The sequence below is a fragment of the Leptolyngbya sp. AS-A5 genome, assembly GCF_039962495.1.
Classification (GTDB): Bacteria; Cyanobacteriota; Cyanobacteriia; order Leptolyngbyales; family Leptolyngbyaceae; genus Leptolyngbya.
In genome coordinates this window covers 57,672-99,385 of the sequence record NZ_JAMPLL010000015.1, presented here as the reverse complement: position 1 = coordinate 99,385, position 41,714 = coordinate 57,672, and the positions used below count along the sequence as shown (strand labels likewise).

General features: G+C 47.8%; 38 protein-coding genes, 1 tRNA gene and 1 rRNA gene (1 of these 40 only partly in view). 22 read left to right on the top strand and 18 right to left on the bottom strand.

Features of this window, described 5'->3' with window-relative positions:
* Positions 1–112, bottom strand: a 16S ribosomal RNA gene (locus NC980_RS17205); the annotation flags it as partial.
* A gap of 308 nt (positions 113–420) precedes the next feature.
* On the opposite strand from NC980_RS17205, the gene glyQ reads away from it, so the two are divergent.
* Both glyQ and NC980_RS17195 read left to right on the top strand, forming a co-directional pair.
* Positions 421–1,308: a glycine--tRNA ligase subunit alpha gene (gene glyQ, locus NC980_RS17200; RefSeq protein ID WP_190377266.1), complete on the top strand. Its 888-nt coding sequence runs from the start codon at positions 421–423 to the stop codon at positions 1,306–1,308.
* A gap of 123 nt (positions 1,309–1,431) precedes the next feature.
* A complete protein-coding gene (locus NC980_RS17195; protein WP_190377265.1) occupies positions 1,432–1,677 on the top strand; it encodes a DUF4926 domain-containing protein in 246 nt (81 codons plus the stop codon).
* Between the two features lie 181 nt (positions 1,678–1,858).
* Here NC980_RS17195 and NC980_RS17190 read toward each other — a convergent pair whose 3' ends face one another.
* Positions 1,859–2,056 (bottom strand): DUF433 domain-containing protein, encoded by a 198-nt coding sequence (locus tag NC980_RS17190; protein ID WP_190377264.1) that lies wholly within the window; start codon positions 2,054–2,056, stop codon positions 1,859–1,861.
* A gap of 525 nt (positions 2,057–2,581) precedes the next feature.
* On the opposite strand from NC980_RS17190, the gene NC980_RS17185 reads away from it, so the two are divergent.
* The 4 genes from NC980_RS17185 (at position 2,582) to NC980_RS17170 (ending at position 6,261) form a co-directional block, all read left to right on the top strand.
* On the top strand, positions 2,582–2,974 hold the full coding sequence (locus NC980_RS17185) for a hypothetical protein (protein ID WP_190377263.1): 393 nt from the start codon (positions 2,582–2,584) through the stop codon (positions 2,972–2,974).
* A 153-nt stretch (positions 2,975–3,127) separates the two neighbouring features.
* Entirely contained in the window at positions 3,128–3,610 is a 483-nt protein-coding gene (locus NC980_RS17180) for a DUF4079 domain-containing protein (protein WP_190377262.1), read from the top strand.
* Between the two features lie 313 nt (positions 3,611–3,923).
* Entirely contained in the window at positions 3,924–6,152 is a 2,229-nt protein-coding gene (locus tag NC980_RS17175; protein WP_190377261.1) for a ComEC/Rec2 family competence protein, read from the top strand.
* A gap of 24 nt (positions 6,153–6,176) precedes the next feature.
* A tRNA-Ser gene (locus NC980_RS17170) sits at positions 6,177–6,261 on the top strand.
* Between the two features lie 3 nt (positions 6,262–6,264).
* Here the strand turns inward: NC980_RS17170 and NC980_RS17165 are convergent.
* Entirely contained in the window at positions 6,265–7,344 is a 1,080-nt protein-coding gene (locus NC980_RS17165) for a glycosyltransferase (protein WP_190377260.1), read from the bottom strand.
* A gap of 176 nt (positions 7,345–7,520) precedes the next feature.
* Between NC980_RS17165 and NC980_RS17160 the strand changes: the two genes are divergently transcribed.
* Complete coding sequence (locus NC980_RS17160) at positions 7,521–7,703, top strand: hypothetical protein (RefSeq protein ID WP_190377259.1); 183 nt, start codon at positions 7,521–7,523, stop codon at positions 7,701–7,703.
* Here the strand turns inward: NC980_RS17160 and NC980_RS17155 are convergent.
* The 3 genes from NC980_RS17155 to mug form a co-directional block, all read right to left on the bottom strand.
* Positions 7,700–8,404, bottom strand: a complete 705-nt coding sequence (locus NC980_RS17155; RefSeq protein ID WP_190377258.1) for an SGNH/GDSL hydrolase family protein — start codon at positions 8,402–8,404, stop codon at positions 7,700–7,702. The two genes, NC980_RS17160 and NC980_RS17155, sit on opposite strands and share 4 nt — an antisense overlap.
* Positions 8,401–8,928: a cytochrome b gene (locus tag NC980_RS17150; RefSeq protein WP_190377274.1), complete on the bottom strand. Its 528-nt coding sequence runs from the start codon at positions 8,926–8,928 to the stop codon at positions 8,401–8,403. The genes NC980_RS17155 and NC980_RS17150 overlap by 4 nt, the downstream gene beginning before the upstream one ends.
* 102 nt (positions 8,929–9,030) lie before the next feature.
* Positions 9,031–9,588, bottom strand: a complete 558-nt coding sequence (gene mug / locus NC980_RS17145; RefSeq protein WP_190377257.1) for a G/U mismatch-specific DNA glycosylase — start codon at positions 9,586–9,588, stop codon at positions 9,031–9,033.
* Positions 9,589–9,862: 274 nt separating this feature from the next.
* Between mug and lepB the strand changes: the two genes are divergently transcribed.
* The gene (gene lepB, locus NC980_RS17140; RefSeq protein ID WP_190377256.1) at positions 9,863–10,456 is read left to right on the top strand and encodes a signal peptidase I; all 594 of its coding nucleotides are present in this window, start codon (positions 9,863–9,865) and stop codon (positions 10,454–10,456) included.
* Here lepB and NC980_RS17135 read toward each other — a convergent pair.
* Together NC980_RS17135 and NC980_RS17130 are read right to left on the bottom strand one after the other, a co-directional pair.
* On the bottom strand, positions 10,453–11,685 hold the full coding sequence (locus NC980_RS17135) for a dihydroorotase (protein ID WP_190377255.1): 1,233 nt from the start codon (positions 11,683–11,685) through the stop codon (positions 10,453–10,455). The genes lepB and NC980_RS17135 overlap by 4 nt on opposite strands.
* Positions 11,686–11,764: 79 nt before the next feature.
* Entirely contained in the window at positions 11,765–12,535 is a 771-nt protein-coding gene (locus NC980_RS17130; RefSeq protein ID WP_190377254.1) for a DUF1350 family protein, read from the bottom strand.
* 155 nt (positions 12,536–12,690) lie between these two features.
* Between NC980_RS17130 and NC980_RS17125 the strand changes: the two genes are divergently transcribed.
* The 3 genes from NC980_RS17125 to NC980_RS17115 all read left to right on the top strand — a co-directional run bounded on the left by NC980_RS17125 (position 12,691) and on the right by NC980_RS17115 (position 17,370).
* Positions 12,691–14,109 carry a HAMP domain-containing sensor histidine kinase gene (locus NC980_RS17125; protein ID WP_190377253.1) on the top strand — a complete coding sequence of 473 codons (1,419 nt, stop codon included), beginning with the start codon at positions 12,691–12,693 and terminating at the stop codon, positions 14,107–14,109.
* Between the two features lie 188 nt (positions 14,110–14,297).
* Positions 14,298–15,017 carry a (2Fe-2S) ferredoxin domain-containing protein gene (locus tag NC980_RS17120; RefSeq protein WP_190377252.1) on the top strand — a complete coding sequence of 240 codons (720 nt, stop codon included), beginning with the start codon at positions 14,298–14,300 and terminating at the stop codon, positions 15,015–15,017.
* An 82-nt stretch (positions 15,018–15,099) separates the two neighbouring features.
* Positions 15,100–17,370, top strand: coding sequence for an ATP-binding protein (locus tag NC980_RS17115; protein ID WP_190377251.1), 2,271 nt, complete (start codon positions 15,100–15,102; stop codon positions 17,368–17,370).
* Here the strand turns inward: NC980_RS17115 and NC980_RS17110 are convergent.
* Entirely contained in the window at positions 17,314–17,847 is a 534-nt protein-coding gene (locus tag NC980_RS17110) for a hypothetical protein (RefSeq protein WP_190377250.1), read from the bottom strand. The two genes, NC980_RS17115 and NC980_RS17110, sit on opposite strands and share 57 nt — an antisense overlap.
* Positions 17,847–18,479 carry an imidazoleglycerol-phosphate dehydratase HisB gene (gene hisB, locus NC980_RS17105; protein ID WP_190377273.1) on the bottom strand — a complete coding sequence of 211 codons (633 nt, stop codon included), beginning with the start codon at positions 18,477–18,479 and terminating at the stop codon, positions 17,847–17,849. Before hisB ends, NC980_RS17110 begins: the two co-directional genes overlap by 1 nt.
* A gap of 110 nt (positions 18,480–18,589) precedes the next feature.
* Between hisB and NC980_RS17100 the strand changes: the two genes are divergently transcribed.
* Positions 18,590–19,699 (top strand): S-(hydroxymethyl)glutathione dehydrogenase/class III alcohol dehydrogenase, encoded by a 1,110-nt coding sequence (locus tag NC980_RS17100; protein ID WP_190377249.1) that lies wholly within the window; start codon positions 18,590–18,592, stop codon positions 19,697–19,699.
* Complete coding sequence (gene fghA / locus NC980_RS17095; RefSeq protein WP_190377248.1) at positions 19,699–20,535, top strand: S-formylglutathione hydrolase; 837 nt, start codon at positions 19,699–19,701, stop codon at positions 20,533–20,535. The genes NC980_RS17100 and fghA overlap by 1 nt, the downstream gene beginning before the upstream one ends.
* Here fghA and NC980_RS17090 read toward each other — a convergent pair.
* Both NC980_RS17090 and NC980_RS17085 read right to left on the bottom strand, forming a co-directional pair.
* The gene (locus tag NC980_RS17090) at positions 20,477–21,901 is read right to left on the bottom strand and encodes a hypothetical protein (RefSeq protein WP_190377247.1); all 1,425 of its coding nucleotides are present in this window, start codon (positions 21,899–21,901) and stop codon (positions 20,477–20,479) included. The two genes, fghA and NC980_RS17090, sit on opposite strands and share 59 nt — an antisense overlap.
* 239 nt (positions 21,902–22,140) lie before the next feature.
* Positions 22,141–23,571: a hypothetical protein gene (locus NC980_RS17085; protein WP_190377246.1), complete on the bottom strand. Its 1,431-nt coding sequence runs from the start codon at positions 23,569–23,571 to the stop codon at positions 22,141–22,143.
* Positions 23,572–23,649: 78 nt separating this feature from the next.
* Between NC980_RS17085 and NC980_RS17080 the strand changes: the two genes are divergently transcribed.
* On the top strand, positions 23,650–25,371 hold the full coding sequence (locus NC980_RS17080) for a 6-pyruvoyl-tetrahydropterin synthase-related protein (protein WP_190377245.1): 1,722 nt from the start codon (positions 23,650–23,652) through the stop codon (positions 25,369–25,371).
* Here the strand turns inward: NC980_RS17080 and NC980_RS17075 are convergent.
* A complete protein-coding gene (locus NC980_RS17075; protein ID WP_190377244.1) occupies positions 25,368–26,885 on the bottom strand; it encodes a UbiD family decarboxylase in 1,518 nt (505 codons plus the stop codon). The genes NC980_RS17080 and NC980_RS17075 overlap by 4 nt on opposite strands.
* A 160-nt stretch (positions 26,886–27,045) precedes the next feature.
* Between NC980_RS17075 and NC980_RS17070 the strand changes: the two genes are divergently transcribed.
* Positions 27,046–27,873 (top strand): hypothetical protein, encoded by an 828-nt coding sequence (locus NC980_RS17070; RefSeq protein WP_190377243.1) that lies wholly within the window; start codon positions 27,046–27,048, stop codon positions 27,871–27,873.
* Here NC980_RS17070 and NC980_RS17065 read toward each other — a convergent pair.
* Entirely contained in the window at positions 27,870–28,874 is a 1,005-nt protein-coding gene (locus NC980_RS17065) for a helix-turn-helix domain-containing protein (RefSeq protein ID WP_190377242.1), read from the bottom strand. The two genes, NC980_RS17070 and NC980_RS17065, sit on opposite strands and share 4 nt — an antisense overlap.
* A gap of 159 nt (positions 28,875–29,033) precedes the next feature.
* Between NC980_RS17065 and NC980_RS17060 the strand changes: the two genes are divergently transcribed.
* Entirely contained in the window at positions 29,034–29,519 is a 486-nt protein-coding gene (locus tag NC980_RS17060; protein WP_190377241.1) for a class I SAM-dependent methyltransferase, read from the top strand.
* A gap of 90 nt (positions 29,520–29,609) precedes the next feature.
* Here the strand turns inward: NC980_RS17060 and petH are convergent, their stop codons facing one another.
* Positions 29,610–30,851 (bottom strand): ferredoxin--NADP reductase, encoded by a 1,242-nt coding sequence (petH, locus tag NC980_RS17055; protein ID WP_190377240.1) that lies wholly within the window; start codon positions 30,849–30,851, stop codon positions 29,610–29,612.
* Between the two features lie 272 nt (positions 30,852–31,123).
* On the opposite strand from petH, the gene NC980_RS17050 reads away from it, so the two are divergent.
* Both NC980_RS17050 and NC980_RS17045 read left to right on the top strand, forming a co-directional pair.
* Complete coding sequence (locus NC980_RS17050) at positions 31,124–32,371, top strand: hypothetical protein (RefSeq protein ID WP_190377239.1); 1,248 nt, start codon at positions 31,124–31,126, stop codon at positions 32,369–32,371.
* 315 nt (positions 32,372–32,686) lie between these two features.
* Positions 32,687–33,697, top strand: a complete 1,011-nt coding sequence (locus tag NC980_RS17045) for a phosphoribulokinase (RefSeq protein ID WP_190377238.1) — start codon at positions 32,687–32,689, stop codon at positions 33,695–33,697.
* Positions 33,698–33,963: 266 nt separating this feature from the next.
* On the opposite strand, the gene NC980_RS17040 is transcribed toward NC980_RS17045, so the two are convergent.
* Positions 33,964–34,122: a hypothetical protein gene (locus NC980_RS17040; RefSeq protein ID WP_190377237.1), complete on the bottom strand. Its 159-nt coding sequence runs from the start codon at positions 34,120–34,122 to the stop codon at positions 33,964–33,966.
* 28 nt (positions 34,123–34,150) lie between these two features.
* On the opposite strand from NC980_RS17040, the gene NC980_RS17035 reads away from it, so the two are divergent.
* The 3 genes from NC980_RS17035 to NC980_RS17025 all read left to right on the top strand — a co-directional run bounded on the left by NC980_RS17035 (position 34,151) and on the right by NC980_RS17025 (position 38,637).
* On the top strand, positions 34,151–34,582 hold the full coding sequence (locus tag NC980_RS17035; protein WP_190377236.1) for a hypothetical protein: 432 nt from the start codon (positions 34,151–34,153) through the stop codon (positions 34,580–34,582).
* 191 nt (positions 34,583–34,773) lie between these two features.
* Complete coding sequence (locus tag NC980_RS17030) at positions 34,774–37,875, top strand: valine--tRNA ligase (RefSeq protein ID WP_190377235.1); 3,102 nt, start codon at positions 34,774–34,776, stop codon at positions 37,873–37,875.
* Between the two features lie 303 nt (positions 37,876–38,178).
* Complete coding sequence (locus tag NC980_RS17025; protein ID WP_190377234.1) at positions 38,179–38,637, top strand: hypothetical protein; 459 nt, start codon at positions 38,179–38,181, stop codon at positions 38,635–38,637.
* Here NC980_RS17025 and NC980_RS17020 read toward each other — a convergent pair.
* Both NC980_RS17020 and NC980_RS17015 read right to left on the bottom strand, forming a co-directional pair.
* Positions 38,634–39,869 (bottom strand): O-antigen ligase family protein, encoded by a 1,236-nt coding sequence (locus NC980_RS17020; protein WP_199298558.1) that lies wholly within the window; start codon positions 39,867–39,869, stop codon positions 38,634–38,636. The two genes, NC980_RS17025 and NC980_RS17020, sit on opposite strands and share 4 nt — an antisense overlap.
* Positions 39,870–39,881: 12 nt before the next feature.
* Complete coding sequence (locus tag NC980_RS17015; RefSeq protein ID WP_190377233.1) at positions 39,882–40,724, bottom strand: hypothetical protein; 843 nt, start codon at positions 40,722–40,724, stop codon at positions 39,882–39,884.
* Between the two features lie 87 nt (positions 40,725–40,811).
* Here NC980_RS17015 and NC980_RS17010 point away from each other — a divergent pair, with 87 nt between their 5' ends.
* Positions 40,812–41,714 carry the 5' portion of an FAD-dependent oxidoreductase gene (locus tag NC980_RS17010; RefSeq protein WP_190377232.1) on the top strand. The gene runs 150 nt beyond the window's last position, so the window shows 903 of its 1,053 coding nt (coding positions 1–903); its start codon is at positions 40,812–40,814; its stop codon lies off the right edge, out of view.

Genomic DNA, 41,714 nt, shown 5'->3' with positions numbered 1-41,714 from the left:
CTCACGCGTTACTCACCCGTCCGCCACTAAAGACCGAAGTCTTCCGTTCGACTTGCATGTGTTAAGCATACCGCCAGCGTTCATCCTGAGCCAGGATCAAACTCTCCATGTTGTAATAGATGTTTGTAGCTCTGGTAATTATTTCCGGTTTTCCTTCCGGTTCCTAAACACTTAGGAACATTTTCTTGACGAAGGCTTTCCTTTCTCTGGCTTCTAAACTATTCTGTTGTATAGGTTCAGGCACTGATGAAGTGCGTCGCTTTCGCTCGGCTTCCCTCACCGCTTAATCAATATAGCCGGAAGAGAAGGAGGGTGTCAATAGCGTTTTGAAAGTTTTTTCTAATCTGTTCTCAAACAACCGCTACGGCTTGCTTTACGCGACAATGGGCAAGTGAATTTGGTTGACGAGGATAGGAAATCGTGAATTTTCAGAGTGTGATTTCGACGCTGAATGGGTTTTGGGCGGAGCGGGGTTGTTTGGTGGTGCAGCCTTACGATACGGAGAAGGGGGCTGGCACGAAGAGTCCGCATACGTTTTTAAGGGCGATCGGTCCTGAGCCTTGGGCGGTGGCTTATGTGGAACCTTGCCGTCGTCCGGGGGATGGGCGGTATGGTGAGAACCCGAATCGGGTGCAGCATTATTATCAGTACCAAGTTTTGATTAAGCCGTCGCCTGACAATATTCAGGAGATTTATTTGGAGTCGCTGAAGGCGTTGGGGATTACGCCGGAGGATCATGATATTCGGTTTGTTGAGGATAACTGGGAGGATGCGGCGGTTGGTGCTTGGGGGGTCGGTTGGGAGGTTTGGTTGGATGGGATGGAGGTGACGCAGTTTACTTATTTTCAGCAGTGTGGGGGGCTGGATTGTCGTCCGGTGTCGATCGAGATTACTTACGGGTTAGAGCGGTTGACGATGTATCTGCAAGGGGTGAACTCGATTTTCGATATTCAGTGGAATGATGACATTACTTATGGGGATGTGCATCTGCAAGGGGAAATTGAGTGTTCGACGTATAACTTTGAGGCATCGAATCCGGAGTTGCTGTTTACGTTGTTTAAGTTGTATGAGCAGGAGGCAGAACAACTGATGCAGCGTGGGCTGGTGTTGCCTGCTTATGATCAGGTGCTGAAGTGTTCGCATACGTTTAATTTGCTGGATGCGCGTGGGGTGATTTCGGTGACGGAACGGGCGCGGTATATCGGACGGGTGCGGAATTTGGCGCGGCAGGTAGCGCAGCTTTATTTGAAACAGCGCGAAGAGTTAGGGTTTCCGCTGTTGAAGACGGAGAAAGTTGAGGTGGTTTAGAGAGGAAGGGAGCGATCGCAAGTAGTAGTTGATGGTTGCTAGCGATCGCTCCATGAAACAGTTCTCACAAAAGCACAAGCGATAGAATTTAGTAGTTTGGAACTGTGTTAATTCAGTTTAGATATGGCATTTGAGTTATTTACGAGAGTTGCGCTGCGAGAAGATTTTCCGAAACATCATTTGCAGCGAGGGGATGTGGCGACGATCGTAGAACATCATCCAGTAGCTAATGGAGAAGATGGCTATAGTTTGGAGGTGTTTAATGCGATTGGGGAAACGATCGCAGTTTTAGTCGTATCTGAGTCGCAAATAGAACCTCTAATGAGCAATGAGATTTTGCATACTCGCGTATTGGGTGAAGCGGTTTAGGGAAAGTGCGATCGCTTTTGTTATTTCAATAAGAATTGATAGGGATTAAAGATTCGTTCAGATTGCGATTTCGATTACTTCGCCTGGTTGAATTGTAGCTAACGCATCGTAAACGTTAGGGATGAGCGGAAGCAATTCAGGTAGACGATTTGTTGAAGCAACTATTACAACAATTGCTACTTCAGTCTTTAGCTAATTCTAAAGCTGCGATCGCTTGATTGCGGCTGACGGAGGGAAAGTGATCCAAAAATTCGTTGAGGGAGTCGCCTGCTTCGAGGTAATCCATCAGAGTTTTGACGGGAACTCGTGTTCCAATGAAGACAGGCGTTCCTCCTAGGATTTCACGATCGCTGTGAAAGACTGGCGATGAATATGTCATACAAATAGCTTTAGAAGCGTGTTAGTGCGAGGATAACACAGTGGTTCAGCTTGTTTGGAGTCTCATGTTTGCTCCTTGTTTTTCTTGTAGCAACTTGAAGTGATCAATTATCAATGAGGAGTTACAGTCAGTCTGCCCAAAGAAGTAAAGCATGGAGCGATCGCATTAAGTTGTTCATTTCCCCTTCGCTCTAACCAAAACTGCAACTTCTAACAGAAAATCATGCTTGTCGTTAGGAACGTCGCGCTTGTCGTTAGAAACATCGTGATTTTTAACAAAAAATCGAAATTTTACTTAGAAAAATCGCGCTTGTCGTTAGGAACGTCGCGATTTTTTCAACTTAACGCATCATTTTTGCTAAGCCGATCGTGATTACGCTGAGCAAGAAGAAATATTATCAGCACAGCTACTCAAACTGCTTCAGAATCTTAACAGAGAAAATATAATTCTTCGCGCTTTTTGCTGAACTGAAACACAGTACAAATGAGCCAAGCTGACAGTAATAGTTTACAAAGGAGCGCATTTATGCCTCGTCAGAAACGAACCTCCCGAATTCTCGAAAAAGCTGAACTCCGAATCTCTGGATTGAAAGCAGTCGATCCCGTAATGGACTTTGGGGATTCGCGGAGTCTGGTGCAGATGAGTTTGCAGATGAATCGATTGCGCGATCGACTCGAAGACTACAATCTCGCTTTAGCAAGGCTCGACTCGTCGAAAAAGGAGATTGATGAACTAGAGAAAAGCTTGGGCGACTTCATTGACAAGATGTTAATCGGAGTGGCGTTCAAGTATGGCAAAGATAGTCGGGAATATGAGATGGCGGGCGGAATGCGGAAGAGTGAGCGGATTCGGAAGAGCAGCGCGACTCGGATGAGAGCGAAGGCGGCGCGGATGGCTGACGAGGAGCAAAGCGCATAAGTAGAAGAAAAAAAGGTGAGCAACGGCGATCGCTTCCTAATGTTGGAGATGCGATCGCTTTTTTATCAGGAAACGATTTCAATTTCAGCGCTAGAACCTTTCTTCCCATAAAATGCTCTTAATATTTCTTGACGATGATGCAAGAGGGAGAACATGGGTACAAACTTGAGTGAAATGCTGGAGCCGATCGCGCAATTTTTTCGCTCTTTGAATTTGCCAGAACCGATCATTCATTGGGGACATCCGGTGATGATGGGAATTGTGGTTTTGGTGATGGGAGGCTATTCGGCTTGGGCTGGATGGCGGGGACGGTTAGCAGAAGATAAGGAAGTGGCGTTAAAGAATCGGGCGGATCACCGGAAGCTGATGCCGTTAGTTGTGCTGTTTATGACGCTGGGAGCAACGGGCGGAATCTTGTCGCTGGTGATGCAGAAGAAGTCGATTCTAGAGAGTCCGCATTTCTTGACGGGGATAGTGGTGTTGGGATTGCTGTATTTGAATGGAGCAGTTTCGCTGGCGGGATTTGGAGGAAATAAGCCAGGGTTGAGACTGTTTCACGCTTACTTAGGCACTGCGATCGCTGGAATCGTTTTGCTTCACGGTGTATTTGGCATTATGCTCGGACTCTCGATCTAAAAACATTTGCAAAAGCTGATTAGGAGTTGGCTGCGGCTGACTCCTTTTTTTGTGGTTACTGAAATTTTTGGGCACTCTTAAGTCAGCGTGAGTTTGATTGAGAAAATTCGCTGCGATTGTGGATTTGGGTTGCCCCCTAAATCCCCCACGTGTGGGGGACTTAGAGAAAAGGGATTCCCTAAACTCAAGGAGTGTTCCAGCCTTCAAAGTCCCCCAGAATGGGGGATTTAGGGGGCAAGAAGCCGCTCAAATCGCAGCGAGAAACCTGATCAAATTCACCACAAACACGATCCTGCATGACAAAGAGTAAAAGATGGCTTCTACCAGTGTGGTCGTTTGGTGCCTGGCTTACATCGTCGGATTGCTAATGACCGCAGTGCCCTTTGGAGGCGCGATCGTACTCATCTCTAGTGTGATTTGTGCGCTTGTACTTTCGAGATTGAAGCTGAGACGAACGATCGCAAGAGTCTGGATTATTGCGGGAGTGATTGGACTGGCGGCGGGATTTTATTTACAAATTCGGACACCGCAACCAAGCACGATCGACGTGAGCCAATTTGTCCCGAAAGAGCGGGAGGAAGTAACCGTATCGGGAATCGTTGAATCGCTGCCGAAGTTAACACGCAGAGACAATCGACAAATTTGGCTCAATGTGACAAAGGTTGGAGAGCAGAAAGCAGACGGCAAGCTCTACGTCACGTTATCAAAGATTGATGGAGAAGACTTATATCCGGGGCAGGCGATCGCCGTTCAAGGGAATCTCTACAAGCCGAAGCCGAAAATGAATCCGGGCGGATTTGATTTTCAGAAATACTTGGCGCAAGAAGGCAGCTTTGCAGGGCTGAAAGGAACATCAATTCGACTACTCGACACGAATCAGAAGCCGACTTGGGGATGGTGGATGATTCAAAGGGAGATCGTGCGATCGCAAGCGAAACAATTTGGAAATGTAGAAGGATCGCTCATCAGCGCAATGGTAATCGGTGGGCGCGTGGTTGATGTCCCGTTTGATGTTAAAGATGCCTTTAGTAAGATTGGTCTGTCTCATGCGTTGGCGGCATCGGGATTTCAAGTCACGCTGATTTTAGGAGTGTTGTTAGCGTTGACGCGGCGATTTCCTAAAGCAGTACAGGTTGGAACGGGTGCGACAGGATTGATCGTTTTTATGGGGCTGACGGGAATGCAGCCTGCGGTATTTCGAGCCGTGATCATGGGGTTTGCGGTTCTGCTTGGAATCCTGTTGGAAAGATACACCAAGCCGTTAAATACATTGTTGATTGCAGCGATTATTTTGCTAATCGTAGAGCCGTTGTGGATTTGGAATTTAGGATTTCAGTTTAGCTTTTTAGCAACGTTGGGGTTATTGGTAACAGTTCCAGCACTTTCAAAACGGTTGGACTGGTTGCCGACTGTTATCGTTCCTGCGATCGCTGTTCCAATTGCCGCATTTATCTGGACATTACCTTTACAGTTATTTTCATTTGGGATCGTTTCCCCCTATTGCATTCCAGCGAATGTTGCTGCAACGTTGTTGATCTCATTTATCAGCATTGGCGGAATCATTAACGCGGGATTGAATTTGATTTCTCCTGCGATCGCAAGCCTTACAACTCCATTTCTGTACTATCCAACTCACGGGTTAATTAATGTTGTGAAATTCGTTTGTCAGTTGCCGGGAAATTCGATCGCAGTTGGCACAATTTCAATTCTATTAATGCTCGTACTGTATGGATTGATTTGCACACCTTGGATATTTTCCCGTTTTCAACGGCAATGGTGGGCGTTTCTTTTAGTTGGAATCAATTTAGTATTTATCCCTGCTTGGTATACGCGATCGAACTTATTACAAGTCACCGCATTATCCGTGAATCAGACTCCAGTGATGGTGATTCAAGATCATGGACGAGTTGGATTGATTAACAGCGGTGATGCTGATGCAGTGCGCTTTACGATTCTGCCGTTTTTGCAGAAGGAAGGAGTTAACCGAATTGATTGGGCAGTGGCAGCTTCTCCTTCAGAAGGTTGGAGTACGTTGATCAAAGATTTGCCGATTCGATCGCTCTATGACTTCTCTGGTGAAAAACAGCCAGCCGTCTCACTTGAAGCAATACAGCAATTAACAGCGCAAAAAGGCAAGCATTTACCGATTACAACCGGACAAGTGATTAAAACAGGCACAATCGACATTCAAGCATTGAGCATCGAGCCAACGATTTTACAGCTTGGCGTTGGACAACGACGCTGGTTATGGCTGAAAGACGTGCCGAATGCTATTCAGCGGCAAGCGTTAGGTAATCATTTAAGTGGTAATGAGATTCTTTGGTGGGCGGGGCGGCGATTGCATCCGAAATTGTTAGGACAAATGCAGCCGAGTGTTGCGATCGCCTACTCACGAACAATTCACCCTGAAACATTGCGTCAGTTGCAGGTGGGTCAAGTTCAGGTTTACCAAACCCAAGCAGAGGGCGGATTGCAATGGTCAAAAAATCAGGGATTTAGGACAACTTTAGAAGTTGATGAGCCAGAAGCTTCATTCCTGTAGTATATTAATTGAGCATATGCACCTGGAGAGGTGGCAGAGCGGTTGAATGCGGCGCACTCGAAATGCGTTTTGGGGCAACTCAACGGGGGTTCGAATCCCCCCCTCTCCGTTTCTAAAGCTGAGTTGTTTTGACCATCTGTTGCCAACGGTATCGGATGACTAAATCGTATGGCTTCCAGACGTTGGACCGTGAAGGAGCGGGGAGTTGAGTTTCGATCGCGATCGTTGAAGGGGATAACGGCTTTGAAACTGATCGCTTTGAAGTAAAATTCCGTAGCGGGCGAGTTAGAGCTTTAGAAATCGCAACCAGTGTCACTTTATAAATTCCTGGACGCAGCAACAGCGCGAAATCTCCTTTCAAACTGCGATAGAGCCACCGAAACATCAAGCGATAATCGCCCGCAAGATAGCTTTTGCTCAGTAAGTTGTTGTAAAAAGCGGTGTTTGCCCATCGACGAACCGAACTGGGTAGCTCCGGGTGACGCGCATAGACTCGCGACATAATTAATTCGTAAAAGTGCGCCATTGTGGTGCATTTCGTAGACATACTGCCGCTATATTGCCGATAGCCAATGAGATACTCTGGAACGATCGCAAAGTGATAGCGTTCAGCAATCCGGAGAAACAGATCCCAATCCTCACAAGTTTCTAGTTCAGTGTTGTAATCCCCCACCGTATCGATACAGCTTCGACGAAACATCACCGTACTTGCATTGTCGAGAAAGTTGTAGAACACAAGAACGGCTAGAACGTTTCCTTCAACTGCTCCAAGCTGACCAAAAGGTGAGTAACCTTTAATCTTGCCTGTTTCAGTAAGATAGGTTGACCAAGAGTAAACTAATCCAACGGATTCATTAGCAGTTTCTAGACAATGAACGTGTTTTTCTAACCGTTCGGGATACCAAATATCATCGGCATCGATCGGCGCAATATATAGACCAGAAGACTGCCGAATTGCTAAGTTTCGAGAAGCCGCGACTCCTGAATTTTCCTGCTGAATCAGTTGAATACGATCGTCAATTGCCATATACGATCGCACGATTTCCGCCGTGCGATCGTTTGACCCATCATCGACCACAATTACTTCAAAATTGCGGTAAGTTTGCGCCAGAGTTGACTTTAGCGTGTCTGAAATAAATGCCTCAGCATTGTAAGCAGCAATAATCACTGAAACAAGCGGATTCGAGATCATTAATTTCTTCCTTGAGCGCTCTGCAAATATTCTTAGCGGAATGCTTTCTAATTTGCAACTGTCTTCAACTAAAGGAAAACATCTCTAACACCAGACAGAGAGTAGTTCTACTGCAAGAGACAGGATGACGATCGACGGAATCGCTATGGTAAAGCTAAGAGTTCTGATTAATCGTTATGGATTTTGAATCACGATCGCGCCGCAATTTCACATACGTTATGTGGATGCTTGGAACGGCTTTTATGCCCGTAGGTCTAAGCTTTGAAGTTGGAAGTTTTTGGCAAATTCTATTTTTAGGAGCAGGAGTTATTCTGTTTCTGATGGGTCATTTTATGTACCGGGATGCATGGAATCGTTAGGGCTTTTTAGGCAGCACTTTGTTCAAGGATTGAAACCAGCGACTTGCCATTTTTTGTTCTCCGGATTCATTTGGATGCAGTCCATCGTAGGTGTCTTGCTGCACATTAAATCCGCTAAATTGATCGACTAGAATGACTGGACTTGTTTGAGAATTTATCGATCGAGCCAACACCGCAACTTGTTGATTAAACTGTTGGGTTAAGGCTTCACCACCCGACGAAGGGATCAACTGTGCAATCAGAATCTTTAAGCGAGGATTCCGTTGCCGCATCGTCTCAATTAATTGTCTGAGTTCAGCGATCGTACCGTCAAAACTCTGTCCGCCTAGAATATCGTTTGTTCCTAAATGAAGTAATACAACGTCGGGTTTAGCGACTTCTGACCAGCGATCGATTTGAGCAAGCACCTCATCCACTTCCCAGCCCCAATGTCCCTCATGATCTTGATCAAAATCAGATTTAGGCGCATTTCCTAAATAATGAGACTTTGTTGAACCGACAAAATTCACGTCATACCCTGCGGCTCGAAGTTTAAGCCACAACGGACGACGATAACTATTGTGATTGCGATCGGCTTGTGTAATCGAATCTCCAAGCGGCATGATCCGAATGCTAGTTGGAGTGCCATCCACTGAAGCAACAGGCGTACACCCTGATATCAATAACCCCGTTACGATAGCACTCCAAAAAACCTGCTTCATGTCCGAACCGTTTTAGATTTTAGTTTCAAGAAATTGCTAAACCGTCGCCAATGAGCGCGAGCTACTTTCCATTGTGCGATCGTATGCAAAACAATGAACGCCAAAAAGGTGTAAGACAGCCAAAAGTGAGCATTACGCCCGACTTCCGCCATCGCAGGATTTTGGGGAAACAGATCCGGTAAAACAATCCCAAAGAATTTGACATTGTTAGGACGGAACGAGTTTGAGAGTAAAAATCCAGTGATTGGAACTGCCCACATAAATACGTACAAACTTGTATGCAGTGCAAGTGTTTTAAACCAAGCAGGCGTAAATTTTGGAAGACGCTTCGTGTACTTCTTCCACCACACCTGCAACAGCAGAAAAATCCGCCAAGTCAGCAGCGCCATTGGTAGCACTGCGATCGACTTATGAAAATCGTACAGCGAACCCCGATAAGACACAGAGCGATCGAGTTGTGACATGAACGTTCCCGTCACGAACAGAACAAGATACGCTCCACTCATCCACCAATGAACCGACATTAACTGCTTGAAAGCACTATTCAATCTAGGTTTGAGCGCATGAACGATAGACACGGCATTCCTCTCAAAGCTAAAACTTTTGTTAAGTCTAGACGCCTGAGATTAACTTTGTGTTGCAAATTCGTAAAATTGGCGATACACCTCAGCCAAATCTTTGATCTGATAGTGAGCATTCAGACCGCTCGGATTTGGTAAGACCCAAATCGTTGTATTGTGTAGCGGCTCTTTTTGCAGTCCCATTTGCGCTTTCGGTTGCTTAAACGCCGTTCGGTAAGCGCTCACTCCCAAAACGGCTAGATATTTCGGTTGATATTGTTCGAGTTTTTCGGCGAGATCCTGATGCCCGATCGCTAAGTCTTCATTCGTTAACTCATCGGCTCTTGCAGTTGCACGAGCGGCTAAATTGGTCAAACCGAACCCGCGATCAAGCATGGTTCTGTCTTCAAACGGAGATAAGAGTCGATCGGTAAATCCAGCTAAATGGATGGCTTTCCAAAATCGATTCCCAGGACGCGCAAAATGGTGTCCCACGGCTGCACTGTACAAACTGGGATTAATCCCGCTAAACAGAACTTTGAGATTTGGCGCAATAATATCCGGCAGCGTTGTATTGTAAGCGGCGTGAACTTCAGCTTTTGTCGGTTTGTAGATTGAAGGCATTTTCAGAGCGAGTCGCGAACTTCTCCATCCTAAGAAATTCACGCTCAACTCTAAGCATCAAATCTCAATGCCCGTCCTCGAACTTCGGTATTGAATTTGCCGCGATCACGCTCAACTGCCAAAAGTTTTAATCATGTCAATCGGATTGAAAAAGTAAGCACCTCTTGCTACAGTTCGGAGAATTGATACTGAAAGTGTAAATCCACCCGTGTAGATTAGACTGGGAACGAAGGTTTCTATTTCAGCCTCTAGAATCTGTAGTCGTTAAGGTGATATGAATCGCGTGGATAACCCGGCTCCTAACAAAAAAGCGCATCAGAAAAAAGACGAAAATCCCTGGGTAGAGGGACTCAAGACCATCGGTTTAAGTGCGGTTCTCGCGATCGGGATTCGGCAGTTCGTCGCAGAAGCTCGCTACATTCCGTCTGGTTCGATGTTGCCAACCTTACAGATCAACGATCGTTTGATCATCGACAAGATTAGTTATCGGTTCAATAATCCACAGCGCGGCGATATTGTTGTCTTCTCTCCGACTGCTGCTTTAGAGAAACAGAATTTCCACGATGCGTTTATCAAACGGGTGATCGGACTACCCGGTGATAAAGTTCAGGTCAAAGGCAATCGCGTCTACGTGAACGATCAGCCACTCCGAGAAAACTACATCGGCAAAGACGAAGCACCCCAATATGAATGGGGGCCTCAAGTGGTTCCTCCAGATTCTTATCTCGTGCTGGGCGACAACCGCAACAACAGCTACGATAGTCACTATTGGGGCTTCGTCCCTCGCGACAAGATTATTGGCAGAGCGGTTGTCCGGTTCTGGCCCCCGAATCGTGCAGGTGAGCTTGCACCAGAACCAAAATATTAGAAACACCAAGCTTGCAGCACTCGTCCATTAATGGACTGACTGAACCAAGCGGTATTTGTGGACAGCGATCGTAGATGGGAACGATCGACTGTCCATTTTTCATTCGGATTGAACAGAATTAAATCACTCGGCTGGTCGGGCGCGATCGCGCTCAAGTCCTGTCCCAAACACTGAGCCGGACGCACGCTAAGACTCCGCCATAAATCCAACGCCGACCAGCGACCCGACTCAACTAAATTCGACCACAAAAGCGGTAACGCCAGTTCTAAGCCGATCGCTCCAGACGGTGCTTCTCCGAACGCAACGGTTTTTTCTTCATAAGTGTAAGGAGTGTGATCGACCGCGATCGCATCGATTACGCCATCTGAAACTGCCTGAATTAAAGCGTCTCGATCGTTCGGGTTGCCAAGCGGCGGATCAAGTCGCAAGCTCGGATCATAAGACTGTACAGAATCGGTACTCAGGAGTAAATGCAGCCAAGTGGTACTGGCAGTGATGGGAACCCCTCGCGCTTTTGCCGATCGCACAAGTTCTACTCCTCGCGCTGTTGAGATTCGCATCAGATGCACTGGTGTTCCAATCTCTTCGATACATTCAAGCAGGGCAGATAATGGAGCGGATTCTGCCATAATTGGCACTCCCGGCAATCCAAACCGCATCGAATTTACGCCTTCTCGAATCACGCCTTTTCCAGTGAGTCCTGGGTCAGATGCCCAAAGCGCGATCGGCTTCTGCATTGGCTGCAAATATTCCAACAATCGCCGCACTAATGCCAAATTTGAAATCGGTTTGCCATCGCTAAATCCGATCACACCTTCTGCGAGTTCCGTGAGTTCAGTCATTTGCTGCCCCTGAACACCAAGCGTTAACGCACCCCAGCAGCTAATTCTCGAAGATTTGGTGCGAATTTGAGCGACGATCGCGCTCTGATCGATCGCAGGATTCGTATCCGGCAGAATGTTCAGACGAGTAAATCCACCCGCGATCGCCGCTGCTTGCAAAGATTCCAAAGTTTCGCGTTCTTCAAATCCGGGTTCGCCACTGTGACTGTACAAATCGATCAATCCAGGTGCGAGAATCCAGCCCAAACACGATCGCCGCTCCGCTTCTTGTGGAACTTCTGAAGGCGAGAAAGACCGCACAACGCCATCTTCGAGTAGCACATCGGTTACGCGATCGACATTCGCTACTGGATCAAGCAATCGGACTTGCTGAAGCAAAACAAACATGATTTTCCATCATTGAAGAACAGACGATCGGGCAACTCCCGAATCCCCGTTTAATATTCAAGTACGTTTTGGCGCTAATTCAAGCGAACGGATTCAGCCATTTCAAAATCGTTTTTTCTAGCTGATGTAATTCCCGATAAATCTCCTGACGCATCCACTGCCCGATCGCATCGATCGGCGTAAACGAGCCTCCAACCTGCCATTTCATATCAGGGCCTAACGGCGTAAGGTGCGTTCCTTTGAGGCGATGAGTGGTAATCAGCCCCGGATGGGACTCTTCTAGAAGCTGTGCTAACGGGAGCGATTGATCGATCGAATCATCCGCAAATTTAATAATCAAATTTCGTCGCACCGAATAGCGATCGCGAATCAAGGCAGTCGTCTCCGTGGGCGAAGGCGTAAATTCAACAGAGATCCCTTGCGGTTTTAGAAATTGCGAAAACTGCTCAACAAATGGGACGGCTTCTTTTGCAGCGTAGTTATTAAACGAGATAAAAATATTTCCCGCTCGCTCAACCGAAAACAAGCTACCAGTCAGCAAATGCAGCTTACAGCCCATACTGTGCCCCATGCCATAAATCGGCAAATAGCGCACTGAATACTGCGATCGCACACCGTTCAACGCTTTCTCAAAATTGATCAAAACCGACTCTGCAATCTCAGCATGATCAAACGTATTCACAAACGGAGTCGCTACGATTAGGTAGCCTTGATCACCTAAAAACTCTAGCAAACGGCGGTAAGTTAACTGTGGAGCCGTTGCGACAAAAGCGCCGCCAAGAAAATGAATAATCGCGATCGGACGATCGGGAACGAGAACCCAATTCCCAGAAATTTCTTGCCAATCCATGAGCGAAATTGAAGATTAGGGGGTATCTCTAGCCTAAACCGATTCTCTAAAATTCAACGGCTTCGGAGATCGCATTGCATTTGGTACGGTTCTACGATCTTTCTTTAATCGAGAAACCAGATACGCTCTAAGGTAGTCGCAGTGAAAGTCGTGTTATGTCTGAGTGGATCTTCCCAACCCTGAGTGAAATTTTGGCAGCCAGTAATGAAATACTGGATCTTCCTGAACTTGAAGCGCCCGTTTCAGTCGCATCTCGACAACTGCGAGCAGAGCGGGAGTGGTTTGGCGCGATCGCTGCACTCGAAGCCCTCTTGCAATCGACCGAAGGCGCAGTGTTTTCTGCTCCACTCCCAGTTCTCAGCCAGCCCAGAGTGCCTAAGATCTCCGCTTGGCTGTTTACGCCCAGCGTGATGTTTTCGGGCTTCCCGTTCCAATTACCTTCTGCCGATGGCAACATTACAAAGGGTGAAACGACTGATACTCTAGCGCTGCTCCCCGGTGATCCGCTCGCATCGCAGCCGTTCTGTCTAGCACTGACTCGTGAATTTAGCCTGTTAATGGTGCAGGGTGAAAACGGTTCCGGCGATCCGACCTTCCAGTTTTCGTTTGATCCAGAAGCGATCGATCGCGCCTGGCAAACCTTGAGACTGCGCGTGGTGCTGATGAATCCGGGACATCTTCCCAAGCTCGATCGTCTCTACAAAACCTTTCCGCCTGTCGAACCCAAATACAAATTAGTCACGCAGTTCACCCACGCACTTCTAAGCTATTTGCCAGACCCAATCACAGAATCTGAAAAGCGCACGATTCGCGCTCCTCGACCGATGCAGGCGCAAACTGCCGATGTGCTAGCAGGTGCAGATGTCGAATTGCTGCAAGCAATCTCGCACGAAGTTCGCACACCGCTCACCACGATTCGGACACTCACGCGGTTATTGTTACGCAGAAAAGACTTACCCGCAGATGCCGTGAAACGATTGGAAGTGATCGATCGCGAATGTAGCGAACAAATAGATCGCTTTAATCTGATCTGTCATGCAGTCGAAATCGAAACTTCAGCAACTAAGATTTCATCGCTGGCGACAACTTCGCTAGAACAGGTACTAGAACAAAGCATTCCGCGTTGGCAAAAACAAGCGAGTCAGCGCAACCTCACGCTGGACGTAATTTTGCCGCAGCACATTCCCTCGGTAATGAGCAATCCGACCATGCTGGATCAGGCGTTGACGAGTTTAATTGAACGATCGGCGCGGAGTTTGCCCTCTGGCGGTTCGATTCAAGTGGAGGTGTCGTTAGCAGGACATCAGTTGAAATTGCAGCTTCAACCCCAGGCAAAGGACGATTATGTCGATTGTTCCAGCAAACACCGAATGCCGCTCTTGAAATCTCTGGGACAAGTTTTGATGTTTCAACCCGAAACAGGCAACCTGAGTTTGAATCTGAACGTTACTAAGAATATCTTTCAGGCATTAGGCGGAAAGCTGATCGTGCGAGAACGCCCAGAGCAGGGTGAAGTATTTACGCTGTTCTTGCCATTAGAACCGAGTAAAGCGGCTACGGAAGTACGAGTGTAATAAGCATTCAAACTTTGAGATCTCCGGCTTGTGACCTTAAGCCGGAGATTTTTGCTATTGGGGATCAAAGATCGATCGTTGGTTTTTATTGAGAAGTATTTGCAAAAGCCGAGCAATTCGAGTATGTTGGTTGTCAGAGGTTACTGCATATCTTTAGCAATAACTGAGTCGTTATTTTCACTTGAACCATGACTCTAGCCCTTCAACCTGGTGAATTTCGTTTCTCTGGTCAGTTTCTCGGCTACGTCTTCAAAGATGGCTACAAAATCAAGCGACTGACGATCGCAACTTCAGAAGGCGAGTTTTCGATCAAAATGACGAAGTTAGCAAGAGCAAGTCTCAAGCAAACGCTACTTCCCGGAGAGCAGATTCAGATTCGAGGATGGAAGAAGTTCGATCGCAAAACTAACACTCTGAAATTTAAGGCGTATTGGATTCAGCCAATGTCGATTTCGGCAGCCCTTCCTTGTCAAGCAGCAGCGAAAGTGAACGCTACGAAGATCGGCCATCCCAAGCCGCAAAAGCCTGGAAAAGAAGCGATTCTGATGTGTCAGAAATCAAGCTGCATGAAGCGAGGCGGAAAAGCCGTTTGTAGCGCGATCGAAAAAGCAATTAGCGATCGTGGACTCGAAGATCAAGTCGAAATCAAGGGCACAGGCTGTATGAAAGCTTGCGGGAAAGTCCCCGTGGTCTTTATGCCCGGAAAAACGCGCTACACCAAAGTTGATCCGAAAGATGTCGCTAGTTTAGTGGATGAGCATTTTGCACTGGTTAGCAGACCTGCAACGGAACCCACACTGCCAGTAGAATCCACAACTGCTTTAGAATCCACAACTGCTTTAGAATCCACAACTGTTTTAGAATCCACAACTGTTCTAGAACCCGCTCCAGTATTGGCTACTGTCTAATTCTCAGGCATCTAACCCAAACCCAACCAATTTTTCTGTGTAGATTGGGAATTCTCGTAGAAGTTGTGCAGAAGCCCCCTCTATGAAAGTTCCCTTCATAAAGTCACCTGTACCAAGAATTTCGCTTCGCTTGGTACTGGTTCTACCATTTGTTCTACAGATTTTTGGTGCAGTTGGATTAGTCGGCTACTTGTCTTTTAAGAACGGGCAGCAGGCAGTCAACCGCTTAGCCGATGAGTTAGTTGAGAAAGCCAATCAACGCATTGATAGCCATCTCGATCAATATCTCGCTTTGCCTGCACAACTGTTGCAAATTAACGAAGATGCCCTTACCAATGGAGAGATTAAGCTTGATGATTTCTCCGCCACTGAACGGTACTTTTGGAGACAGGCAAAAGCGTTTCCAGAGGTTGGGTTTGTGGGGTACTCCTTATCAACGGAACGATCGTCTGGAGCAGGGCGCTGGCTTGAGGGAGTCGATGTCATTTTGTTTCGGGCATTACCAGACGGGCAAGCATATGATTTTTTGCCAAATCATCGTGGCGCGATCGCCAAATTAGCGCAAACCTACACTTATCGCACGACTGAAAGAAGCTGGTATCAAAGAGCCGCAACAACCGGGAAAACAGGCTGGGGCGAAGTCGAAATCACTTCCATGAACCGACTTGAAGGCTCAATCCCGAAGGGTGAGGTGATGCTAGATGGCGTGTCGTACTACACAGCGATCGGCATGACCACGCCAATCTACGACAACAATCAGAAATTTATTGGGGTGCTTAATGTAGATCTAACCTTGGAAAATATCAGTCGCTTTTTGCGCGATTTCAAGGTCAGTCGGACTGGGCAGATGATGATTATCGAGCGGGATGGATCGCTGATCGGCAGTTCGATGCAGAGTCAGTTTCTCCGTAAGGAACAGGATCAGGTGAAGCGCTTCACCATCTTCAACAGTCCTGATCCGTTGATCAAAGCAATGAGCAAAAATTTGCAGCAGAGATTTTCGTCACTCACTGCTATTCAGTCGCAGCAGAAATTTGCACTCGAAATTGATGGAGCGCGGCAGTTTATCAATGTGTTGCCCTGGCGCAATGATCAAGGACTCGACTGGCTGATCGTGGTGATTGTGCCAGAGTCGGACTTTATGGCGCAAATTGATCAAAATCTCCGCTTAACGATCTTGCTTTGCGCGATCGCGACAATTGCAGCAGCGCTCTTGGGTTGGTGGAATTCGCGCTGGATTGTTCAGCCGATTTTGAGGCTGAGTCAGGCATCCGAAGCGATCGCCAAGGGAGAGCTAGATCAAACAATTCAAATTTCCAGAATTCGCGAATTGCGGCAGTTGGGACGATCTTTTAATCGCATGGCACAGCAGTTACGCGATTCTTTCATGACGCTGGCAAGAGCCAAAGAGCAATTAGAACAACGAGTTGAAGAACGCACCGTAGAGCTGAGTGAAACGCTTCGGACTCTGCGCCAGACTCAGACCCAGATGATTCAAACAGAAAAGATGTCGAGTTTGGGACAAATTGTTGCGGGTGTGGCGCATGAAATCAACAATCCAGTTAATTTTATTCACGGCAATCTGGTTTATCTCGATCGCTATACGCAAAGCTTGTTAGAGTTAGCAGCAATTTATCAGAAGCATTATCCTCAACCTGATCCAGAAGTAATTGAAGTGTTGGAGACGATCGATTTTGAGTTTTTAAATCACGATCTTGAAAAAGTGTTTAACTCGATGCAAACAGGTACAAGACGGATTCAGGATATTGTGCTTTCTTTGCGAAATTTTTCGCGCTTAGACGAAGCCGAATTGAAAGCCGTTGAAATCGAGAGCGGCGTCGAAAGCACATTAATGATTTTGCAGCATCGACTAAAATTTACGAGCGATCGACCTGAGATTAAAGTAGTGAAGCACTTCGCGCAATTGCCAAAGATTGAATGTTATCCAGGTCGGCTCAATCAGGTGTTACTGAATTTGATGAGTAATGCGATCGATGCGATTGAAGCCGATCCCAAGCTTGATCCAACGATTTGGATCAGCACAGAACTCACTCAAGATGGATGGATCACAATTACGATCGCTGACAATGGCTGCGGCATTCCCAAGGAGATTCAAAGCGAAATTTTCAACCCATTTTTTACGACTAAACCTGTGGGTAGAGGCACAGGTTTAGGATTATCGATCAGCTATCAGATTGTGAATGAGCAACATCAGGGTCGATTGTGGTGTGATTCAACCGTGGGAGAAGGCACGAAATTTGTGATTGAAATTCCGGTCAGTCGATCGAAAATTCCCTTAGCGCCGACCGACCAATCGAAACGAATTGAGAAACACATTAATGCTGGTTGCTAAGCCTTGTTCTTGATTCTCTTTCGTCGTTGTGACATTGACAAAATAGGCGCGTCGATTCACAAGATAAACGCGCCACTTTGCGACCATATCATCAGGTAGCTTAAAGCTCATTTCTCGACCTGGAAATCGATTGAGTTGAATCGTGCGAAATGAGATTAACTCTCCTTGATCTTTCGCCGCACCTTTACGAACGCCTTCGTACACTTCGTTCTGGAGGCGTTTATCGTTTCCCGGTGCAACCGGCAAATCGAGATAACCCACCGAATAGCGCACCGATTCATCGTCTCGAATCAGTTCAAACAGCGTCAAACCATTCTCTTTACGCTCTTTGGGTGTTCCGGGCATGACCACGGAAAATCCGCCGCGTTGTGACGTAAACCGCTTCCAAATGCTCTCCTGAGCAATAACGCTTTTGAGTTCAACCACAGGCGATCCGACCAAAATCGCCACGCCTAACACCAATTGCCAGCCCCGCATCACAGTACACCCTTCGAGCTTGGAATTTCATGTGCCCGTCGCGGATCGGTTTCAACTGCCATCCGTAGCGATCGTGCAAATGCCTTAAACGTCGCTTCAATAATGTGGTGTGAATTGATGCCATCCAACTGGCGAATATGCAGCGTCATTTGAGCGTGATTGACGACCGCCACAAAAAATTCTCGAACTAACTGCGTATCATAAGTTCCGACTCGCTGAGTGGGAATTTCTAACCCGTAACTCAGGTGCGGACGACCAGAAAAATCTAGCGCCACTTGGATCAGCGCTTCATCTAACGGCGCGACAAAATGCCCGAAGCGAACAATGCCTTTACGATCGCCTAATGCCTTCGCAAGCGCCATTCCCAGCGTGATTCCAACATCCTCATTTGTGTGGTGATCGTCGATCTCCAAGTCCCCGATCGCCTGCACCGTCAGATCGATCAAGCCATGCGACGAAATCTGATGCAGCATATGATCAAGAAACGGAATGCCTGTCTTTGCCACACATTTCCCGGTGCCATCGAGATTAACCGTGACTTGAACATCAGTTTCCCCAGTTTTACGAGAGACTGAGGCAATTCGAGCGACAGGAAAAACAGAAGAAGTTTGAGGACGATCGCTAGTCTGCATGGAATCCATCACATGAAAGGCAGACTCTATTATGTCAATTTTTTACCCGTGTCTAAAGATCGAAATTGATCGACGCTACACTTTCAAGAAGTCAGACCAGGTTGGAAATTATGGATACCAAAGCGGCTGTTGCCTTCAAAGCTGGAGAGCCTTTAAGAATTGAAACCGTACAACTCGAAGCCCCGCAAGCGGGAGAGGTGTTAGTCGAAATCAAAGCGAGTGGAGTGTGTCATACGGATGCCTACACGCTTTCAGGAGCAGATCCGGAGGGCTTGTTTCCAGCGATTTTGGGTCACGAAGGAGCAGGAGTCGTAGTCGAAGTGGGCGAAGGCGTGAACAGCGTCAAACCTGGGGATCATGTGATCCCGCTCTACACGCCAGAGTGCCGCAACTGTGAATATTGTCTCAGTGGTAAGACGAATCTGTGTCAGGCGATTCGGACAACTCAGGGCAAAGGAGTCATGCCGAATGGAACGAGTCGGTTTTCGATCGGTGGCGAACCCATCCTGCATTACATGGGCACTTCAACTTTCTCGAACTACACGGTTTTGCCAGAGATTGCAGTTGCTAAAATTCGCGAGGATGCTCCGCTTGAGAAAGTTTGCTTAATTGGTTGCGGTGTCACTACCGGGGTCGGAGCTGTGATCAACACCGCGAAAGTCGAACCTGGTGCAAATGTTGTCGTATTTGGATTAGGCGGCATCGGCTTAAATGTGATCCAAGCAGCGCGAATGGTTGGGGCAAATATGATTGTTGGAGTTGATCTGAATTCCAGCAAACGCACACTGGCTGGAAAGTTGGGCATGACTCATTTTGTCAATCCCAGCGAGGTTAAGGGCGATCTTGTTCCTTTTCTTGTGGAGTTGACCAAAGGCGGAGCCGATTACAGTTTCGAGTGTATTGGTAATGTGAAAGTGATGCGTCAGGCACTCGAATGCTGTCATAAAGGCTGGGGCGTGAGTGTGATTATCGGGGTTGCGGGCGCAGGTCAGGAAATTAGCACAAGACCGTTTCAGCTTGTGACTGGGCGCGTTTGGAAGGGAACAGCATTCGGCGGTGCAAAAGGGCGAACCGATGTCCCTAAGATTGTCGATTGGTACATGGATGGCAAAATCAACATTGATGATCTGGTAACGAAGATTCTCCCGATCGATCAGATTAACGAAGCGTTCGATCTGATGCACCGGGGAGAAGTAATTCGATCGGTGGTGACGTTCTAGTGGAATTACTCAGTAAAACTCGCTGTTTCGGAGGATCGATTGAGGTGTATTCGCATCGATCGGCCTCGTGCAATGCTCCGATGAAATTCTCGATTTATTTACCACAGCAAGCGAGGGAGCGATCGCTGCCGGTGCTGTATTTTCTCGCAGGTTTGACCTGTACCGAAGAGAATTTCATGGTGAAAGCCGGGGCGCAACAGTTCGCTGCAAAGCATGGATTGATCTTAGTTGCGCCGGATACCAGTCCGAGAAACACAGGGATCGCGGGCGAGGATGACGATTGGGATTTTGGAACCGGGGCAGGATTCTATGTGGATGCGACTCAAACCCCGTGGAATCAGCACTATCGAATGTACAGCTATACCGTGGATGAGTTGCCTGCTTTGATCGCGGAAAACTTTCCGGTGAGGAGCGATCGTCAAGGCATTTTTGGGCATTCGATGGGCGGACACGGTGCTTTGGTGTGTGCCTTGCGAAATCCTGAGCGTTATCGATCGGTTTCTGCATTTGCGCCAATTTGTGCGCCGACGCAATGTCCTTGGGGCGAGAAAGCGTTCTCGAATTATTTAGGAGCAGGCCGATCGAGTTGGAAACTGTATGATGCGACCGAATTAGTTCAAGTGCAGAAATTTCCACGATCGATTTTAATCGACCAGGGCACAAGCGACAAATTTCTTGCAAATCAGCTATTGCCCGAAGTATTTCAAAAAGCGTGTGAAACTGTCGGGCAACCGTTAACACTTCGATTTCAGCAAGGTTACGATCATAGCTACTATTTCATTGCGTCATTTGTTGAGGATCACGTTCAGTTTCACGCGGAAATTCTGCTTGCATAAATGCCGTGATCTTCGATCGCATTAACAAAGCAGCGAGCGGAGATCCCATCGTTAGAATCGTCGCTAAAATTCCCAGTGGATGTTTCCCCCATTCCAAGCCAAGTGCAGCCGCAGTTCCAATCAATGAGAAGGCAAAACTCGCGATCGCAAAAATCGGTGCTTGTAAATTCAACGCCGCGATCGGGAGTAAAACTGTTGCATACCAAGGCTGATACCAGGGAGTGGCAAGGGTAAATAAAGCAAGCGTGACCCATCCGATTTCTACCATCAATCGATCTTCTAAAATTGATCGATTTCTGTAGATTCTGTAGAGGGTTATTGCATAGTAAATAGCAAACAAAATAATGGTAAAACGATGGAATGAAGTCAGGATGGTTTCTTGAGTAGAACTTGGCACGCTCGTTCGCATCAAAATAATTTCTAGCAAGCTGTGCCATGATCCTGCTCTTAAGCCTTCTACGGCTGGATTTATCAAGCTTTTCCAAGCAGCAATGGATGGTAAAAGCGTAAAAGATAAAACAAGAACAGCGATCGAAGAAATCAGCAGGAATTTTCCGATCGTTTGCCAGCGTCGTTGCCGAATTAGAAATACTCCAATTAATGGAATCCAAATAATCGGCAATGTTTTTGTTAGAAATCCAATTCCAGTGGCGACGAGAGCAAGCAGATATCGACGGGTTTTAAGCAACTGATCGATCGCGATTAAAACAGTACATAAGAAAATATCAAGATGTGCTTCTGCCACTTGCTCAAACAGAAGAACTGGACTCAGCAAATACGCCAGCGTTACTTTGTCTCGATAGGTCTTAGCTTCTAGAATTTTCCAAATTAAGTAACTATTCAGAATGTGAAAAACTAAGCAAATAAGCTTGAAACCATAAACACCAAGAAGCAGATTAATCTCAGCTAATTTTGCAGGAATCAAAAAGAATAAAAGTGAAACAGCTCCATAGGTCGAGCTATAATTCCAGTCTACTAGACCGCTAAGACTAGAGCCAAAATCCCTCGCCTTTGTCAGATAAGGATTAACTCCATTTAGACTCATCAGACCATACTGTAAATATAGATAAATATCATTCGTGACCGGATGAGATAACCAAGAAACCGCTAAAAATAAGCTTGCAGGCTTCAAGAGTTCGGCGAAATTTGACGCGATCGTTTTTGAACGGAATCGTATTAGCCAAACCAGATATAAACCGCACAGCGCAAAAAACTCTACTGCTAATAAACGCTTGCGAACTAATCCCGAAAATCCCGAAATTGACACCACTCCGAGCGCATTCAGTTCATTCAGAGACAGTTGTATTGCAATTGCGATCGAGAGCGCGATCGCAACGATAAAAATTATTCTCTGTTTTAGTACCATACTTCTCCTTAGTTAACTATGCGCGAACAGAGTGCGGCTGTTTCTCTCTGGCTAGGATTTGTTTTGCTCGAACTGTATCACCCGAAAACCAGCGCCGCTAATTGAGGCACTCAATCTTCATCAATCAAGGCATAAATCATAAATTTCCTGCAAATTGACTTTACCCAGAGCTTCGTGGGAGGTCTGTCAATGCGTCGAGCAACCCATTATTCTATGAGGGTCGCGATTGTCGTCTTTGATTATTGCCTTACTTGTTCAAGCTCGCGTTTAGTTTCGTGCAGAAACTTTGCGTGGATCAATGCCGTAATCTTGTGTCGCATCAGGAGAACTACGATCGGGGAACCCATTGTTGGGACGATCGCAATGATTGCGAGGATGCGGGAACCCCACTCCAGACCAAGGGAAGCCGTTGTTCCGATCAGTGAGAAGGCAAAACTAGCGATCGCAAAAGTCGGTGATTGTAGATTCAGGGCCGAGATCGGAAGTAACACGGTTGCATACCAAGGCTGATACCAGGGAGTTGCAATCGCAAATAAAACGAAAGTAACCCACCCAATTTCTATCATCAATCGACTCTCCGAAATGGAGCGATTCAAAAAGATTCTGTACAGCGTTACTGCATAATAAGCCGCAAACAAGAGCAGCGTGAAACGATTAAATAAAGCAGTAATACTCGTTTGAGCAGAACTCGGCACGATCGCTCCAACTCGCATCAGGATGCTGTCTAAGACATCATGCCATGATCCCACAGTTCTATTGCCGACACCTGGATTGAGAATACTTCTCCAAGCATCAATAGTTGGAAACAATGTAAAGTGCAAGATCAGGATGCCGATTACGCTAAGAAATAGAAATTTTACGATCGTTTTCCAACGTCGCTGTCGAATTAGAAACACACCGATTAATGGAATCCAAATAATCGGTAGTGTCTTCGTTAGAAATCCAATTCCAGTTGTGACTAAAGCAAGCAAATATCGACCTGTCTTGAGAAATCGATCGACTGCAATCAAAACAGTACAGAGCATGAGGTCGATATGCGCTTCTGCAACTTGCTCAAACAACAGCACCGGACTGATCAAATATGCCAGTGTGGCTTGATCTCGGTAGGTTCTAGACTTGAGATTTTTCCAGATTAAATAGCTATTTAAGATGTGAAACCCCAGGCAGATTAACTTAAATCCGTAAACGCCAAGAAAGAGATTAATCTCAGACAACTTTGAGGAAACCAAAAAGAAGAAGAGTGAAACAACTCCATAAGTTGAACTTTGATTCCAATCGATTAAATTTGTGATACTAGAGCCAAAATCTCCAGCTTTTGTGAGGTAAGGATTAAGTCGGTTTAGACTGATCAATCCGTACTGTAGATACATATAAATATCGTTTGTACCCGGATAAGACAACCAACAAACCGCCAAGAATATGCTTACAGGCTTCAACAGTTCGCTAAATCGTGAAGCGATCGTAACTGGACGAAATTGAATCAACCAAGCGAGATAGAGCCCGCACAAAGCAAGAAACTCTAAGCCTAATAAGCGCTTATTTAATAACATCGAGAATCCCGATGTTGATACAATTCCAAGTATGCCGAGTTCGTTCAGGGTCAGTTGCGTCGCAAGAGCGATCGATAGCGCGAGCGCAACAATAAAACCAACTTTTTGCTTTGAAATCATGCTTCCTATTGATTGATTAGGCGCAAGCAGAGCGAATCTGTTACTCTCTGGCTAGAGTCTGTTGTGCGCGAATATATCATGCAAAAACCATTAAGTCTGTCTGCCTTAAGATTGATGCAGCGAGAGTCGCCCGATCAAAAACCGCCATCTCTCACTACCGTTTTGCTGATTAGCGCGATCGGGTTGCTGTTGGTGCTACCTGCAATTCTGCATGGTGTCTTTGATGCAATGGATATTCCATTCCATTTGCGCTGGACTCAACAATTTTCGGAGCAACTTTGGAGCGGCGACTTTTATCCCAGATGGCTTCACAACATGAATGCGGGATTAGGAAGTCCTGCCTTCTTTTTTTACGCCCCGATTCCCTTTTACATCACCAGTTTGTTTTATCCTTTGTTCTCGCCCGAAACGCGTCAGTGGGGACAGTTAAGTGTGTCGATCGCGATCGCATTAGTTGCGTCTGGAGTTGCCGCTTACTTCTGGCTCAATCTGTTTACGAGTCGCAAAGCCGCTTTAGTAGGTGCGTTGTTGTACATGGCATTACCATATCACTTAGGAATAAATCTTTATTGGCGGTTTGCCTTCGCTGAATATTGGGCGATCGTTTGGCCTCCGTTGATCCTTTATTTCACTTACAAACTAACTCAGCGATCTAAATTTGCAATTATTGGTCTCTCATTTAGTTATGCGTTATTACTACTGACACATCTGCCAACTTTTGTGATGTTTGCGATCGTACCTATTGCTTACATTTTTTTAATGTCGGACAATCGAATTTATGCGATTTTGAGAAGCACCATTGCAGCTGTTCTTAGCATTGGACTCGCAGCGATTTATCTCATTCCTGCATTAACGATGCAAAATACTATCTCAATGAGTGCAATTCTAGAAAAAGCTTATTTCTACGGCAATAACTTCCTATTCTCTAGAAAATTTCTACCTTATCACAATCCATATTTCTGGTATTACTTGGAACTCATTACACTTGCGATGATCGCGATCGCAGTTTGCGCTTTTCTTTTGGTGCGATCATCTTCACTACGACGGGAATCTCAATTTTGGTTTGGTGTCTCAGGTGTTGCCTTTCTCATGACTGTCCCGATTAGCGAACCCATCTGGAAATTATTACCTGCATTACAGCGAATTCAATTTTCTTGGCGATTTAATACTGTATTGCTCATTTCAGTCACAGCATTGATTGCGATCGTAATTCATACAGCAACGCCTAGATTGGAGAATCGTAAAAAAACAGTATTCACGCTCGGATTAGCTCTGGCAATCGGATTACTGTTGTCTAACGGAGCAGCCATGAAACTGCGCCTCAAACCGATCCAGAATCTTGAAGTTGTACAAGACCTCAAGATCAATCGAGAAGGCGCAGCGGAGTATCGTCCTCAATCGGTTCCAACCGCCCAATGGCAAACAGCAGCGATCGCACAACTCGCCCAACAATTCCCGCAAAATGCCAAACTCGAAGGCAAAGGTACGATTCGGATCGATCGCTGGCGACCGAGAGACATTGCCTTTCAAGTCAACGTTCCGGCTGAAACATGGGTTACGCTCAAACAGTTTTACTATCCAACTTGGAATGCCAGAGGACTGTCGCGATCGCTCCCCGTAGAACCTGACCTGAAAACAGGCTTGCTTCGCGTCAAAGTTCCAACCGGAGATCAGTACGTCGAAGTCGAACTTGCAGCCGGATTTGCCGAAACGCTTGGAATTTTAGTGAGCGCGATCGTGCTATTGGTGTGGGCAGCGTTAGCCTGCTTGCTCTTTTTTACCAGAGCAACCGTGCGTTAAGGCTTGCCCATCTGATAACCAAACAGATTCGGATCAACTTCCCCCAACTTGAGATCAGCCAGTCCATATTCCGCCCAGCGTCGATCGACCATTGCCGCCACAGCCGGATCAGACTTGAGCGGATCTGCCCAAGGTCGATCGGTTTCTGGGAAAACTTTCGTCGTTGCATCAATGCCCATCCGACTGCCTAAACCCGGTTTTTCTGTGGCAAAGTCCAACGAATCAAACGGATTTTCCGGCAAGATAAACACATCTCGCGCCGGATCAACCTTCGAGGTAATCGCCCAAACAACCGCTCTCGGATCGCGAATGTTAATGTCTTTATCCACCACAATCACAAACTTGGTGTAAGTGAACTGCGGTAACGCACTCCAAAACGCTAACGCCGCTCGTCTCGCTTGTCCGGGATACGCTTTATCGATCGAAATCACCGCTGCTTTATAGCTCAAAGCCTCCATCGGCAAGAAAAAATCGATAATCTCAGGCACTTGCTGCCGCAAGATCGGCGTGTAGATGCGGTTGAGCGCGATCGCCATCATTGCATCTTCTTTCGGGGGTCGTCCGCTAAACGTCGTGAGATAGATCGGATTTTTGCGATGGGTCAGACAGTGAAACCGCAGTAAGGGCGCTTTCTCGTTTACGCCACCGTAATACCCCATGTGATCCCCCGCAGGGCCATCGATCGCCGTGTCTCCCGGCGTAATCGTTCCTTCTAGCACAAACTCCGAATCCGCAGGCACTTCCAGATCGACGGTTTTACACTTGGCGAGGTGAACGCCCGCTCCGCCATACAAGCCAGCAAATAGCCACTCGGAAAGATCCACAGGGAGCGGAGTCGCCGCCGCCATGATAATTAGTGGATCAACCCCAAGCGCGATCACCACTTCTAATTTCTCGCCCCGCTCCGCCGCTTTTCTCAAATGCCGCGTCGCTCCCCGTACCGAGAGCCACTGCACCGTCATCGTATTTTTCGACTGCAACTGCAACCGATACACTCCAACATTTGGAATCTTAGTTTCGGGATCTTTCGTAATCATCAATCCCAACGTCAGCACCTTCCCCGCATCACCCGGATATACCCGCAGTAAGGGTATTTGATTCAAATCCACCGCATCGCCTTTAAGCACGATCTGCTGACAAGCAGGAAGAAAATCGCGGGCAGGTTTTGCTTGCACCACATCGTAGAGAACCTTACCTAACTCGATCGCTTGCGAAAACTTCTTCGGCGGACGCGGTTGATAAAGCAGCGCTAATTTCTTACCCAGCGTTTCGAGTTCCTGCGGCGATTCCATATTCATCGCCAAGCACACCCGCTCCACCGTACCCATCAAATTCACTGCAACCGGATAAGGCGACCCCTTGACATTTTCAAACAGCAGTCCAGGCCCACCATGCTGCAACATCCGATTCGCAATCTCAGCAATTTCCAGGTCAGAATCAACCAGCGTTGAAATCCGGCGCAACTGTCCGCGTTCTTCTAGCTGTCTGATAAATCCGCGCAAATCTCTCGGCATGATTGAGCAATGTAAAGAACTTCTTTCATTATGAAGGCGGAAGGAAAAGGATTGCGAACCAGATGGGCAGCGGAGCAGTCGCGCTAGTAAGAATTCCAATTGTAATCAAGGGCACTTTAGACCTAAATCTCTGTCACTCCTGACTTGTCCTTCTCTACTCATGTCTATCCAAAGAGTTCCACTCGAAGCCCTACAGAAAATTAGACAGCACCTCAAAACGATTCTGATAGTGCCAGAGTCAGAGAATCGCCCGGATAGATACACCGAGCAGGACGAACCCCCCATACCCAAATCTCTTGAAGAGTTGGGCACTTTGTTTCACTTCGGCATCTCCTTGGAGCAGACCCTCCAAATGCCCAATCGTCAGGGGCAATGGTTCATCAGCACCGCAAATCCGGGCGCAGCACTCATGAGGCTACCAGGCTTAACACTAAAGCCTGGACTCCGCTTAGTGAGCTACCTCTACCGCTTAGACCACGATGGAACCGGGGTAACGTGGGCGATTCCAGAACAGTTCAGCACCACTGAGTATCTAGAAAAAGCGTTAATCAGTGCTGGCGATGCTTGTACCGCGCTCCACGATCGCAATACACCCCCTAAACCTGAGGCTGCTTTACCAAACTTGATGGACACGATCGACGGCGATCATTCTCCGATTTCGTTTATGATTGCTTCTCTGTTACATCGCGAATTGCTTGAATTCGGTAAAGTTGATCGGCTTGCAAGTTGGAGCCATCAGCGTTTAATCAGCGCTCTTCCACCCCATCCTGGCTGGCAATGGCGTACTGAGGTTCCGAAAGATCTCTCACCCAAAATTCGAGTCGTTCCAGATAGGCGAGTCGCGATCGAATCTTTCACCTGTCGCACCGTCGCTCCAATTGCCATTTTCCAGCACGTCGATCAGTATCAGGCAAGACAGTACCACCCGAAATCTGTAGATCGAGCAATCGCCGTTCTTCAACCAGCCAGCGGCGGAGTTAAGCGTTAGGGCGTAGGTGGAAACGTCGCAGTTTGAACTTCCCCAGCACCGCCCATCGGTTTGAAGGTGGCGTTGTTGTAGGAAAGAGCCACTCCGCCTGCGTTGCCAGCCCTTACACTAACTTGATTTTTCCCGCTCCACGATCGCTGAGTTCCCTGAGGCAGCGTTCCTTCAAATTCCGTTTTGCCATCAACCACCACTTCAACCCAGCTTTCCTCGTTGACATTCATCTTCACCCCGACTGCACCCGTTGGAGTTGGGCTTGCTGGAGCAGAAGCGGCAGGAGTTGGACTAGGAGCAACGATCGGCGGTTGAGGCGGTTGCGTTACCGGAGCGGTTGCAGTCGTTGGAGCAGGACGCTCAGCCGGACGATTGAAAAGACTGGCAGCTAGTACACCAATCACACCGAGAGCGATCGCTCCTCCTAGCGCGATTAGGGGCAATCGGGTCGTTTCTTTTGGTGCAGGCGCATCGACTTTTACTCTTGGCTCATCCCGAATTAGCTCAGGCTCTAACCTTTTCGGTTCATCCCGAATTAACTTAGGCTCTGACTTTTTCGGCTCGCTGCAAATTAGCTCAGGCTCTAATTTTTTCGGCTCATCCTGAATCAGTTCAGGTTCTGGCAGCTTCGGGGTGGGAGGAGGCGTAATGGGTGCAGCCGGTTTTGGCGGCACAGGCGCTTGAACAGCGGGCTTCAAAGGTGGCTCTGGGATAGAAGTGATTAAGGTTGCCGCAGAGGAAGTGGGGAGCGGAGACAAGTCTACTGTAAATTCTTTCGACAGGGCAATACCATTCAACCCGATCGCGTCTGCATAGCGCCGAATAAAGCCCTGGACAAAAACCGGTTCTGGAAGGCGATCGAGGTTCGCGTCTTCGATCGCGTTGAGGAGGCGCAGCGGAATGTAGGTCTTTGCAGCAATTTCTTCGAGCGACATTGACTTTTTCTGGCGCTCTTCACTGAGGCGAGTTCCGATCGCTTTGAGTTGTTCTTTTTGTGCTGAATTGCCCATAAGTCCTATCGCTTTCCCTTAGCCTAGCGTCACACAAAGCACTTTAAATCAAGTCTATGCAGTCGAGTCAAGCGTATCGCATCTTGTTCTGGTGTACAAAATTGCAATTGTATTTTCAGTATGATCAGCAACAGCCCAGCATTTGTAAAGTGAGACAGGATGCCGCGTAGACCGGATATTGCTTTTATTCCAACGCCTCAAAGCGCGATCGAGACGCTGCTTGAGACGTTACAGGTGAATCGATCGGATGTGATTTATGACCTCGGTTGTGGTGATGGTCAGGTGTTGATTACGGCAGCTTTAAAGTATGGAGCACGGGGTGTAGGGATTGATATTGATTCAGTGCGAATTGAAGCAGCCCAAATGAAAGCAGAACAGGCGGGAATCAGCGATCGCCTAACCTTTCGAGAGCAAGATCTATTTGAGAGCCGATTTGAAGACGCTTCGATCGTGGTTCTTTATCTGTTACCGCATTTGAATCTCAGACTTCGACCTGCATTACTAGAACAGCTTCGACCAGGAACTCGAATTGCGTCGATCGATTTTGATATGGGCGATTGGCAACCCGAAAAAGTGATCAAACTTGAGATTGAAGAAGAAACAACTTTGTATTTTTGGACGGTTCCAGAAGCGATCGCACGTTAAAGCTAGAGAGATAGAACAACAAGAATTTCCGCAAAAAACCGGAAGAATCGCAAAATTCTCCCGGTTTTAATTCAGATCCGCTAATCGAAATTAGTACGTTTCAACGTGCCAACGACCCGCTTTCTTCATTGCGCTGCGGAACTCTTTCCACTCGATTCCTTCTTTTGCTGCTTCCGCACCGAGAGCCGCGTCAATGCCGTCCTCCATGCCCTTCAAGCCGCAAATGTAGGTGTGAGTCTTCTCGCTCTTCATCATCTGGAAGAGTTCAGCCGCATTTTCAGCCACGCGGTCTTGAATGTACATTCTGCCGCCGTCCTTATTCTTCTGCTCACGGCTGATTGCAGTCGTTAAGCGGAAGTTCGTCGGATACTTCTCAGCCATCTCTTCAAGCTCTTCCTTGTAGAGAATGTTTGCGCTGGTCGGGATTCCAAAGATCAGCCAGGAGAAACCTTTGAACTGATAATTGGGGTTCGCTGCTCTTTCGTTGTCCTTGAACTGTCTCCACAGATAGGCACGCATCGGAGCAATTCCCGTTCCGGTTGCCATCATGATCACATTGGTATCTTCCTCTTCCGGCAAGAGCATTTCTTTTCCGGTGGGACCTGTGATCTTCACGTCTGCACCTGCTTCCAGGTTGCACAGATACGTGGAACAAACGCCGTAAACGGTTTCACCGGTTTCGGGGTGCTTGTACTCTAGCTGACGCACACAGAGCGATACGGTTTTGTCATTCACATCATCGCCGTGACGAGTAGATGCGATCGAATATAAACGCAGTTTTTCTGGCTTACCGTTCTTGTCCGTTCCCGGCGGGATAATGCCGATACTTTGACCTTCCACGTAAGTCAGATCACCGCCCGAGATATCAAATTTGATATGTCGAACCGTTCCAATCCCGCCTTCACCCACTAGCTCAACATTGGAGATGCACTTTCCAACGAAGGGGTTATTGGGCTTGTAAATGTTGACTGGAACATCAGCGTGTTTTTTAGCCTTGGCTTGTGTCATCGGCTTAGATCCTGGTGTGTTGCTCTCAGTAGCATTTTCCTGCTTGACAGCAGGCGCTTTCTGTTCAACAGTAACGTTTCCAGTTCCGTTGCCGTTTGCCTCTAAAGGCTGAATGCTGACGATCTTGCCGCCCAGACGGGTAATCCGCTGCATGAATTCGTTCATGCGATTGTAGGGGACATTGATGAAAGTGCTGCCACTTTGCCGAATCGGGTAGTTTTGCTGATCGGTTGTCTCGTTTTGGCGCAATCCGACCACTTCATACCGGAAGACGCGGCTCCCAGAAGGGGTGTTCGCAGCACCCGACGCGCTGGAATAATACATCGCTCTGTGTTTCTCCGACCTAAATGAACTAAAACTGTGCTGCAAGTAGCTTGTTTAGATTAATATGCAACGTTTGGGGATCGATCGCAAATTTACCCCAACCTGATCTAAACGTGCTTAGAAGCTAAAACGACTCCCGTTCCTACTTTACAGAGGCTTTGAGACATTCGATCGCGCTAATTGTAAAGCTGAGATTAATCTTTTGTCTTTAGGGGCGCATTGCCCAGGGCGGAATGCCATTAAATTAGAGTCTGGAGAATTTAGCCCCAGTTGTGAAACAGTTAACGATCGCCAACTTTCACCCTAAACATTCCCCTTATTTCTATGTGATTGCTGCGTTAATAATTGGCAGTTTACTTCGGGTAATTTATCCCGAAGATATGGAGTGGAAAGCAGACGAGATTTGGAATTATACGAACGGTGAAGCGCTCGCACATGGTCAAATTCCCTTTACCTGGGTAGGAATGCCAAGCAGCGCGAAAGTTTTGAATCCAGGGTTTAGTCTGTGGATCTTTACGGCGTTCGGTTGGTTTTCCGCTTCACCGATCGAAATGGTGCAGTGGGTGATGTGGCTGAATGTTGCAGCACTGTGGGCAATGTTTGGATTTGTGATTTGGCAAATTCTCGAAGAAGAACGATCGCCTTGGCTGTGGGGTTTAGCGATCGTGGCTGTAAATCCCCTATCGATTTTGTTTTCCCGACAGATTTGGACAACCGATTTACTTCCACCGCTTGCAGTCTTGACGATCTTAGGACATTGGTTTCGTCGGCATCCCTTTGGTGCAGGGCTCTGGGGCTTGATGGGCACGATGATCGGACAGTTGCACATGAGCGGCTTTTTCTACGGAGCGGGATTGTTTCTCTGGACAGTTTGGCGAGATTACAAAGAGAATCGCTTAACAAAAACGGCTTGGAAGGCTTGGGCAATTGGAACCATTTTGGGACTGATTCCGTTTGCGATGTGGCTGCGCTTGGTGATCGATACTTTCGGGGGTGCGGGTCGTCCGATTCTGTCGCTGTTGTTTCCGAAGTTTTATTTGCAGTGGATTGTCTTAGGGCTAGGCACAAATCTGAGTTATTCACTCGGAAAGATTATGTGGAGCCACTTCATCCAGGAGCCGCTAATTTTCGGACAGCCGACTTACTTGATTGGCATTGCTCATCTAATTCTCGTTGCGATCGGGCTTAAAGTTCTCATTCCCTTCATTCGCCGCAAGCCGCTGAATCCGCCCGTGGCGCGATCGCTCGACTTTTATTTCAATGCAATGGGAATTGGCATGGGAGGATTAATCACGCTGTCGATGCTCAACATTCCGCCGCATTATGTAGTTGCTCCATTTCCGTTTATCCACGTCTGGTGGGCAACCCACTTGCAAAACCGGTGGCGATCGCTCGTGGCGCTGATTTTGCTTCAGCTTTTTATCTCTGTGGCGTTTATTGCGTTTATTCACCGAACAGGCGGATTTGCGGATTCAGGCTATGGCGTTACCTACCGAATTCAGATGCAGCAAAAACACTAGATAGTACATTAGTACAAAGTTTTATATTTTATTAAGGCTTGTACCAGGGATCGCGATTTGGTAGAATCCCCTTAACCGATAGTATTAAATACTTATCGCTATACCTTGAGCCTTGATCGGCTGCTTGCAAGGTATTTTTTTGCGGCGACTTGGAGCAATCTCAAATCCCGTAGTAATACTTTGCGCTGTGGCTCGTGAAGGTAAAGCGATCGATAAAGCAATTTGTCGATCAAACGAAGCACTATCGATGCAGCCTTGACTCTCCGGGCTGATCTCATAAACCGTCGTTGACTTTTTTGTTATTAGAGGAACCTTATGACCAGTAAGCCAGACCGCGTGGTTTTGATTGGCGTTGCCGGAGACTCCGGATGCGGTAAGTCCACGTTTCTGCGCCGAATCACAGATCTGTTTGGGGAAGATTTCGTCACTGTGATCTGCCTGGATGATTACCACAGTCTGGATCGGAAACAGCGCAAGGAAACGGGCATCACGGCACTCAACCCGAAGGCAAACAACTTTGATTTGATGTACGAGCAAATCAAAGCGCTGAAAAACGGAGAAACGATCGACAAGCCGATTTACAACCATGAAACCGGCATGATCGATCCGCCGGAGAAAGTTGAGCCGAACCACATTGTTGTGATTGAGGGCTTACATCCGCTCTACGACCAGCGCGTGCGTGAGTTAATCGATTTCAGCGTCTATCTCGACATTAGCGATGAAGTCAAAATCGCCTGGAAGATCCAGCGCGATATGGCAGAGCGGGGTCACAGCTACGAAGATGTGTTGGCGCAAATCAACTCGCGCAAACCCGACTTTGATGCGTACATCGATCCGCAAAAAGAATTCGCGGATGTGGTGATTCAAGTGTTGCCCACGCAATTAATCAAAGACGATCAAGAGCGGAAAGTTCTGCGCGTTCAAATGATTCAGCGTGATGGCATCGAAGGATATGATCCGGTTTACCTATTTGATGAAGGTTCCACGATCGATTGGACTCCTTGCGGTCGCAAGCTGACCTGTTCGTATCCCGGCATCAGAATGCACTACGGCCCCGATGTGTACTACAAACACGGCGTTTCAGTCCTCGAAGTGGATGGTCAGTTCGACAAGCTCGAAGAAGTGATCTACATCGAGCAGCATTTGAGCAAGACTTCAGCGAAGTACAACGGCGAAGTCACCGAACTGTTGCTGCAACACCGGGAATATCCAGGTTCCAACAACGGAACGGGACTGTTCCAAGTGCTAACGGGTCTGAAAATGCGGGCAACTTACGAGCGTCTGACGAACACAGTTGGCGCAACCAAAGTACCTGCAAAGGTCTAGGACTGATTGAAATGGCGAAAGGAAGCGCGATCGCGCTTCCTTTCTTTTTGAGATCAACCAATTACGATCGCCAATGTCTCCAATAAGTTCTCCTTGGGATCAAGCAACTAAGTGGCGCAGCGTTTTGACCTATAATAATTCCTTAAGATTCGTGATTTATCAAAATATTTTGTTTGCAGCGTTACCTGGGTAGGTTCTTCCGGTCGTGAGCAAGCGGTAATTCTGTACAAGAGAGGACAAGGCGCGATGGCGACGAGCCGTAGGAATCAATCAACCACTCGCAGAGCATCCAGCCGAAACACCACAGCGGCAAAAACTTCGGTTCCAGTGGATTCTTCACCCGCAACATCGGAGACTTCCACTTCAGAAGCTCCCGTTTCAGAACCCCCTACCAAATCGATCGACGAACCCGCCGAGTCATCCACACCAGCACCCAAACAGGAGGAAATCCCTATGAGTAATTCAGAATTGATTGAAGCAACGGCAACTCCCGCAGAAGGCAAAGATGGCGGTGCGCTCGAAATTCTTAGCCTCCCGAGCTTGTCTGCTGGAAATCGCCCGATCATGTCGGATGATTTTGAGGTGGCAGGTACGATTCAATCGGCGGGAATTCGCCCGATCGAAGCGAGCCACCTAGCAATCTACGGCACGATTATGAATGGTCGTCCGGTGATGTCGAGCAGTTTGAAGGTAGCTGAAATGCTTCCAGGAAATCGCCCGATTTTCTACAGTGATTTTCATGCAGTCGAAGGGTCGGAAACCTTTGGGCGACCTGTGATGGCGAGTGAACCTGGATTGCTATCGGCAGATCGGCACATGGGCGATCGTCCCGTGTTTTCTAATGATCTGGACGACTCCACAACGCTGATGGGTTTCATCGATTAATTGCTTGCTGAACTCGCAAATCAGAACCCCTGCTCTAAAGCACAAGCCTTGGAGCAGGGGTTCTGATTTGGAGATTGAGTCTTTTGATCGCGATCGTTCGGTTCATTTGAACAGACTCGATTTTTAACGCTTGCTCATGCAAAGAACCGTTTATCATAGGCTAAATGTCCCCAACCTTCTAGAAACTTCTCATGACTGCTACTCTTCCAACTCAATACAGCGCCGCAACCACTGAAGCGAAATGGCAAAAGTTTTGGGAGGAGAATCAGGTCTTTAAAGCTGATCCAAATCAACCCGGTGAGCCGTATTGTGTCGTGATTCCGCCGCCGAATGTGACGGGCAGTTTGCACATGGGTCACGCTTTTGAAAGCTCGCTGATCGATGTGTTGATTCGTTATCAGCGAATGCTCGGTAAGAATACGCTGTGGCTACCAGGAACCGATCACGCCAGTATTGCAGTGCAGACGATTTTAGAGCGGCAACTGAAAGCGGAAGGCAAAAGCCGCAATGATTTAGGGCGTGAACAGTTTTTAGAACGCGCTTGGAAATGGAAAGCGGAATCGGGAGGGACAATCGTCAATCAACTCCGGCGCTTAGGCGTGTCAGTCGATTGGTCGCGCGAACGCTTCACGATGGACGAAGGGCTTTCGGAAGCCGTGTTAGATGCGTTTGTGAAGCTGCACGATGAAGGCTTAATTTATCGCGGCAATTATCTCGTCAACTGGTGTCCCGCAACGCAATCGGCAGTGTCGGATCTCGAAGTTGAGAGCAAAGAAGTTGACGGCAATCTGTGGCATTTTCGCTATCCGATTAAAGATCAAGACGGCTTTATTGAAGTGGCAACCACTCGACCAGAGACGATGCTGGGCGATACGGCGGTGGCAGTGAATCCGAACGACGATCGCTACAAAGCTCTAATTGGTAAGACTTTGATTTTGCCGCTAGTCGGTCGCGAGATTCCGATCGTTGGCGATGATCACGTTGATCCAAGTTTCGGAACAGGCTGCGTTAAAGTTACACCCGCACACGATCCGAACGATTTCGAGATGGGTCAGCGTCATCAATTGCCGTCGATCAATGTGATGAACAAAGACGGCACGATGAACGAGAATGCTAAAGAATTCGAGGGACAAGATCGCTTTGTAGCGCGGAAAAACGTAGTGAAGCGACTCGAAGAAGAAGGCTTTCTGGTCAAGATTGAGCCGTATAAACATACCGTGCCCTACAGCGATCGCGGTAAAGTTCCTGTCGAACCGCTACTTTCGACTCAGTGGTTTGTCAAGATTAAGCCATTGGCTGATTTTGCGCTGGAATCCTTAGATGAAGAAGATTCGCCGCGATTTGTACCGGAGCGGTGGACAAAGGTTTATCGTGATTGGTTGGTCAGTCTGAAAGATTGGTGTATCTCGCGGCAGTTGTGGTGGGGACATCAAATTCCTGCTTGGTATGCGATCAGTGAGACAAACGGCGAGATTACCGACTACACGCCGTACATCGTGGCGCGATCGCAAGAAGAAGCGCAGACGAAAGCGATCGCGCAGTTCGGCGAGAATGTCCAAATCAAGCAAGATCCAGATGTCCTCGATACCTGGTTCTCTTCGGGGTTGTGGCCTTTTTCAACACTAGGTTGGTCGAACACCGAAGCAGAAGACTACAAGCGCTACTATCCAACCTCAACACTCGTCACTGGATTTGACATCATCTTTTTCTGGGTCGCTCGGATGACAATGATGGCGGGACATTTTACCGGACAAATGCCGTTTAAGGATGTCTACATTCACGGTTTGGTGCGGGATGAGAACAATAAAAAGATGTCGAAATCGGCAAACAACGGCATCGATCCCCTCATCCTGATTGATAAATACGGAACCGATGCCCTGAGATACACCTTAATTCGGGAAGTCACAGGCGCGGGTCAGGATATTCGGATTGCTTACGATCGCAAAACCGACGAATCCGAAACCGTCGAAGCGTCGCGCAATTTCACTAACAAACTGTGGAATGCGTCGCGCTTTGTGATGCTGAATCTCGACGATAAAACACCTGCTCAATTGGGTCAGCCGCAGAATTTAGAACTGAGCGATCGCTGGATTCTCTCACGATTCAATCAAGTCACGCGCCAAGTCCGTAACTATATCGACAATTATGGGTTCGGTGAAGCGGCGAAAAGCCTCTATGAATTCATCTGGGGTGACTTCTGCGATCAATATATCGAGTTAGTCAAATCGCGACTGCAAGACCAAAATTCACCCACGCGCCTTGCAGCCCAGCAAACCCTTGCTCATGTGCTAGAAGGAACGCTCAAACTGCTGCATCCCTTCATGCCACACATCACCGAGGAAATTTGGCACACCCTAACACAGATTCCAGAGAGCGATCATAAGTCTCTTGCGCTCCAAAGCTATCCAGTCCCGGATGCAGCATTCATCAATCCGAGTCTTGAGCGGCAGTTTGAGCTAATCATCAACACAATTCGCACGATTCGGAATTTGCGATCGGGAGCCGAGATCAAACCCGGAGCAAGAATCACCGCTGCGCTCTCGACCGAAGACGAGCAAGAAAAGCAAACGCTAATCACAGGACAGTCTTATATCAAGGACTTGGCAAGGGTTGAAACGCTGACGATCTCAGGAGCGGGAAATGCTGACGCTCAGAAACGATTGATCAATCCCAATCAGCCCATTCTCGCAACCGCATTGGACACGCTTGGCAACTTCTTCGGTAAACATCAAAGGATTTTGCTGTCACTTCTGCTGATTGGCGCGATCGCGTTTGCCCTCAAGCTTGCGGAGACAACGCTGGATGCCATTCACGATGTCCCACTGTTTGCCCCGCTTCTCGAAATCGTTGGGATCGGCTACACCGTTTGGTTTGCAAAAACGCGACTCTGGCAAAGAGACGATCGCCAGACCTTCTTCAAACAGGTGAATCAATTTAAGGCTGAAGTGATTGGAGAACCGAAACCGCCAGCGCCTCAGATTGCGCCCGCACCTCAGGTCGCGCCCGCACCACAACCTGAACCTGTAGACGATGCCAAAACGATCGTCGGTGTAACCGGAACCGTCAAAATCTCGATTCCGCTAGCTGGACTGGTCGATTTTGAAGCACTCAAAGCTAAGACCGAACGAGATTTGAAGAAAGTAGAGGCAGAAATTCAAGCGCTGAGGGGTCGGTTGAGCAATCCGAAATTTGTCGATAAAGCGCCGCCAGATGTGGTGCAATCGACTCGTGAAGCCCTAGCCGAAGCAGAAAAACAGGCGGAAATTCTCAAAACTAAGCTCGATCGCCTTTAAATTTATCGATTCTTAACGTTTGCGTCAGAGATGCGCCATTTCAGCATCTCTTTTTTTGTGATTCTGTGAGGTAGACCCATCAATAATTCCGATAGAAAACAGGGAGGTTATACTATTTTGATAGGTACAAACTCCGATCGCAGTTGTCAAGACTGCTCCATGAAAGTGCCCATCAGGTTAGTGCATCTACGGACGATGGAACGGGTAATCTAGCGTTGAATGTGTTAGCACACTAGCAGGTAAGACCGCCCTGTAAATACCCCTGAGCATCGTTCCCACCGAGACGACATCGAGAGAAAATTAATGCTGCACTTGGCGCAAATTCAAAAAAAGGGCTATCTAGGCAAAGCAGGATTGCGCTTACTGGCTGCTCAAAAGTCAGAGCATATTTGGACAAAGCTTCCTGAAGAAGAGACGGTACTTTCCATCGAAGCCAGCGGCTTTAGCGATGGCTTATTAGTTTTAGTCGATATCTCGAACAGCAATCAAATTTTAGACATTCGAGAAGCAAAAGACTGGGTGCTGGAGTTGGTGCAGCGATATCTCACCTACGGAGTCACTCCCAGCCATTTGCAGCAGGAGATCGAGCGGGCAGAACAATGGCGACAATCGTTAACGCTTGAGAGCCAAGAACTAGCGCGACGGCAAATCGAGCTTGAGGCACGGCGCGAACAAATCCAGGTCTTAGAAGAAGAACTCAAAAGCGAGAAAAAGCAGCTAGAAACGCGAATGGCAGAACTGAGATCGCAGAATCAGGATTAGCTTACTGCCTTCCTTCTCCAAATTCCAGCTAGTAGCACCCAGCCCATCAAATTAATCCGGGCATCGAATAGCGGCACATCTAGAAAGCTGAAGAGTGTACAGGCAAGAAAGGCAATCCAAAAGGTGAAATAAATTCGCTGGTCGAGTTTGTGTAGCTTGCGCCACTGGAGAACCCCTTGAGCCAGAATCCAGCCCACCAAGCTGTATAGCAACAAAGCTGCGGGTAATCCGGTTTCAGCAGCCATCATCAAGAAAAGATTGTGCGGGTGTCCAAGCCAAAGGTGCATTTGCTCAGTATAGAGTTTCGAGAAACTGCGGAGTCCCCAACCTGTCAAGGGGCGTTGTTCTGTCATCGACCAGGCAAATTTCCACTGGGTCGATCGCAGTTGGTTCACAGGTCGATCGCTGTACATTTGATCGTTTAACCGTGCCCAGAAAAATCGCGGCACGATCGTTCTTAACGGCAATACGATCGGCTCTGGAGCAAACGCGGCTCCTAACATCAAGCCTGTTACGGCTCCGACCAGCGCGACGATCGTTTTCCAGCCCTGATAGAGCGCAAACGCCAAGCATGCTAGAACCGCAATCGCCCAAGCATTCCGCGAATGGGTCAAAATTAGCCCGACCATATTGAGGCAAAGAATCACACCTAAAATTGGCTTGCGTTCTTCTAACCACAATCCCAAGCCGAGAATAAATACGATCGCATAATAGCTCGCCAATACATTTGCATAAGTGAACACCGAGGACATCCGACCCAAAGGCTCACCCCCAGGTGCGATCGTCCATTCAATCAATCCCCAAAGCAACGAGGGCGCTCCCCCGACCTGAAAAAACAGTTGCATCAATCCAATCAGTGTCACCGGAATGGAAGTCAGCAGCCAAATCCAGGCGATTTGCCTGAGCTGCTGAGGCGATGCGATCAGTTCACTGAGTCCGGCAAACACAACAAAGAAAGGCAGGAAGTTGAACAACCCCAAAAAGGCGGTGGGACGATCGACAGCAAACGTCGCCGCCCCAATCATCAGCACGCTCAGCACCGCCAAGCCGCGATTTACGGGTTCACGGCTCATGCACGAAAATCGCCGTCGCCAAATGTCCAGTGCCGCCAATAGAACCGGAATCCCACCCAGGAACACGCTAAATGGCAGCAGCAATAATCCAACTTGAACGACAGTCCAATGTTTCTGCAAAGCTGGATCAGGATGAGATTGAAGACGCAGCGTTTTCAATTCCAACCTCAATCAAGCAGGTTCAAAATGCTCAGAGCGCGTCAACCGGATCTGAGCCAATGCAAAGATCGTTGGGATCACTCGCCCGTAGTTCGTGGAGATCGCCCTCCAGCCCAAATCCGCCAAGAACCAAGCCCACAAAGCCGATCCGACAAAGGCAAAGGCTGCGCGAGTTGCGCCATACCGCGCTGTCGCCACCGTCATTCCGCGCCGTGCAAGCTGCATCGAAACTTGCGTTTGAATCTGCGTGGCAGCAGCAATACTGCCTTGGGCGATCGCTTGCTGTGCGACCTGGTAGCGGGCGAAATGAAGAGCAAACTGACGGGCAATATGTTCGAGTAGAAGGGATTGTACTACCGTATTGACTGCCAATGCACTACCGCCTTTCATCACCAGTGATAACGGATTTTTCTGCAAAGATATCGGCAGTTCTTCAACAAAACTGGTATCCGCCAGGGACTTTTCAATCCGATGAGTTAAAGCCGTTTGTTCACGCGATGGAAGTTGCTTCCAGGCACGATTTAGTAAACTCAGAAAGACTTCAGCTTCGAGGTCTGTGGTAGACATCTTCGCCTCATAGGGCAGTTTTAGATAGCAGCAAACCTGAATGAGCACTTGGCGATAGGTCACTTGTCCAGTTTGGCGGCGCAGGACGGTGATACCATCAGCAGCTAGAAAGCGAAATCGATCGTCGATCGCATTTAGCCAGTCTTCTCGGTCACGGCTTTGTAGTTCGATCGGGTCAGGTGCGTTAACGTAATCCAGCGGATTGAACTTTGGACGAAATAAAATCTCGGTTAGTTCGCGCAGTTCATCATCCGTTGCCAATTCCAAAGCGGCTCTAAATTCATCCACTGGTGGTCTTCCTCCCGATGCAGCGTCAGTCTTATTCTACATAAGTGAGACGGCACATCGAATCATCCTGTTTCACAACGGTTTACCATGCTCGATTCTCAGTTTGACATCGCGATCGTTGGGGCAGGGATGGCTGGCTTGTCCTGTGCCCAATCTCTTCATCAAGCAGGCTATAAGGTTGTGGTCGTCGATAAATCACGAGGTTCAGGCGGGCGAATGGCAACCCGTCGCCTGCATGGAACTCACGCAGATCATGGGGTGTGTTATCTCAAACCAAGATCGGCTCAGTTTCAAGCGTTGCTGAATTGGCTTGTCGATCGCAAAGTGACTCGCGTTTGGACAGACACGATCCATGAGCTTAACTCACAAGGACAAATTCAACCAGCTGAACGTCAAGCTCCTTGTTATGCCGCAGCAAATGGGATCGCAGCGATCGCGAAATTTCTCTCGCTTGGGTTAACGCTGCGATTAAATCATCGAGTCGAACGGATTGAAGCGCGAGACGGGTGGCGATTGTGGTGTGAATCCGGGGAAATAATTTCGGCATCTGCGATCGTGATTGCAATCCCGGCTCCACAAGCAGCAATCATTTGCGGGTCGCTGGATCAAGCCTTTGTCGAGCGGCTTAAAGCAGTTGAATATTTCCCTTGCATCAGCGCGATCGCCGTTTATCCGTTAGAGCGGCAAGCAGAGGTTGAAAAACTAGGCTACAAAGCGATCGTCTGTCCGTCTGATCCGGATTTAGGCTGGATTGGGATCAACAGTACAAAGCAGTTCAATCCGGTACAGCCTGCGATCGTCGTTCAAAGTAATGCTCGTTTTGCTGCACAACATCTCGAAGAGAGCGACCTTGAGCAAGTTGGAGAACGGCTGTTGCATCGAGCAGCAGAAGTGGCGGAAGACTGGTTTACCCGTCCTGAAGTGTTACAGGTGCATCGCTGGCGCTATGCCTTTCCAGTTGCTCCGGTTGCTGATCGATACCTTACAGCA

Bases quoted from the DNA above. Each gene is read 5' to 3' on its own strand.
- NC980_RS17195 (WP_190377265.1), top strand. From the start codon at position 1,432: ATGGCATTTGAGTTATTTACGAGAGTTGCGCTGCGAGAAGATTTTCCG.
- NC980_RS17190 (WP_190377264.1), bottom strand. From the start codon at position 2,056: ATGACATATTCATCGCCAGTCTTTCACAGCGATCGTGAAATCCTAGGA.
- NC980_RS17185 (WP_190377263.1), top strand. From the start codon at position 2,582: ATGCCTCGTCAGAAACGAACCTCCCGAATTCTCGAAAAAGCTGAACTC.
- NC980_RS17180 (WP_190377262.1), top strand. From the start codon at position 3,128: ATGGGTACAAACTTGAGTGAAATGCTGGAGCCGATCGCGCAATTTTTT.
- NC980_RS17175 (WP_190377261.1), top strand. From the start codon at position 3,924: ATGGCTTCTACCAGTGTGGTCGTTTGGTGCCTGGCTTACATCGTCGGA.
- NC980_RS17165 (WP_190377260.1), bottom strand. From the start codon at position 7,344: ATGATCTCGAATCCGCTTGTTTCAGTGATTATTGCTGCTTACAATGCT.
- NC980_RS17160 (WP_190377259.1), top strand. From the start codon at position 7,521: ATGGATTTTGAATCACGATCGCGCCGCAATTTCACATACGTTATGTGG.
- NC980_RS17155 (WP_190377258.1), bottom strand. From the start codon at position 8,404: ATGAAGCAGGTTTTTTGGAGTGCTATCGTAACGGGGTTATTGATATCA.
- NC980_RS17150 (WP_190377274.1), bottom strand. From the start codon at position 8,928: ATGTCGGTTCATTGGTGGATGAGTGGAGCGTATCTTGTTCTGTTCGTG.
- mug (WP_190377257.1), bottom strand. From the start codon at position 9,588: ATGCCTTCAATCTACAAACCGACAAAAGCTGAAGTTCACGCCGCTTAC.
- lepB (WP_190377256.1), top strand. From the start codon at position 9,863: ATGAATCGCGTGGATAACCCGGCTCCTAACAAAAAAGCGCATCAGAAA.
- NC980_RS17135 (WP_190377255.1), bottom strand. From the start codon at position 11,685: ATGTTTGTTTTGCTTCAGCAAGTCCGATTGCTTGATCCAGTAGCGAAT.
- NC980_RS17130 (WP_190377254.1), bottom strand. From the start codon at position 12,535: ATGGATTGGCAAGAAATTTCTGGGAATTGGGTTCTCGTTCCCGATCGT.
- NC980_RS17125 (WP_190377253.1), top strand. From the start codon at position 12,691: ATGTCTGAGTGGATCTTCCCAACCCTGAGTGAAATTTTGGCAGCCAGT.
- NC980_RS17120 (WP_190377252.1), top strand. From the start codon at position 14,298: ATGACTCTAGCCCTTCAACCTGGTGAATTTCGTTTCTCTGGTCAGTTT.
- NC980_RS17115 (WP_190377251.1), top strand. From the start codon at position 15,100: ATGAAAGTTCCCTTCATAAAGTCACCTGTACCAAGAATTTCGCTTCGC.
- NC980_RS17110 (WP_190377250.1), bottom strand. From the start codon at position 17,847: ATGCGGGGCTGGCAATTGGTGTTAGGCGTGGCGATTTTGGTCGGATCG.
- hisB (WP_190377273.1), bottom strand. From the start codon at position 18,479: ATGCAGACTAGCGATCGTCCTCAAACTTCTTCTGTTTTTCCTGTCGCT.
- NC980_RS17100 (WP_190377249.1), top strand. From the start codon at position 18,590: ATGGATACCAAAGCGGCTGTTGCCTTCAAAGCTGGAGAGCCTTTAAGA.
- NC980_RS17090 (WP_190377247.1), bottom strand. From the start codon at position 21,901: ATGGTACTAAAACAGAGAATAATTTTTATCGTTGCGATCGCGCTCTCG.
- NC980_RS17085 (WP_190377246.1), bottom strand. From the start codon at position 23,571: ATGATTTCAAAGCAAAAAGTTGGTTTTATTGTTGCGCTCGCGCTATCG.
- NC980_RS17080 (WP_190377245.1), top strand. From the start codon at position 23,650: ATGCAAAAACCATTAAGTCTGTCTGCCTTAAGATTGATGCAGCGAGAG.
- NC980_RS17075 (WP_190377244.1), bottom strand. From the start codon at position 26,885: ATGCCGAGAGATTTGCGCGGATTTATCAGACAGCTAGAAGAACGCGGA.
- NC980_RS17070 (WP_190377243.1), top strand. From the start codon at position 27,046: ATGTCTATCCAAAGAGTTCCACTCGAAGCCCTACAGAAAATTAGACAG.
- NC980_RS17065 (WP_190377242.1), bottom strand. From the start codon at position 28,874: ATGGGCAATTCAGCACAAAAAGAACAACTCAAAGCGATCGGAACTCGC.
- NC980_RS17060 (WP_190377241.1), top strand. From the start codon at position 29,034: ATGCCGCGTAGACCGGATATTGCTTTTATTCCAACGCCTCAAAGCGCG.
- petH (WP_190377240.1), bottom strand. From the start codon at position 30,851: ATGTATTATTCCAGCGCGTCGGGTGCTGCGAACACCCCTTCTGGGAGC.
- NC980_RS17045 (WP_190377238.1), top strand. From the start codon at position 32,687: ATGACCAGTAAGCCAGACCGCGTGGTTTTGATTGGCGTTGCCGGAGAC.
- NC980_RS17035 (WP_190377236.1), top strand. From the start codon at position 34,151: ATGAGTAATTCAGAATTGATTGAAGCAACGGCAACTCCCGCAGAAGGC.
- NC980_RS17030 (WP_190377235.1), top strand. From the start codon at position 34,774: ATGACTGCTACTCTTCCAACTCAATACAGCGCCGCAACCACTGAAGCG.
- NC980_RS17025 (WP_190377234.1), top strand. From the start codon at position 38,179: ATGCTGCACTTGGCGCAAATTCAAAAAAAGGGCTATCTAGGCAAAGCA.